The 54,464-nt window shown below is 64.5% G+C and carries 59 protein-coding genes and 1 pseudogene (1 of these 60 only partly in view); 17 read left to right on the forward strand and 43 right to left on the reverse strand.

Annotation, left to right across the window (positions count from 1 at the left end):
• The first annotated feature begins 181 nt into the window (after positions 1–181).
• Positions 182–1,192 (forward strand): KpsF/GutQ family sugar-phosphate isomerase, encoded by a 1,011-nt coding sequence (locus tag IC761_RS32515; protein WP_195800708.1) that lies wholly within the window; start codon positions 182–184, stop codon positions 1,190–1,192.
• Between the two features lie 45 nt (positions 1,193–1,237).
• Here the strand turns inward: IC761_RS32515 and IC761_RS32520 are convergent, their stop codons facing one another.
• Positions 1,238–1,792 carry a carboxymuconolactone decarboxylase family protein gene (locus IC761_RS32520; protein WP_195800709.1) on the reverse strand — a complete coding sequence of 185 codons (555 nt, stop codon included), beginning with the start codon at positions 1,790–1,792 and terminating at the stop codon, positions 1,238–1,240.
• Positions 1,793–1,864: 72 nt separating this feature from the next.
• Between IC761_RS32520 and IC761_RS32525 the strand changes: the two genes are divergently transcribed.
• Positions 1,865–2,191 (forward strand): winged helix-turn-helix transcriptional regulator, encoded by a 327-nt coding sequence (locus IC761_RS32525; protein ID WP_195800710.1) that lies wholly within the window; start codon positions 1,865–1,867, stop codon positions 2,189–2,191.
• A gap of 14 nt (positions 2,192–2,205) precedes the next feature.
• Here IC761_RS32525 and IC761_RS32530 read toward each other — a convergent pair whose 3' ends face one another.
• Positions 2,206–2,475 (reverse strand): hypothetical protein, encoded by a 270-nt coding sequence (locus tag IC761_RS32530; protein WP_246791400.1) that lies wholly within the window; start codon positions 2,473–2,475, stop codon positions 2,206–2,208.
• Here IC761_RS32530 and IC761_RS32535 point away from each other — a divergent pair.
• Positions 2,474–2,848, forward strand: coding sequence for a hypothetical protein (locus IC761_RS32535; protein ID WP_195800711.1), 375 nt, complete (start codon positions 2,474–2,476; stop codon positions 2,846–2,848). The two genes, IC761_RS32530 and IC761_RS32535, sit on opposite strands and share 2 nt — an antisense overlap.
• 21 nt (positions 2,849–2,869) lie before the next feature.
• Here the strand turns inward: IC761_RS32535 and IC761_RS32540 are convergent, their stop codons facing one another.
• From IC761_RS32540 to hemH, 4 genes are all read right to left on the reverse strand, one after another.
• Positions 2,870–3,313: an NfeD family protein gene (locus IC761_RS32540; RefSeq protein ID WP_195800712.1), complete on the reverse strand. Its 444-nt coding sequence runs from the start codon at positions 3,311–3,313 to the stop codon at positions 2,870–2,872.
• Between the two features lie 22 nt (positions 3,314–3,335).
• Complete coding sequence (locus IC761_RS32545; protein ID WP_195800713.1) at positions 3,336–4,334, reverse strand: SPFH domain-containing protein; 999 nt, start codon at positions 4,332–4,334, stop codon at positions 3,336–3,338.
• Positions 4,335–4,562: 228 nt separating this feature from the next.
• Positions 4,563–5,531, reverse strand: coding sequence for an ABC transporter substrate-binding protein (locus tag IC761_RS32550; RefSeq protein WP_195800714.1), 969 nt, complete (start codon positions 5,529–5,531; stop codon positions 4,563–4,565).
• A gap of 10 nt (positions 5,532–5,541) precedes the next feature.
• A complete protein-coding gene (hemH, locus tag IC761_RS32555; protein ID WP_195800715.1) occupies positions 5,542–6,579 on the reverse strand; it encodes a ferrochelatase in 1,038 nt (345 codons plus the stop codon).
• An 81-nt stretch (positions 6,580–6,660) separates the two neighbouring features.
• Between hemH and IC761_RS32560 the strand changes: the two genes are divergently transcribed.
• Positions 6,661–7,059: an MAPEG family protein gene (locus IC761_RS32560; protein ID WP_195800716.1), complete on the forward strand. Its 399-nt coding sequence runs from the start codon at positions 6,661–6,663 to the stop codon at positions 7,057–7,059.
• 29 nt (positions 7,060–7,088) lie between these two features.
• Here the strand turns inward: IC761_RS32560 and IC761_RS32565 are convergent, their stop codons facing one another.
• From IC761_RS32565 to IC761_RS32575, 3 genes are read right to left on the reverse strand one after another with little or no spacing between them, the layout of a single operon-like run.
• Entirely contained in the window at positions 7,089–8,186 is a 1,098-nt protein-coding gene (locus IC761_RS32565) for a nickel/cobalt transporter (RefSeq protein ID WP_195800717.1), read from the reverse strand.
• Positions 8,183–8,821 carry a DUF1007 family protein gene (locus tag IC761_RS32570; RefSeq protein WP_195800718.1) on the reverse strand — a complete coding sequence of 213 codons (639 nt, stop codon included), beginning with the start codon at positions 8,819–8,821 and terminating at the stop codon, positions 8,183–8,185. The genes IC761_RS32565 and IC761_RS32570 overlap by 4 nt, the downstream gene beginning before the upstream one ends.
• A complete protein-coding gene (locus IC761_RS32575; protein ID WP_195800719.1) occupies positions 8,821–10,902 on the reverse strand; it encodes a M3 family metallopeptidase in 2,082 nt (693 codons plus the stop codon). Before IC761_RS32575 ends, IC761_RS32570 begins: the two co-directional genes overlap by 1 nt.
• A 137-nt stretch (positions 10,903–11,039) precedes the next feature.
• Between IC761_RS32575 and IC761_RS32580 the strand changes: the two genes are divergently transcribed.
• The 5 genes from IC761_RS32580 (at position 11,040) to IC761_RS32600 (ending at position 15,828) form a co-directional block, all read left to right on the forward strand.
• The gene (locus tag IC761_RS32580; protein ID WP_195800720.1) at positions 11,040–11,288 is read left to right on the forward strand and encodes a hypothetical protein; all 249 of its coding nucleotides are present in this window, start codon (positions 11,040–11,042) and stop codon (positions 11,286–11,288) included.
• A 660-nt stretch (positions 11,289–11,948) separates the two neighbouring features.
• Positions 11,949–13,091: a type III PLP-dependent enzyme gene (locus IC761_RS32585; protein ID WP_195800721.1), complete on the forward strand. Its 1,143-nt coding sequence runs from the start codon at positions 11,949–11,951 to the stop codon at positions 13,089–13,091.
• 135 nt (positions 13,092–13,226) lie between these two features.
• The gene (locus tag IC761_RS32590) at positions 13,227–13,814 is read left to right on the forward strand and encodes a GNAT family N-acetyltransferase (protein WP_195800722.1); all 588 of its coding nucleotides are present in this window, start codon (positions 13,227–13,229) and stop codon (positions 13,812–13,814) included.
• Between the two features lie 136 nt (positions 13,815–13,950).
• Entirely contained in the window at positions 13,951–14,340 is a 390-nt protein-coding gene (locus tag IC761_RS32595) for a RidA family protein (protein WP_195800723.1), read from the forward strand.
• A gap of 45 nt (positions 14,341–14,385) precedes the next feature.
• Positions 14,386–15,828: a homospermidine synthase gene (locus IC761_RS32600; RefSeq protein WP_195800724.1), complete on the forward strand. Its 1,443-nt coding sequence runs from the start codon at positions 14,386–14,388 to the stop codon at positions 15,826–15,828.
• Positions 15,829–15,934: 106 nt separating this feature from the next.
• Here IC761_RS32600 and IC761_RS32605 read toward each other — a convergent pair whose 3' ends face one another.
• The 3 genes from IC761_RS32605 to IC761_RS32615 form a co-directional block, all read right to left on the reverse strand.
• Positions 15,935–16,270 (reverse strand): hypothetical protein, encoded by a 336-nt coding sequence (locus tag IC761_RS32605; RefSeq protein WP_195804847.1) that lies wholly within the window; start codon positions 16,268–16,270, stop codon positions 15,935–15,937.
• Between the two features lie 102 nt (positions 16,271–16,372).
• Positions 16,373–17,089, reverse strand: a complete 717-nt coding sequence (locus IC761_RS32610; RefSeq protein WP_195800725.1) for an MgtC/SapB family protein — start codon at positions 17,087–17,089, stop codon at positions 16,373–16,375.
• 86 nt (positions 17,090–17,175) lie between these two features.
• Positions 17,176–18,795, reverse strand: coding sequence for a winged helix-turn-helix domain-containing tetratricopeptide repeat protein (locus IC761_RS32615; RefSeq protein ID WP_195800726.1), 1,620 nt, complete (start codon positions 18,793–18,795; stop codon positions 17,176–17,178).
• A gap of 269 nt (positions 18,796–19,064) precedes the next feature.
• Here IC761_RS32615 and IC761_RS32620 point away from each other — a divergent pair, with 269 nt between their 5' ends.
• Positions 19,065–20,051 carry a Bug family tripartite tricarboxylate transporter substrate binding protein gene (locus IC761_RS32620; RefSeq protein WP_195800727.1) on the forward strand — a complete coding sequence of 329 codons (987 nt, stop codon included), beginning with the start codon at positions 19,065–19,067 and terminating at the stop codon, positions 20,049–20,051.
• Positions 20,052–20,146: 95 nt separating this feature from the next.
• Positions 20,147–21,496 carry an NAD(P)/FAD-dependent oxidoreductase gene (locus tag IC761_RS32625; RefSeq protein WP_195800728.1) on the forward strand — a complete coding sequence of 450 codons (1,350 nt, stop codon included), beginning with the start codon at positions 20,147–20,149 and terminating at the stop codon, positions 21,494–21,496.
• A gap of 45 nt (positions 21,497–21,541) precedes the next feature.
• Here IC761_RS32625 and IC761_RS32630 read toward each other — a convergent pair whose 3' ends face one another.
• The 9 genes from IC761_RS32630 to IC761_RS32670 all read right to left on the reverse strand — a co-directional run bounded on the left by IC761_RS32630 (position 21,542) and on the right by IC761_RS32670 (position 28,442).
• Complete coding sequence (locus tag IC761_RS32630; RefSeq protein WP_195804848.1) at positions 21,542–22,561, reverse strand: WD40 repeat domain-containing protein; 1,020 nt, start codon at positions 22,559–22,561, stop codon at positions 21,542–21,544.
• Positions 22,561–23,622, reverse strand: coding sequence for a CobW family GTP-binding protein (locus IC761_RS32635; RefSeq protein WP_195800729.1), 1,062 nt, complete (start codon positions 23,620–23,622; stop codon positions 22,561–22,563). Before IC761_RS32635 ends, IC761_RS32630 begins: the two co-directional genes overlap by 1 nt.
• A gap of 55 nt (positions 23,623–23,677) precedes the next feature.
• Positions 23,678–24,541 (reverse strand): metal ABC transporter solute-binding protein, Zn/Mn family, encoded by an 864-nt coding sequence (locus IC761_RS32640; protein ID WP_195800730.1) that lies wholly within the window; start codon positions 24,539–24,541, stop codon positions 23,678–23,680.
• A gap of 2 nt (positions 24,542–24,543) precedes the next feature.
• The gene (locus tag IC761_RS32645) at positions 24,544–25,413 is read right to left on the reverse strand and encodes a metal ABC transporter permease (protein ID WP_195800731.1); all 870 of its coding nucleotides are present in this window, start codon (positions 25,411–25,413) and stop codon (positions 24,544–24,546) included.
• Positions 25,414–25,419: 6 nt separating this feature from the next.
• Positions 25,420–26,172, reverse strand: coding sequence for a metal ABC transporter ATP-binding protein (locus IC761_RS32650; RefSeq protein WP_195800732.1), 753 nt, complete (start codon positions 26,170–26,172; stop codon positions 25,420–25,422).
• 2 nt (positions 26,173–26,174) lie between these two features.
• Complete coding sequence (locus IC761_RS32655; protein ID WP_195800733.1) at positions 26,175–26,420, reverse strand: hypothetical protein; 246 nt, start codon at positions 26,418–26,420, stop codon at positions 26,175–26,177.
• Positions 26,421–26,464: 44 nt separating this feature from the next.
• The gene (locus IC761_RS32660; protein ID WP_008138982.1) at positions 26,465–26,965 is read right to left on the reverse strand and encodes a hypothetical protein; all 501 of its coding nucleotides are present in this window, start codon (positions 26,963–26,965) and stop codon (positions 26,465–26,467) included.
• Positions 26,962–27,573 carry a permease gene (locus IC761_RS32665; protein ID WP_195800734.1) on the reverse strand — a complete coding sequence of 204 codons (612 nt, stop codon included), beginning with the start codon at positions 27,571–27,573 and terminating at the stop codon, positions 26,962–26,964. The genes IC761_RS32660 and IC761_RS32665 overlap by 4 nt, the downstream gene beginning before the upstream one ends.
• A 272-nt stretch (positions 27,574–27,845) precedes the next feature.
• On the reverse strand, positions 27,846–28,442 hold the full coding sequence (locus IC761_RS32670; protein ID WP_195800735.1) for a superoxide dismutase: 597 nt from the start codon (positions 28,440–28,442) through the stop codon (positions 27,846–27,848).
• A 192-nt stretch (positions 28,443–28,634) separates the two neighbouring features.
• Between IC761_RS32670 and IC761_RS32675 the strand changes: the two genes are divergently transcribed.
• A complete protein-coding gene (locus IC761_RS32675) occupies positions 28,635–29,141 on the forward strand; it encodes a hypothetical protein (protein WP_195800736.1) in 507 nt (168 codons plus the stop codon).
• Positions 29,142–29,148: 7 nt separating this feature from the next.
• Here IC761_RS32675 and IC761_RS32680 read toward each other — a convergent pair whose 3' ends face one another.
• Entirely contained in the window at positions 29,149–30,606 is a 1,458-nt protein-coding gene (locus IC761_RS32680) for a caspase family protein (protein WP_195800737.1), read from the reverse strand.
• A 129-nt stretch (positions 30,607–30,735) separates the two neighbouring features.
• On the opposite strand from IC761_RS32680, the gene IC761_RS32685 reads away from it, so the two are divergent.
• Both IC761_RS32685 and IC761_RS32690 read left to right on the forward strand, forming a co-directional pair.
• Positions 30,736–31,263: a GNAT family N-acetyltransferase gene (locus tag IC761_RS32685; protein WP_195800738.1), complete on the forward strand. Its 528-nt coding sequence runs from the start codon at positions 30,736–30,738 to the stop codon at positions 31,261–31,263.
• Positions 31,264–31,371: 108 nt separating this feature from the next.
• A complete protein-coding gene (locus tag IC761_RS32690) occupies positions 31,372–31,812 on the forward strand; it encodes a DUF2147 domain-containing protein (protein ID WP_195800739.1) in 441 nt (146 codons plus the stop codon).
• 4 nt (positions 31,813–31,816) lie between these two features.
• On the opposite strand, the gene IC761_RS32695 is transcribed toward IC761_RS32690, so the two are convergent.
• From IC761_RS32695 to IC761_RS32720, 6 genes are all read right to left on the reverse strand, one after another.
• On the reverse strand, positions 31,817–32,959 hold the full coding sequence (locus IC761_RS32695) for a DUF3095 domain-containing protein (protein ID WP_195800740.1): 1,143 nt from the start codon (positions 32,957–32,959) through the stop codon (positions 31,817–31,819).
• Between the two features lie 137 nt (positions 32,960–33,096).
• Positions 33,097–33,297: a hypothetical protein gene (locus IC761_RS32700; protein ID WP_195800741.1), complete on the reverse strand. Its 201-nt coding sequence runs from the start codon at positions 33,295–33,297 to the stop codon at positions 33,097–33,099.
• Between the two features lie 127 nt (positions 33,298–33,424).
• On the reverse strand, positions 33,425–34,147 hold the full coding sequence (locus IC761_RS32705; RefSeq protein WP_195800742.1) for an SDR family NAD(P)-dependent oxidoreductase: 723 nt from the start codon (positions 34,145–34,147) through the stop codon (positions 33,425–33,427).
• A complete protein-coding gene (locus IC761_RS32710; protein WP_195800743.1) occupies positions 34,140–35,522 on the reverse strand; it encodes a class I adenylate-forming enzyme family protein in 1,383 nt (460 codons plus the stop codon). Before IC761_RS32710 ends, IC761_RS32705 begins: the two co-directional genes overlap by 8 nt.
• On the reverse strand, positions 35,509–35,754 hold the full coding sequence (locus IC761_RS32715) for an acyl carrier protein (protein ID WP_195800744.1): 246 nt from the start codon (positions 35,752–35,754) through the stop codon (positions 35,509–35,511). Before IC761_RS32715 ends, IC761_RS32710 begins: the two co-directional genes overlap by 14 nt.
• 151 nt (positions 35,755–35,905) lie before the next feature.
• Positions 35,906–37,720 (reverse strand): long-chain-acyl-CoA synthetase, encoded by a 1,815-nt coding sequence (locus IC761_RS32720; protein ID WP_195800745.1) that lies wholly within the window; start codon positions 37,718–37,720, stop codon positions 35,906–35,908.
• Between the two features lie 232 nt (positions 37,721–37,952).
• On the opposite strand from IC761_RS32720, the gene IC761_RS32725 reads away from it, so the two are divergent.
• Positions 37,953–38,933, forward strand: a complete 981-nt coding sequence (locus IC761_RS32725) for a Bug family tripartite tricarboxylate transporter substrate binding protein (RefSeq protein ID WP_195804849.1) — start codon at positions 37,953–37,955, stop codon at positions 38,931–38,933.
• Positions 38,934–39,003: 70 nt separating this feature from the next.
• Here IC761_RS32725 and IC761_RS32730 read toward each other — a convergent pair whose 3' ends face one another.
• From IC761_RS32730 to IC761_RS32760, 7 genes and pseudogenes are all read right to left on the reverse strand, one after another.
• Positions 39,004–39,282: a DUF3551 domain-containing protein gene (locus tag IC761_RS32730; RefSeq protein ID WP_195800746.1), complete on the reverse strand. Its 279-nt coding sequence runs from the start codon at positions 39,280–39,282 to the stop codon at positions 39,004–39,006.
• A 194-nt stretch (positions 39,283–39,476) separates the two neighbouring features.
• Positions 39,477–39,878 (reverse strand): type II toxin-antitoxin system VapC family toxin, encoded by a 402-nt coding sequence (locus IC761_RS32735; protein ID WP_246791401.1) that lies wholly within the window; start codon positions 39,876–39,878, stop codon positions 39,477–39,479.
• Between the two features lie 107 nt (positions 39,879–39,985).
• Positions 39,986–41,857, reverse strand: a pseudogene (htpG, locus tag IC761_RS32740) (molecular chaperone HtpG); the annotation flags it as partial.
• 123 nt (positions 41,858–41,980) lie between these two features.
• Positions 41,981–42,373, reverse strand: coding sequence for a hypothetical protein (locus IC761_RS32745; protein ID WP_195800747.1), 393 nt, complete (start codon positions 42,371–42,373; stop codon positions 41,981–41,983).
• Positions 42,374–42,531: 158 nt separating this feature from the next.
• Positions 42,532–43,020, reverse strand: a complete 489-nt coding sequence (locus IC761_RS32750) for a hypothetical protein (RefSeq protein WP_195800748.1) — start codon at positions 43,018–43,020, stop codon at positions 42,532–42,534.
• 349 nt (positions 43,021–43,369) lie between these two features.
• Complete coding sequence (locus IC761_RS32755) at positions 43,370–43,972, reverse strand: nuclear transport factor 2 family protein (protein ID WP_195800749.1); 603 nt, start codon at positions 43,970–43,972, stop codon at positions 43,370–43,372.
• 175 nt (positions 43,973–44,147) lie between these two features.
• Complete coding sequence (locus IC761_RS32760) at positions 44,148–44,954, reverse strand: response regulator (protein WP_195800750.1); 807 nt, start codon at positions 44,952–44,954, stop codon at positions 44,148–44,150.
• A gap of 222 nt (positions 44,955–45,176) precedes the next feature.
• Between IC761_RS32760 and IC761_RS32765 the strand changes: the two genes are divergently transcribed.
• Positions 45,177–45,407, forward strand: a complete 231-nt coding sequence (locus IC761_RS32765) for a NepR family anti-sigma factor (RefSeq protein ID WP_195800751.1) — start codon at positions 45,177–45,179, stop codon at positions 45,405–45,407.
• Entirely contained in the window at positions 45,407–45,955 is a 549-nt protein-coding gene (locus IC761_RS32770; RefSeq protein ID WP_195800752.1) for a sigma-70 family RNA polymerase sigma factor, read from the forward strand. Before IC761_RS32765 ends, IC761_RS32770 begins: the two co-directional genes overlap by 1 nt.
• Before the next feature lie 68 nt (positions 45,956–46,023).
• Here the strand turns inward: IC761_RS32770 and IC761_RS32775 are convergent, their stop codons facing one another.
• From IC761_RS32775 to IC761_RS32810, 8 genes are all read right to left on the reverse strand, one after another.
• Complete coding sequence (locus IC761_RS32775; protein ID WP_195800753.1) at positions 46,024–46,722, reverse strand: nitroreductase; 699 nt, start codon at positions 46,720–46,722, stop codon at positions 46,024–46,026.
• Positions 46,723–46,846: 124 nt separating this feature from the next.
• The gene (locus tag IC761_RS32780; RefSeq protein WP_195800754.1) at positions 46,847–48,091 is read right to left on the reverse strand and encodes an acyl-CoA dehydrogenase; all 1,245 of its coding nucleotides are present in this window, start codon (positions 48,089–48,091) and stop codon (positions 46,847–46,849) included.
• 9 nt (positions 48,092–48,100) lie between these two features.
• On the reverse strand, positions 48,101–49,348 hold the full coding sequence (locus IC761_RS32785) for an acyl-CoA dehydrogenase (RefSeq protein WP_195800755.1): 1,248 nt from the start codon (positions 49,346–49,348) through the stop codon (positions 48,101–48,103).
• Positions 49,349–49,363: 15 nt separating this feature from the next.
• Complete coding sequence (locus tag IC761_RS32790; RefSeq protein WP_195800756.1) at positions 49,364–50,491, reverse strand: acyl-CoA dehydrogenase family protein; 1,128 nt, start codon at positions 50,489–50,491, stop codon at positions 49,364–49,366.
• A gap of 27 nt (positions 50,492–50,518) precedes the next feature.
• Positions 50,519–52,390: an AMP-binding protein gene (locus IC761_RS32795; protein WP_195800757.1), complete on the reverse strand. Its 1,872-nt coding sequence runs from the start codon at positions 52,388–52,390 to the stop codon at positions 50,519–50,521.
• 44 nt (positions 52,391–52,434) lie between these two features.
• Positions 52,435–53,241: an enoyl-CoA hydratase/isomerase family protein gene (locus tag IC761_RS32800; RefSeq protein WP_195800758.1), complete on the reverse strand. Its 807-nt coding sequence runs from the start codon at positions 53,239–53,241 to the stop codon at positions 52,435–52,437.
• 184 nt (positions 53,242–53,425) lie between these two features.
• Positions 53,426–54,184: an SDR family NAD(P)-dependent oxidoreductase gene (locus IC761_RS32805; RefSeq protein ID WP_195800759.1), complete on the reverse strand. Its 759-nt coding sequence runs from the start codon at positions 54,182–54,184 to the stop codon at positions 53,426–53,428.
• A gap of 56 nt (positions 54,185–54,240) precedes the next feature.
• Positions 54,241–54,464: the final stretch of a TetR family transcriptional regulator gene (locus tag IC761_RS32810; RefSeq protein ID WP_246791402.1), read on the reverse strand. The gene runs 355 nt beyond the window's last position; only the last 224 of its 579 coding nucleotides appear in the window; the start codon falls outside the window, past its right edge; it ends in the stop codon at positions 54,241–54,243.

Below are 54,464 nucleotides of genomic sequence, written 5' to 3' on the forward strand. Positions count from 1 at the left end.
CGAATAACTCCAACGAAATCAGACACTTCGTCGATGGCTTTCCGCGGACATGCGGGAACCATCGTTAATGGAGTTAAAACAATTATGGTTAATGACCCGTTGAGGCTTTCCGCGCCTGCGTCGCCTCGCGCGCCGGGGCGTGCTAAGGAGGCGGCCAACACACGCCTCCCTGGATCAGAGCATGCCGAGTTCAAAACCGCTGATGACCTCATCATCCGGCCCCACCCCCGCCAGCGTCGAATCCGCGCTCCGCACGCTGGAGACGGAGAGCGGCGGCATCAACGCCCTCGCGGCCGCGCTGCGCGGCCCGCTCGGCGAGACGTTTGCCAAGGCGGTCGACCTGATCCGCAACGCAAAAGGCCGCGTCATCGTCACCGGTCTCGGCAAGTCCGGCCACATGGCGCGCAAGATCGCGGCGACCCTGGCCTCGACCGGCACGCCGGCCTTCTTCGTCCACACCGCCGAAGCGGCCCACGGCGATCTCGGCATGATCACCACTGATGACGTCATCATGGCGCTGTCCTGGTCCGGCGAGCAGCCGGAGATGAAGACCCTCGTGAATTATTCGGCGCGCTTTGCGATCCCGATGATCGCGGTGACGTCGAACGCTGCCTCTTCGCTCGGACAAGCCGCCGACCTCGTGATCGAGCTGCCCAAGGCGCGGGAGGCCTGCCCGCATAATCTGGCGCCGACCACCTCGACCATGATGCAGGTCGCGATCGGCGATGCCATCGCGATCGCGCTCTTGGAAGGCCGCGGCTTCACCGCGCTGGAATTCGCCCATTTCCACCCCGGCGGCAAGCTGGGTGCGATGCTGAAATTCGTCCGCGACTACATGCGCACCGGCGCAGAGATCCCGGTCAAGCCGCTCGGTACCAAGATGTCGGACGCCGTGGTCGAGATGTCGGCCAAGGGTTTGGGCTGCGTCTGTATCGTCAACGAGGCGAACGAAGCCGTCGGCATCATCACCGACGGCGATCTGCGCCGCCATATGCGACGGCCCGACCTTTTGACCGCGACGGTCGACGCGATCATGACCAGGCAGCCGAAGTCCGTGCCGCCCTCGATGCTCGCCACCGAGATGATCGAGGTGCTCAACGCACGGAAAATCACGACGCTGGTCGTGACCGACGCGGACAAGGTCGTCGGCATCGTGCATCTGCACGATCTGCTGCGGGCTGGCGTGGCGTAACGCACCGCTCTCTCCACTCGTCATTGCTAGCGTAGTGACGCGTGGTTAGACCGCCGGAAACCGCGCCGCGTTCTCCTCCAGCGGCAGCTTCAGCCCGTTCGCCAGATACGACACCGTGCGATAGAAGCCGCACAGCAGCATGATCTCCAGGATCTGCGCCTCGTCGTAATGCGCCGACAGTGCGGCAAACTCCTCGTCACTGAACGTCGCGCGCTGATGCAGCGCGTCGACCGCCGCGATCAGTGCCTGCTCGGCCGGCGACCAGCAGGCTGACGTCGCGTCGCCCTGCACTGTGGCGCGGACTTCCTCCTCGGTGAGCTTTGCCGGCCCGGCAAAGATCGCGACGTGCACACCCCATTCATATTCGCATCTGTTCAGCGCGCAGGTGCGGTCGATGACGATCTCGCGCTGGCGCAGCGACAGCGGCCCGGGATCGAGCAGCCCGCCGGCGCGAAATTTGTCCCATGCGCGGGCATGGCCTGCCATCACCCGGAATAGCACCAGCGGCGGCGCGCCGCGCATGATGCGGTCGAACTGCGCCTGGATCTCCGGGGGATAAGGCGGGGTGAGCGGCGCGATGCGCGGTGTGGCCTGAGACATGGACCGTCTCCGTTGCTACATTTACTGTAGCAGCACGCTACACTATTTGTAGCAACCCGCAAGAGGGCTCCGATGGCGAAACAGACCGGCTCCAGCACACGCAGCGTCCGCGGCTCGCGCACGGGCCGGCCGATCATGGCGCTGCTCGATCTGCTCGGCCGGCGCTGGAGCTTGCGGATCCTCTGGGAATTACGCGACGCCGCCCTCACCTCGCGCGGCTTGCGCACTGCCTGCGACGAGGCTTCGCCAACGGTGTTGCAGACGAGGCTGACCGAATTGCGCGAGGCCGGGTTTGTGGAATTGGGCGACGGCGGAGGCTATGGGCTGACGCCGCTGGGCCGCGAATTGTGCGAGACATTCATGCCGCTGCACCGATTTGCGGAACGTTGGCGAAACTGACGCAGACTTGCCGCTTATTTCGGAAGGCATTCAACATTATAGGCAATGATCAACTGCGCCGGATCGGCCTTGCCGATGCTCTTCAGGTCTTCCAACCCGCTTCTCAATCTGGCCCCCGCGTCCTTCAGGCTGCTCTCGAGCGCCGATTTGGCCGCCTTGCATCGCTCTTCATTGGAGAACTCCTGAAACACCACGTTCGGGCGCAGCCTCCATTCGGCCCTGTCGTTCGTCGCGGCCGGGTCGACAGAGTATGAAAAGACGTACATCAAGACCCACATCGGCATGCTCCATCTTCACGCGCCGATGACGATCCCTGCTTTATCGGCAGGCCATGATCTAGATCAACGTCGTCTCGCATCCGCGTCGGACCATCCCCTGCGGCGCGGCCAATTGCCCGACGGGGGCCGGATGAAGCACCTGTGCGAGTTGTTGTCGGAGGGCTCCGCCGCCGCGGCGGCGGTGCTGTGGTTTCTGTCCGCTAGCATCAGGTTGAAAAGGCCGGGCAGGATCAGGCACGGGCTCGAAACTGGCCTGGATGATCCCAAGGCAATTCTGATCATGGTCTACAGGCAAAGCCGGTGGAGTGCCTGGGCTGCGATCGCGGCCGGATTGGCTGCCGTGTTCGCCATCGCTGACGGACTGCTGCCGGGCACCTAAAAGCGATCGCCTCACACGCAGCTAAGCCGCGGCGACCGTCAAATTCGCGCCATCCACCTGCACCACCTTCACGCGCGTGCCCGCCGGCGTGTCCGGACCAGCCACGCGCCACACCGTGTCGCCGATGCGCACGGTGCCGTTGCCATCGATGATCGGCTTCTCCAGCGTGAACTCGCGGCCGAGCAGCGCCTCGGTGCGCTTGTTCAGGAACGGGCTCGCGGTCGCATCCAGCTTCGGCCGGGCGAGCCTGCGCCACACCGGTACCGCGGCGATGGCAAACACCGCAAACATCACGAGCTGGATCTGCCAGGACACGACGAGGCCGAACGAGATCAGGCCGACCAGAAGAGCCGCAAGCCCGAGCCAGAACAGGAAGACACCCGGTGCGATCACCTCCAGCGCCATCAGGATAAAGCCGAAGATCAGCCAGTTCCAGGTGCCGAGCGATACGAACATGTCGGTCATGATACGACCTCTGTGAGCAATCCTATTGCCGCGGCGGCACCGACGGCGGCGTGCCGCCGACCGGCGGCACCGACCCGCGGCGCGCCGCGGCAGCCGCGGACGCGGCACTTTCGCCGAACGTGGCCTTGGCGATCTCGCCGATGCCGGCGAGCGAGCCCAGCATGCTCATCGCCTCGACCGGCAGCATGATCACTTTCTGGTTCGGCGAGTCCGCTAATTGCCCGAACGCCTTGATGTACTTGTCGGCGATGAAATAGTTCAGCGCCGCGACGTCGCCCTTGGCGATGGCGTCACTGACCATCTGCGTGGCCTTCGCCTCGGCCTCGGCCGACCGTTCGCGTGCCTCGGCGTCGCGGAAGGCGGCTTCCTTGCGGCCCTCAGCCTGAAGGATCTGGCCCTGCTTGGCGCCCTCGGCGCGCAGGATCTCGGACTGGCGCTGGCCTTCGGCAGCGAGAATGTCGGCGCGCTTGACGCGCTCGGCCTTCATCTGCCGGCCCATCGCCTCGACGAGGTCGGCCGGCGGCACGATGTCCTTGATCTCGATGCGGTTGACCTTGAGGCCCCAGGGCGAGACCGCGGCATCGACCACGCGCAGCAGGCGCTCGTTGATCTCGTCACGATGCGACAGTACCTGGTCGAGATCCATCGAGCCCATCACCGATCGGATGTTGGTCATGGTCAGCACGATGATCGCCTGCTCGAGATTGGCGACCTCATAGCTCGCCTTGGCGGCGTCGAACACCTGGAAGAAGGCGACGCCGTCCACCGTCACGGTGGCATTGTCCTTAGTGATCACCTCCTGCTCGGGAATGTTGATCACCTGCTCCATCATGTTGATCTTGCGCCCGACGCGATCGAAATAAGGCACGATCAGGTTGAGCCCGGGGCTCAGCGTCTGGGTGTATTTGCCAAACCGTTCGATGGTCCAGTCATAACCCTGTGGCACCGTCTTCACGCCGGCAATCAGTGTGACAATGACGAGCAACACCAGAACAATTGCGAAAATATCGAAGCCGCTCATATGTCCTCCAAGGCGGGAAAAAGCCCTTTCCCGCGCTGTCATTGGTCGGGATCAAGACCCTACCGGTTCAGCGGTCACGAGTAACGTCTGCATCCACGCGATTCTGCACAAGACGCACGGAGAGGGAACGGTCACGATTATGTATTTGTGGAGGGCTCTTGAAAGCGCTCGGACGCAGACCTACCGGCAAAGGTTAAGGATTTCGCCTGTATCGTCGACCAGAAACACCTATTCGACGACCATGTTCGCGGTTGCGAGCAGGCTCGAAGGAATGGTGACGCCAATCGCCTTGGCCGTCTTCAGGTTGATCGCGAGCTCGAACTTGGTGGGGTTCTGGACCGGAAGTTCGGCAGGCAACGCACCCTTCAAGACCCGGTCGATATAACCGGCGGCACGACGCAACTGCTCGGCGCTGTCGGTGCTGTAGGACATCAGCCCGCCCTCACCGACAAAGATTCGGCTCCAGAACACCGCCGGCAGACGAGCCTCCGCAATCGCTGCCAGCAGATGCGCGCGATTGGCCATGGTGAAGAAGTCCGGCAGGACCAGGAAGCCACCCTCCTTGTGCGACGCCAGCGCGGCAATCGACGTCGCGTCGTGCACCGGTGCAGGCTCGACTGTCACGTGAAGCGTGCGTGCCGCGTCCTCGATCGTGCGCAGCATCAGGAGCGCGAACGGTGCGGTATCGGGATTGTAGACAACAACGACACGCGAAACCTTTGGCGTGATCTGCGTCAACATCTCCAGCCATTTGCCGGCGAGCGGGCCGTCATAATCGGTAAAGCCGGTGATGTTGCCGCCGGGACGGGCGAGATCTTTCACAAAACCCTGGCTGACAGGATCGGTGACGACGGCGAATACGATCGGGGTCGTCGTGGTGCGCTGGCGCAGCTCCTCCACCGACGGCGTGCCGATTGCGAGCAGGATGTCGGGCTTGAGCGCGATCAGTTCGTCGGCAAGCCGGGCGATGTACGCACGGTCGCCCGCGCCGCTGCGCCAGTCGACTCTGAGATTGTCCTGCTCCTTCCAGCCATGGGCGGCGAGCGCCTCGGCCAGGCGGGCCTGTCCGATCACGTCATCGGAGGCGATGACCGAGAGCACGCCGAGCCGCCGCGGCGCGCTCGACTGCTGCGACAGCGCTGCGGGCGGCAGCACGGTGACAAACCCAAGAAGCGCGAGGCAATCGCGGCGATTCATGCGGCGACCATCAAATCCAGCCTTGAAGCTCGCGTAGCACGAGCGTCCGGATCACGTCCATGCCGGGCTCGCTGTCGTTCAGGCAAGGGATCGCCGAAAACGCCTCGCCGCCATTGTGCTTGAAGATCTCGGCATTCTCCTGCGCGATCTCCTCCAGCGTCTCCAGGCAGTCGGCGGAGAAGCCCGGCGTCACCACCGCGATGCGGCGCACGCCGTCTTTCGCCAGACGCTCCATGGTTTTGTCGGTGTAGGGCTGCAGCCACTCGTCATTGCCGAAGCGCGACTGGAAGGTCAGCAGCAGTTTTGTGTCGTCCATGCCGAGCCGGCGGCGTAGCGCCTCCGTCGTGGCGACGCAATGGCTCTGATAGGGATCGCCCTTGTCGACATAGGATTTCGGCATGCCGTGGAAAGAAGCGACGATCAGCTCCGGCTGGAAGGACAACGTCGGGAGATGCGCCTTGATCGAGGTCGCGAGCGCCTCGATATAGGCCTCGTCCACGTAATAAGGCGGCGTCACCCGCAGCGTCGGCTGGTTGCGCAGGCGGGCGAGCACGCGGAACACTTCATCGCAGACCGTCGCCGAGGTCGAGGCGGAATATTGCGGATAGAGGGGGACTGCGAGGATGCGGTCACATCCCTTCGCGATCAGCGCATCGATGCCCGACTGGATCGACGGATTGCCGTAGCGCATCGCCCAGTCCACCACGACGTGGTCGCGGTCCGACAGGGCGGCGCCAAGCTTGTCGGCTTGCGAGCGCGTGATGGTCTTCAGCGGCGACTCGTTCCGCTCCTTGTTCCAGATCTTCTGGTAGTCGAGCGCCTTGGTGCGGGGACGGCTGCGCAGGATGATGCCGTTCAGCACCAGCTGCCAGATCAGACCCTGATCCTCGATGACGCGGGCGTCCGACAGGAATTCCTTGAGGTAGACCCGCACGCCCGGGGCGTCGGCCGTGTCGGGCGTGCCGAGATTGACAAGGAGCACGCCGACGCGCGGCTGGCCGGATTGCGCGGCCAATTTCGCGGTCTCGATGGGGACTACGGTCGTCATGGCAGGGTGTGGGTCGCGCGTTGCACCGAACTTGTCAAGATTGGGCCGGTTTCGCTAGGGTTCATGCCAGGGGGAGAAACCATGACGCTGGCGGAATGGTGCGTATTCGGAGCGGTGCTGCTCTATCTGTTGACGCTGGCGGCCGGCAAATTGACGGCGATCCGCCGGTTCGACAATGCCAATCCGCGCGATCCCGCCTTCTTCCAGGATCCGATCCGGGCACGAGCGCTCGGCGCCCATCAGAACGGCATCGAGACCTTTCCGTTTTTCGCCTTTGCCGTGCTGCTCGCCGAATTCCGGGATTCGCCGCAGCGGCTGATCGACGAGCTGGCGATTCTGTTCCTGATCGTGCGGATCGCCTATGTGCTGACCTATCTCGGCAACCGTCCGACGCTCCGCTCCATCCTCTGGAACATCGGCTTTGCGCTCAATCTCGGGGTTTTCTTCATGCCGATGTTGAAGCGGTTTTTGCCGGGGTGATTCTTACCCTCCCCTAGAGGGGTAGGACCTCAAAAACACGTCGTCCGTTCGGCCGCGATGTAGCCGAACAACAGGCCCACGCCGAGCAGCAGCACCAGGCCGGCAGCGCCGAATTCGATCCCGCGCATGAAGAGAGCGCCGCCGCCGTCGCGCCCTCCGCTCAGACGCGCGGCGATGTCCTTGGCGGAGACCGCGACGATCGCGATGGTCGCGACCGTGATCGCCGTGCCGAGGCCCATCAGCAAGGTCGCGGCGATCCCGGCCCAGAACAGGCCCTGGGCGAGCGCGAATACCAGCACCAGGATCGCCCCCGAACAGGGACGGATGCCGACGGTCAGGATCGCGGCAAAGCCGCGCCGCCAGCCGTCGGGGCCGGCGAGCTCGGCCGGGGTGGGGCCATGGGAATGACCGCAATGCTCGTCGTGGACGTGCGCGTGACTGTGGTCGTGGTGATGGTGATCATGGTCATGATCGCCATGCGCATCAAGATGATGGTGATGGCCGTGATCATGGTGGTCGTGCGGCACGCCGGCGATCGCCGGCACCGGCTGGGTCGCCTGAAGCGCGCGGATGAAGGCGCCGCCCTTGACCCAGACCAGCCGCAGGCCGAACAGCGCGATCAAACCATAGCTTGCGATCTCGATCGCGCCTTCCGCCTTGCACATGGTCCTGGCCGTCGCGTTCAGGATCCAGGCCGAGATGCCGACGATCAGGATCGCCACCAGCGACTGCATCAAGGCGGAGGCGAACGACAGCGCGATGCCGCGCCGCGCAGTCTCGCGGTTGGCGACGAGGTAGGAGGCGATCACCGCCTTGCCGTGGCCGGGCCCGGCGGCATGGAAGATGCCGTAGGCAAACGAGATGAAGAGCAGAGTCCACACCGCCGAGCCGTCGGACTTGGCGGCGCGGATGGTCGCCGACATCTGGCGATAGAATTCCGACTGCTTCGCCAGGAGCCAGCCGACGAGGCCGCTGGCCTCGGGCTCGGCCGCCTGCGCCGACTTCGGCGCCCCGAACGGATTTTGTGCGAGGAGATCGTGGAGTGCGGCGTCAGCCACGCCGACGGCCAGGAGAACAGCAGCGCAGACCATGAGTCGGTGCGCGAGCGGAGAGAGAAGCTGCTTCAAGGGCAATCCACCGTGATCTTGTTGGCAAACATCATGCCGAAATTGGCGTTCGGGCCATCCATGAAGGTCTGCTCGTTGAGCTTCTGCGCAGTCGCGGTGCCGTCGCTCGGACGATCGAGCTTCATCTGGCAGCCCACAGGGGCGCCGACCAGCTTGACCGGATTGTCCTTGGCCATCTGGAAATCGATGAAGAAGGAGCGGTCGAACACTTCGAGCACCAGTTGCTTCGGCTTGACCGGGGTCTTCAGCGGCAGCGTGAAGTGCAGGGTCAGCACCGTATCCTTGTAGTCGAGGAAATAGTCGATCGGCTCGTTAAAGCGCTCCTTCTTGCCGTCGGCTCGCGCAAAGGTGAAGTAGGCATATTCCTTCAGCGACTCGACGTTGGTCTGCGCCAGCGACCCGAGCTCCTCGCGCGTATAGGCGCCCTTCTTTTTGGCCTCGAGGCCCTGCACCGCATAGGCCGAGAACATGTCGTCGAAGGTCCAGGCATGGCGCACGCCGGTGATCGAGCCATCCTCGGCATAGAGCAGCTCGCTCGTCGCGGTGATCCAGACATGCGGATGCGCGCTCGAAGCGCCTGATGCGAGCATCATTACGACGGCGAGCAGCAGGCCCAGCAGGACGCGCATGCCCATCAGGCCGCTTTCGCCGCGTCGAGCAGGCCGCGGCGGCGGAGCAGCGCGTCGGGCTCGGGCGGGCGGCCGCGGAAGGCCTCATAGGCGGCCTCCGGATCAACCGAGCCACCGGTCGAGTAGATGTCGTCGTGGAGGCGCTTTGCGACCGCCGGATCGAAGATGTTGCCGGCTTCCTCGAAGGCGCCGAAGGCGTCGGCGTCCATCACCTCCGACCACATGTAGCTGTAATAACCGGCGGCATAGTGATCGCCGGAGAAAATGTGGCCGAACTGCGTCGGCCGGTGGCGCATCGAGATTTCCTCGGGCATGCCGATCTTCTCCAGCTCGCGTCTCTCGAAGGCGCGCACATCCTGCGCGGCGGCGGCCGGCTGGGTATGGAATTCGAGATCGACCAGCGCCGAGGAGACGAACTCGACCGTGGCAAAGCCCTGGTTGAATTTTCGCGCGGCGAGGAAGCGCTGGAGCAGATCGTCCGGCAGCGGCTCGCCGGTCTGGTAGTGGCGGGCGAACTGCTGGAGCACTTCGGGCCGCTCCTGCCAGTGCTCGTAGAGCTGCGACGGCAGCTCGACGAAATCGGTGAACACCGAGGTGCCCGACAGCGACGGGTAGGTCACGTTGGAGAGCATGCCGTGCAGGCCGTGGCCGAATTCGTGGAACAGGGTGCGGGCGTCGTCCGGCGACAGCAGCGAGGGCTCGCCGTTCGCGCCCTTGGCGAAGTTGCAGACATTGATGACCAGGGGCGCGATCTCGCCGTCCAATTTTTGCTGGTCGCGCAGCGAGGTCATCCAGGCGCCCGAGCGCTTCGACGGCCGGGCGTAGTAGTCGCCGTAGAACAGCGCCTTGTGCTTGCCGTCGGGTCCCCTCACCTCCCAGACCCGGACGTCCGGGTGCCAGGCCGGAACGTCCTTGCGCTCCGCGAAGGTGATGCCGAACAGGCGCGTGGCGCAGTCGAAGGCGGCGGCGATCATGTGATCGAGCGTCAGATACGGCTTGATCGCGGAATCGTCGAAATTGGCGCGCTGGAGGCGCAGCTTCTCGGCATAAAAGCGCCAGTCCCAGGGCGCGAGCTTGAAATTGCCGCCCTCTTCCGTGATCAGCGCCTGCATCTCGTCGCGGTCGGCGAGCGCCCGCGCCCGCGCCGGCTTCCAGACCCGCTCCAGCAGGCCGCGCACCGCATCCGGCGTCTTGGCCATGGAATCCTCGAGCCGGTAGGCGGCGAAGGTCGGGTAGCCCAGAAGGTTGGCGCTCTCCTCACGCAGCTTCAGGATCTCGACGACGGTCGCGTTATTGTCGTTGGGATTGCCGTTGTCGCCCCGCGCGGTGAAGGCCTTGTAGACCTTCTCGCGCAGATCGCGGCGGGCCGAGCTCTTCAGGAACGGCTCGACCGAGGAGCGTGACAGCGTGACGATGGCCTTGCCTTCCATGCCGCGATCTTCTGCCGCAGCCTTGGCGGCGGCGACAAAGCTCTCGGGCAGGCCCTGGCGGTCGGCCTCCCCGAGCTCCATGAACCACTCCTGCTCGTCGCCGAGCAGATGATGGCTGAAGCTGGTGCCGAGCTGAGCCAGCTTCTCGTTGATCTCGGCCATGCGCGTCTTGGCCTCGTCGGACAGGCCGGCGCCGGCGCGGTGGAAGCGGGTGTAGGTGCGCTCGAGCAGGCGGAGCTGCTCCGGAGAGAGACCGAGATTGGCGCGGTTCTCGTGCAGCTGGGCGATGCGGCCAAACAGCACAGCGTTCATCATGATGGGATTCCAGTGCCGCGCCATCCGCAAGGAGACGTCCTTGTCGATCTCCAGGATGGCCGGGTTGGAATGCGCCGAGACCAGATCGTAGAACACCGCCGCGACCTTGTTGAGCAGCTTCCCGGAGCGCTCCAGCGCCGTGATGGTGTTGGCGAAGTCGGGCGCAGCCGGGTCGTTGGTCATCGCCGCGATCTCGGCCGAGTGATCGGCGAAGGCCTGCTCGAAGGCCGGCAGGAAGTGCTCCGGCTTGATCTCGTCGAAGGGCGGGGTCGCGAACGGCGTCACCCAGGCCTTCAGCAGCGGATTGGTCTCGGCGTCCGTAGTTTGGCGGGGGTCTGACATCGCTGGTCTCGTTTTTTGCGGCTCGATTGTTGGAGCCAGCTATAGCACGCGATGGGGCTTTTTTGGGCCATTTGGCCTTGCTCCCGCCCGGCTTTTCGGGGAGATTGCGGCCCTCGAAACCACGGACCCCAGAGCCCATGCCTTCCTCGTCCTCCCGTCAGATCGTCTGGCCGAGCGTCATCACCGTCATCAGCGCCGCCATCCTGATCGGCGCCGAGGTGTTCGGCGCGGCGTTTGCCGGCGGCTGGGCGCTCGCAGTTCTGATGAATCTCGGCGACCAGGGCGCGCACATCCTTCAGGCCGTGCTGTTCGTACTCGGCGTGCTCGTCATGATCGCCTTCGTCCGCGCAGCTCAGCGCGTCGAGCCGTTCTTCAAGCGCGGCTGACGCGTCTCGCGCGCGAGAGTCACGCGCACGACACAGAAAACTTAACGCGCGTTCATCTTCAGCGTCGCTCACGCAACACTGCGCAAGCAGATGTTAGGCAATTCTGCTTTCAGCCTAAAAAAAATCTTGCGAACCAGAGTCAAAACTATTATGTGCGGAATTGCCCAATTTCGCACGTGCCTGTGGTCGTGTGTCAGTCGGTAGGTATCCGGACAAGAGGCCGGACAGCCGCCAAGGGGTGAAGAAGCCGAGGGGCTCTTCGGAAGTGCGGAAGCCGGAAGGTTGAAGCAGACTCCGAAGCGTCCAGCATCTCTCTCAAAGAGATGCCTTGTCGAAGGTGACTTCACTTTTTGCAACCGTGACTGGCAGCCGGAGGCGAACCGGCGCACCCCGCTCTCAACGGGGGACGCGACTTAAAGCAACGACGGATCGGGCTTTTTTGGTCTCTACCGGCAGTCCAACGCCGGCGCGGGCTACTGAAAAGGCTTGTCCTTCATTGCCAGGTGTGCGGGCGGGAAACTCTCCCAACCAATCCACGGCAGCACAGTCTGGTTTGAGTCTTTTGGCCTCGACGCGCCTCCATCGCGCGGTGTGGCCGGAGCGCTCTTATCCGACGTCACGTTGATGCGGATCCCGTCGCTGGGACCGTTGGAGAGTGCCATGACCGAACGTATCCAGGAATTCCTGCGCAACCGCCGCAAGGATGGCCTCGACACCGAGCCGTGCCTCGTTGTCGACCTCGAAGTCGTGCGCGACAATTACCAGACATTCGCCAAGGCGCTGCCCGACAGCCGCGTGTTCTACGCCGTCAAGGCGAACCCGGCGCCGGAAGTGCTGGCCCTGCTCGCCTCCATGGGCTCCTGCTTCGACACCGCGACCGTCGCCGAGATCGAGATGGCACTGGCTGCCGGTGCGACGCCCGACCGCATCTCGTTCGGCAACACGATCAAGAAGGAGCGCGACATTGCGCGCGCCTTCGCGCTCGGCATCCGGCTGTTCGCGGTGGATTGCGCCGCCGAGGTCGAGAAGGTCTCCCGTGCCGCTCCCGGTGCAAAGGTGTTCTGCCGCATCCTCTATGACTGCGCCGGCGCCGAATGGCCGCTGTCGCGCAAGTTCGGCTGCGACCCGGAGATGGCCGTCGACGTGCTCGACGTCGCCAAGCGCCTGGGCCTGGAGCCGTGCGGCATCTCGTTCCATGTCGGCTCGCAGCAGCGCAAGGTGAAGGCGTGGGACCGTGCGCTGGCGATGGCCTCGCAGGTGTTCCGCGACTGCGCCGAGCGCGGCATCAATCTCTCCATGGTCAACATGGGCGGCGGCTTCCCGACCAAGTACCTGAAGGACGTGCCGCCGGTCGTGACCTACGGCCGCTCGATCTTCCGCGCGCTGCGCAAGCACTTCGGCAACCAGATTCCGGAGACCATCATCGAGCCGGGCCGCGGCATGGTGGGCAACGCCGGCATCATCGAATCCGAGGTCGTGCTCATCTCGAAGAAGAGCGACGAGGACGAGGTGCGCTGGGTCTATCTCGACATCGGCAAGTTCGGCGGTCTCGCCGAGACCATGGACGAGTCGATCCGCTACGCCATCCGCACCCCGCATGACGGTGCGGACATGACGCCGTGCGTGCTCGCGGGCCCGACCTGCGACTCTGCCGACGTGCTGTACGAGAAGAGCCCGTATCCGCTCCCCGTCACCCTCGAGATCGGCGACAAGCTGCTGATCGAAGGCACCGGGGCCTATACGTCGACCTACTCGGCGGTGGCGTTCAACGGCATCCCGCCGCTGAAGACCTACCACATCTAAGCGGCCTCCTTTTTCCGAGGCCTGACGAACCCGGGAGCCGGCTTGCCGGCTCCTCACCTCAACATTTCGATTTCTGACGACGCCTTGGACCGGCGTGCTGCGCGCACGCAGGTCTCAAGCGGGGACTGACGCGCCATGACTGCTTTTCGGAAGCCACAAGTCGCCCTCACCTCGAAAGCCGCTCCGTTCGCGATCCGTGCGGAACGTGCTGTCGACGTCGCCGCCCGTGAAGCGCTGCTGGATGCAAGCTTTGGCGAGAACCGCCATGGCCGCACCTGCCAGCGCCTGCGCGACGGACGTGCACCTGCCGCCGGCCTTGCGCTGTCGGCCGTGCGCGAGGGGACACTCGTGGGAACCGTGCGGTTGTGGCACGTCAGCGCCGGAGGCAGGCCCGCTCTGGTCCTCGGACCACTGGCGGTGGACCCTGCCTGCCGCGAGCTCGGGATCGGCGCCGCGCTGATGCAACAAGCGCTGGCCGCCGCCCGGGCGCGCGGGCATGAAGCCGTGATCCTGCTCGGCGATGCCCCCTATTACGCCCGCTTCGGCTTCTCGGCTGAGAAGACCGGCGCGCTGATGCTGCCCGGCCCGTTCGAGCGCGACCGCCTGCTGGCGATCGAATTTCAGGCCGGTGCGCTGGATGGCGCCGAGGGGATGATCGTGCCGACTGGCGCGGCCGTTTCCACACGGAGGGTCGTTCGCGCCCTCCAGGCGCACGCGGCCTAGGGGATTGCCATGATGGCGACGACCGAAGCCGCGTCCCGCGGCGACGGTCGGCTGCGCCTGTTGCTTTGGGGTTGCGCCGCTCCCGGAAACGCCCTTTAACCCACGAAATTCCCCCTTTCAGTCGAGGCCCAGACCGATGTCCCGTCGCCTGATCTCCACCGGCTCGCCCCTTGAGAAGAGCGTCGGCTACAGCCGCGCCGTGATCGACGGTGATTTCGCCTTCGTCGCGGGAACCACCGGCTACGATTACACCACGATGACGATGCCGGCCGATGTCACGAGCCAGTCACGCAACTGCTTCAAGACCATCGAAGCCGCCCTGAAGGAGGGCGGTTTCGAGATGGCCGATATCGTCCGTGCGACCTACTACGTCACCGACGCCAGCTACATCGATGCCCACTTCGCCGTCTGCGGCGAGGTCCTCGGCGACATCAGGCCGGCTGCGACGTTGCTGGTCGTCACCGCTCTCGCCAAGCCCGAGATGAAGGTCGAGATCGAAGTCACCGCCAAGCGCCGCAGCGCCTGATCCACCCACCCTTTGTCCGCCAGCACGTTCCGGAGAAACCATCCCATGAGCCACCCCTCGCAGATCTACGCGAAGATCACAGGTCCCATCGTCATGGTCGGCTTCGGCTCCATCGGTAAAGGCACCTTGCCGATGATCGAGCGGCATCTCGACTACGACAAGTCGCGCGTCACCGTGATCGATCCCAAGGACGAGGGCCGCAAGGCGCATTGCGAGAAGCAGAATGTCCGCTTCATCCAGAAGGCCGTGACCAAGGACAATTACCGGGACTTGCTGACCCCGCTGCTCACCGAAGGCGGCGGCCAGGGCTTTTGCGTCAATCTGTCGGTCGACACCGGCTCGACCGACATCATGGAGCTCTGCAACGAGCTCGGCGCGCTCTATATCGACACCGTCAACGAGCCCTGGCTCGGCTTCTATTTCGACGCCTCGAAGGGCCCGGAAGCGCGCTCCAACTACGCGCTGCGCGAAGTGACGCTGGCCGCCAAGCGGGCGCGCCCGGCGGGCTCGACCACGGCCGTCTCCTGCTGCGGCGCCAATCCCGGCATGGTCTCGTTTTTCGTCAAGCAGGCGCTGCTCAACGTCGCCGCCGACCTGAAGCTCAATGCCCCGAAGCCGAAGACCAAGGCCGAATGGGCCGACCTGATGCGGCAGGCCGGGATCAAGGGCATCCACATCGCCGAACGCGACACCCAGCGCTCCAAGAAGCCGAAGGAGCCGGACGTGTTCGTCAACACCTGGTCGGTGGAGGGTTTCCTGTCGGAAGGCGTGCAGCCGTCCGAGCTCGGCTGGGGCACCCACGAGACATGGATGCCGGAGAATGCGCGCACCCACGAGGCCGGCTGCGGCGCCGCCATCTATCTGATGCAGCCCGGCGCCAACACGCGTGTGCGCACCTGGTGCCCGACCCGCGGCGCGCAATACGGCTTCCTCGTCACTCACAACGAATCGATCTCGATCTCGGACTACTTCACGGTGCGTGATTCGTCGGGCAAGGCGGTCTACCGGCCGACCTGCCACTATGCCTATCATCCCGCTGACGACGCCGTGCTGTCGCTGCACGAGATGTTCGGCCGCGCCGCCAGGATGCAGGCAAAGCACCACATCCTCGAAGAGGACGAGATCGTCGACGGCATCGACGAGCTCGGCGTGCTCTTGTTCGGCCACGACAACAACGCCTATTGGTACGGCTCGCAGCTCTCGATCGAAGAGACCCGCGCACTCGCGCCCTATCAAAACGCCACCGCCCTGCAAGTGACCTCCGCCGTGCTCGGCGGCATGGTCTGGGCGCTGGAGAACCCGAAGGAAGGCATCGTCGAAGCCGACGAGATGGACTTCGATCGCCTGCTGGAAATCCAGCTGCCCTATCTCGGCCCGGTGAAGGGTTTTTATACCGACTGGACGCCGCTGACGGATCGTCCGGGACTGTTTCCGGAAGATATCGACACCAGCGATCCCTGGCAGTTCCGGAACATTCTGGTGCGGTGAGGGGCGCCAAACAAAAACAGCGAAAACAACCCCATGCACAGTAGAAGGCGCAATGCCTGCGCGACGCGAAACGATGGCGCAAGCGGGGCAAAAACGCCTGTGTTGTCTACTGCTTGTCCTTGATCGCCGGCGCGATCTTCTCGGCCGGAGCCGGCGGTAGCGCCGGCCTCGTGGCGGCGCCCTGCGTCTGCGGATCGGGGCGCGCCGGTTCGGGCGCCGGCGTGGTCGGCCGGTCGCCGCCGGGCTTGGCTTGCGCGGGTGTCTTGCTCTGATCGTCGGACGGCGTGCCCTGGAGCGGCTGCGTCGCCTGCGCCAGCTCCATCCGGCTTTGGGCACGGATTTGCGCGAGCGACATCACCGACACCGCGAGGCCAGCTGCGAACAGCGAGCAGGCGATTGTCAAATCGAGCTTCAGTCTGCGCTTGTTATCCTGGCCGGGCATGTCGGTCACCGCCTTTGTCCGGGAGATCAACGAATTTGCCCGGCTGCGGTTCCGCCGCCGGGAGGACGGGAACCGCACCCTTTGCGCGCCAAAAGGCCGCGCTCAATCCGTCGTGCTGATTTCCCAAGTGGCGTGGCGCACGCCCGGCAGACGTTGCAGATCGACCGCCACGGCGTTCAGCTCGTTGGGGTCGACGGCGGTCGCGACCAGTTCTGCCACGATCTCGATCAAGTCGTCGCCGGTCTCGACCACGTCGACATCGGCCACCGGGTATTTCGCATCCTCGAGCTTGTCGACCAAACGGTCGCGCATATCGGGCAAGGCATCCATCGCGACCGCGAGCTTGAAATAGTAGGTCGCCTCGGACGTCTTCTCATTGAGCGGAATGCGGTTGATGGCGTTGACCAGCGGGCGCAGCAGCGTATTGCCGGCGATGACGAACACGGTCAGCGCCACCGCCTGCGCGACCATGTCGGCGCCGGCGCAGGAGCCGACCGCGGCCGAGGACCACAGCGTCGCTGCGGTATTGAGCCCGCGCACGTCCATGCCCTGCTTCATGATGACGCCGGCCCCCAAGAAGCCGATGCCGGAGACGACATAGGCGATCACCCGCACCGCGCCGTCGGCGCCGTCCAGATGCATGGCAAGATCGACGAAGGCGGACGCGCCCACCGCGACCAGCACGTTGGTGCGCAGGCCCGCGGTGCGCTGCCGGTATTGCCGCTCGGCGCCGATCAGCGTGCCCAGCACGAAGGCCACGAACAGGCTGACCAGCGTGTCGGCGAAGTCGGCAAGCTGGAAGGTGGTCAGAAACCGCATGGCCCCCTCTTACGGTCGAACGTGACGACGGTCAAAGCGCCGGAAGGCCAGCGTGCGTCCAGGTCACACCGGCAACCTCGTGCCGTTCATCCCTCCGGCACCCCGGCCATGCGAAGGCCCTCATACACACGCTCGCGCCCGGCGAGGTAAGCCTGATCGTCGCTCACGGCGCGGGCGCGGTAGCGGCGCAGCGTGAAGGTCGGATTGAGCACAAGGCCCGCCTGCGCGGCGGCCCGCGCCTCGTCCAGTGAGCCGAGCAGCGCCAGGGCGGCGGCGAGAAAGCAATGCGGGATGGGATGGTTTCGGTTGGCCTCGATGCTCCGGCGCAGCCAGGCAACCGCTTCGACGTCGGCGCCGAGCATCAACTTGGCGACACCGACAAACATCGACCACCGATAGGCGTAGTTATCGTAAGGAGAGAGGCGAAGTGCCTCGCGGATATGGGCCTCGGTCTCAACGCTGCGACCGAGAAAGTGCTTGGCGAGACCGATGAAGGCGTGAGCGTCGGCCAAATTGTGATCCAGTGCCAACGCCCGTTCGCATTCGGCGATGCCCTGGACCGCGCGATGGGTAAATGTCTGGACGAGGCCCAGGATGCTATGGGCCCGCGGATGGTTTGGCGCGATGGACAGAGCCCGGATCAAGATTGCCTCGGCCGCAACGAACTGTGCGATCCAGTCGTCGCGCACAAAGTTGGCGCCATTCGCCGCCTTAACCCGCGCCGAACCGACCAGCGCCTCAACGTTTGCGGGATCAAGCGCGAGGGCACGGTCGAAAAAGGCCTGCGCTTGCGTCATGTATTCCGCGGTCGTCCCATTGTTCTCGCAAGCCCAGCCCTGGAAATACAGGTCCATCGCATCAGGATCGGTTGAACGTCCCGCTCGCCGCGCCTCGACCTGAATGAGCTGGGCATTCAGCGTGTTTGCCAGCCGCGATACGATTTCGTCCTGCGTGTCGAACAGATCGGCTATGGGTTTGTCGAACCGCTCGGCCCAGAGGTGATGACCGGTTTCGGCATCGATCAGCTGAACATTCACCCGAAGCCGGTTGCCGCCTCGCTGCACCGAGCCTTCGAGCACATAGCGGACGTTCAGCTCGCGCCCGACCTGCTTTACATCGACGGTTTTGCCCTTGAAAGTGAAAGCGGTGTTACGCGCGATGACGAATGAGCCGCTGATGCGCGAAAGGTCGGTGGTCAGGCTCTCGGTCACGCCGTCGACGAAATAGTCCTGCTCGGGATCACCTCCGATGTTTGCGAATGGCAGCACGACGATGGAAAGACGCGGCGCAGGAACCGACATCGTAACGGTCGCGTCGTCGGGCCGATCCGGACCAGCGATACCCCCGAAGCTCGGTTCTCCAGAACAGGCCGGCAGCACCGCGTCAGCGGGCACCTGCACTTCCTGCACCGCTCCAACAAAACGAAAGCCTTTGCGTTGCAGAGTTTTGATCAGGCGCTGCTTTTCTCCGGAATCGCCAATCACGCTCCGGGCGACATTCAGGCGCGTCGTCAGTGCTGCATCGGATACGACACGGCCGTTCCAAACGGCATTGATGAGGTCGTCCTTGCTCACCACCCGTTCCCTGTTGCGGATCAGGTAGTCGAGCAGATCGAACACCTGAGGGGCAACGGGGACCAGCTTCGCCCCGCGGTAAAGTTCGCGACGGTCGGTGTCGAACGCGTACTCCTCGAAGAGATACCGCAAGCTGGCAATTCCTTGGCGACCTTCCCCGTCGGTCTCGCACCGGTTGCAGCGCAAGAATAAGCCGCTGATGAGGAGAATGTAAGCAGAATGTCAAGAGCGCCCAGCCATGACCTGATAGCGTCCTCAAGAGACAATCCGTGAGTGCGGCCAACGGCCTACCTTACTGCCCGGCCGTACCCCGATTGGCGGTAAAAGATTTAACGCGAGGCCTTTCCGCTTGAATGATCGGCGGCCACGCGTCCAGGAGCGTAAATGCGAGGGAGGTTGTCATGGCATTGAAGACCACGCGCCGCGCCTTTATCGCGACCGGCGCGGCCACTATCGCTTTGTCGTATCATGATCGCGGGTGGACGCAGACCTGGCCATCCAGGCCGATCAAAATCATTTGCGGCTATCCTGCCGGCGGTCTTACGGACTCGCTAGCGCGGATCTACGGCGAGTACCTCTCCCAAAGACTCAGCCAGTCCGTTGTGGTTGAAAACAAGGCGGGCGCCAGCGGTTCCATCGCCGCTGCAGCCGTGAAGCAGTCGCCGCATGATGGCTACACGCTCCTGGTCGCCAACACGGTGACCCTGGCGCAAAGCCGCGTGCTCGTTAAAAGCCTGCCGTACGACGCCGACAAGGACTTCGTCCTCATTTCCTGCATGCCTGCAGGACCTCTGCCGTTCGTCGCCGCCAAGGCGACTAACGTCACGAACTTGAAGGAGCTCGTCGACTACGCCCGCAAGAACGAGACGAACGTCGGGACCTGGGGCCCAGGCTCGCTGCCGCATATCGCCGTTGCGGAGCTCAACAAACAGTATGATCTACGGATGAAAGCCGTGTTCTACCGCGGAGAAGCGCCGATGTGGCAGGATTTCGCCGCCGGCGTGCTCCAGGCGGCGATGGGGAGCTATACCAATACCGTCAATGCGTTGGAATCCGGGACCGGGAAGGCAATCGCCTTGCCAGCAAGGACGCGGAGCAGCAAGCTTCCCGACGTTCCCACCTTTGCCGAGCAGGGGGTCGACTCCAGAATCTTTGCTCTTACCGGTTACATCTTTCTTGCCGGCCCCGCCGGCATGCCACAGGAGATCGTCGAGCGCCTTTCCGACCTGATGATTGAGGCAGGCAGGACTGACAAGATACAGAAGCTGCTCGACTCCTACGGCATCGACGAGTCCGCACAGGGACACATCGCGTTCAGGAAGCTGTACGATAGCGAAACTCCCATCTGGGTGGATGCCACGAGGGCGTTGGGGCTTGCGCCTGAATAGCGTGCGAGCGTGCCGCCGCCCGTGCGCCCTTCAAATGCTTGCGACTTCCGCTGCCGTCGTGTCGATCAAGACATACTTGGAAACGGGAGGTGTCGATGGCATCAACTCCGATCGGCAAGCAGGCTGTCGTGATCGGCGCGGGAGTGGGCGGGCTCGCGGCCGCAGGGGCGCTCGCCGACCGCTTCGAGCAGGTCGTTGTTCTGGAGCGCGACACTCTGCCCTCGGAGCCCACGCATCGCGTCGGGACGCCGCAGGCACGGCATGTGCATGCGTTGCTGCTCAGTGGCCAGCGCGCCCTCGGCGAGTTGTTCCCGGGGTTCGAGCAGGATCTCGCAGGGGCGGGAGGCGTGCGGCTGCAGGCCGGTCTCGATACTCGCGTCGAGCCCCCGGGCTACGATCCCTTCCCGCAACGCGATCTCGGCTGGTACGGATATGCGGCGTCACGGCCCACCATCGAGCACGTCGTGCGGCGTCGGGTCGAAGGCCTCGCCAACATCACGCTGCGCCAGCGCTGCCGGGTCACGGACGTACTGGCGTCGCCAAATGGAGAGGCGGTCACCGGTGTGCGCTGCGAGAACGGCAAGGGCGCGAGCGAGACGATCGCGACAGATCTTGTCGTCGACGCCTCCGGACGCGGCACGCTCACTCTCGCTTTGCTGCAATCGATCGGCCGACCACTGCCCGAGAAGACCACAATCGGCATCGATCTCTCCTATTCCACATGCGTCTTTGCCCTCCCCGACGACGCCCCGACCGAGTGGAAAGGCGTCATCACCTTCGCCGAGGCGCCCCACAACCGTCGGGGTGGCATCTTGCTTCCGCTCGAGGGTAACCGGTGGCTGGCAACCCTTAGCGGCCGCCTCGGTGAGGACCCGCCCGGCGATGCGGAGGGGTTTTTGACGTATGCTCAATCGCTTCGGACGCCGACGATCTACCATGCGATCAAGCGCGCCAGGCGCCTGGACGGGGTCGCGCGCTACGGTTTCCCGGAAAGCGTGCGGCGTCATTTCGAGCGACTCGATGGTTTTCCCCGCGGGCTGTTGCCGATCGGCGACGCAATTTGCCGGTTCAATCCGGTCTACGGGCAAGGCATGAGCGTGGCCGCCCTGGAGGCCTGCCTGCTCCAAGGGCTGCTCGAGAGACTAGCAGGAAACGGCGATCCAATCGCCGGGCTGGCACCTGCTTTCTTCGCCGAAGCGCCGACGCTGATCGAGACGCCGTGGTCCGCGGCCACACTCGACTTCGTGTTTCCCGATACGCGCGGGCAACGTCCGGCGGATTTTGAGATGACGCGCAACTTCGGCATCGCCCTGACCCGGCTCGCCGCCGAAGATCCTGATGTCCACAAGCTAACCATCGAGGTCCAACATCTGCTGAAGCCACGCAGCGTCTATCGCGATCCTGCGCTCGTCGAGCGCGTGCTTGCGAAAATGGCCGAGGCGTGACTCTTGTGGCGAGAGATTGGTCTCGCCGTTTTCGAGACGCGTGCTCTACAGCTCCAAAAGCCCGGCGCTGCCTTCCTCATCCGCGAACGCCAGCAGCGTGCCCTTGGCGTTCCAGGCGAGCCCAGCCACCGGCGGCGTGCCGTTGCGGCGGACCAGGATCTCGGCGCCGTCGTCCATGCGCACCATCAGCACGGTGCCATCGCTGTAGCCGGCGACGAAGATGTCGTTCTTCGGATGACAGGCAACCACCGCCACGCGCGCCTGAAGCGGCGCGAGCATCGCGGGCTCCTTGCCCATCGGGCCGTCCTTGCTGGCGAACGGCCAGATGATGACGGTATCGGCGCCCGAGGTCGCGAGCCCCTTGCCGCCCGCGCTCCAGGACATCGAGCGGACGCGGCCGGGATAGCCGGTCATGCGCATGTGCCTGTTGTCGGCGAGACGCCAGCCATGCAGCGCCGCCTCGTGCATGGTGGTGACCAGGAATTTGTTGTCCGGGCTGAAGGTGACGCCGAGATGCGAGCCGGCCCAAGGCAGGAATTCGGCCGAGCCTTCCATATTGGGAAACCACAGCGTCGCACCGTTGTAATGGGCGATCGCGAGCCGCAGGCCTTTTGGCGCGAAGGCGAGCCCGCCGACGGTCGAAGGCACCTCGAGCGACTTTTCCTCGGCCTTGCCGCTCTTAACGGTCGCGGTCTTGCCGGCCGACCAGGCGAAAGCGCCGTCGGGATGCAGCGCCACCGCGTCGATCCAGCGGCGCTTGGGATCGGTCGCAAGCAGCGTCACCTCGCCCTTGGCGTCGAGCGCAACGACCTTGCCGTCATCGCCGCCCATGACAAGGCGCTTGCCGTCAGAGGCGGTCGAGAGAATGCCGCCGCTGTGAACGGCAACGGTGGTGATCTCACCCTTGGCGTCGACAAACGCGACGTTCTCCTCGCCGCCAACGAAGGCCGCACGAGCCCCGAGGAAATGCACCGAGGTCACGCCCATGCCGAGCGTAACAGGCTTGACGCGGTCGGTGACGGAGACGATCGAGGCGGAATCGGGAGGGGGCGTAAACTCTTTCATCACGAGACGATGCAGCTCTCAAAGCCCTCGCGAATGGCCTGTTCCGGCAATTCGCGGCCGATGAAGACGAGGCGGCTCTCGCGCGGCTCGCCGTCCTTCCACTTCCGCTGGTGGTTGCCCTCCAGCATCATGTGGACGCCCTGGAACACGTAGCGGTCCTCATCGTCCTGGAAGGCGAGGATGCCCTTGGAGCGCAGGATCTTGCCGCCCTCGACCTGCACCAAATTCTGGAGCCAGGGCATGAACACGTTCGGATCCAGCGGCTTGTCGGTCTTGAGCGACAGCGACTGCATGTCCTCGTCGTGATAGTGCTTCAGGCCGTGACCGTGACCTTGGCCGTGATCATGGTGGTGATGATGGTCGTGGCCGTCGTGGTGGTGATGATCATGGTCATGATCGTCGCCGGCTTCGAGGAAATCCGGCTCGATGTCGAGGATGCGGTCGAGATCGAACGCGCCGCGATCGAGCACGTCGGCGAGCGCCACCGAGCAGCGCTCGGTGCGGTGCAGCTTGGCATAGGGATTGATGCCGCGGATGCGGGCCTCGACCTCGGCAAGCTCCGGCTTGGTGACGAGATCGGTCTTGTTCAGCACGATGACGTCGGCGAAGGCGATCTGGTTCTTGGCCTCGGGCGCGTCCTTGAGCCGGTCGGACAGCCATTTGGCGTCGGCGACCGTGACGACGGCATCGAGGCGGGCGTGCTTCTGTACGTCCTCGTCGACGAAGAAGGTCTGGGCGACCGGCGCCGGATCGGCAAGGCCGGTGGTCTCGACGATGATGGCGTCGAACTTGCCCTTGCGCTTCATCAAGCCGTCCATGATGCGGACGAGGTCGCCGCGCACGGTGCAGCAGATGCAGCCGTTGTTCATCTCGAACACTTCCTCGTCGGCGCCGATGATGAGGTCGTTGTCGATGCCGATCTCGCCGAATTCGTTGACGATGACGGCGTATTTCTTGCCGTGGTTTTCCGACAGGATGCGGTTCAGCAGCGTGGTCTTGCCGGCGCCGAGATAGCCGGTCAGGACGGTCACGGGAATTTTGGAGGCGGTCGCTTCAGACATAAGAACTCCGACTTCGGGCTTTTCCGCGCGACGCGAGGCGGGGTGGCCCCCTGCCCTAGTGGTCAAGCGCGCTGGTCAGGGCCTTTATATTGTGCCTGACCATGTCAATGTAAGTGGGGGCAAGGCCCTTTTCGCCGGTCAAGCCGTCCGAAATCAGGGTCCCGCCGACCCTGGCCCCGGTCTCGGCCGCGATCCGCCGGATCAGCCGGTCATCGCTGATATTTTCCAGAAAAACCGCCGGGATTTTTTGGGCCTTGATCTGGCCGATGATGGCCGCGATGTCCCGTGCGCTGGGCTCGGTTTCGGTCGAAACGCCGAGCGGCGCGATGAACTGGATGCCGTATTCGGCGGCAAAGTAGCCGAAGGCGTTGTGTGTGGAGATCACCTTGCGCCGCTCCGGCGGGATTTTGGCCACGGCCTCGCGGACCTCGCGGTCCAGCGTTTCGAGCTTTTCCAGATAGGCTTTTGCCTGGGCGCGGAAGAGCTCCGCGTCGTCCGGGTCGGCGGCGGCAAGCGCGTTGGCGATGTCGGTCACATAGATTTTGGCGTTGGAGACGGACTGCCAGGCATGCGGATCGGCACCCGAGCCGAGCTTATGCGGGGCAATGCCGGCGCTCGCGGTGACGATCGTCGCCTTGCTACCTGCGGATTGCACGAGGCGCGGCAGCCAGCCCTCCAGCCCGAGCCCATTGACGATGACGAGCCTTGCGTCGGCGATCCGCTTCGCATCGCCTGGGGCCGGTGTGTAGACGTGGACGTCGCTGTCGGGGCCGACCAGCGTCGTGACGTTGACGCGGTCGCCGCCGATGGTGCGGACGAAATCGCCGAGGATGGAGAAGCTCGCAACGACGTTGAGCCGCTCGGCGGCGTGCAGCGGCGAGGCGATCAGCAGGAGTACGCAAAGCAGGAGGCGCCGCATCGTCACGCTTCCAGATGCCGGCGGGGAAACAGCTGCCGGACGATACCGCCGACGCGGCCGAACAGCACGGAGACGATGTAGAGCACGGTCGCCACCAGAATGATCGCGGGCCCTGAGGGCACACGGGTCTGGAACGACAGCACGAGGCCGGCATAGCCGGAGACCGCGGCGGCAACCACGGCGATGCAGATCATCGCGGTGAGATCGCGCGACCAGAACCGCGCAATGCCCGCGGGGAGGATCATGAGGCCGACCGCGAGCAAGGTGCCGAGCGCCTGAAAGCCGTTGACGAGGTTGATGACGACCAGCGCGAGGAAGGCGAGATGCGCCGGGCCACCGGCGCGACTCACGGTTCGCAGGAACAGCGGATCGACGCTCTCGATTACCAGGGGGCGATAGATCACGGCCAGCACCAGCAACGTCACCGTGGCGTTGAAGGCGACCACCAGCAGCGTCTGGTCGTCCATCGCGAGGATGTTGCCGAACAGGACGTGGAGCAGATCGATATTGGTGCCCTTGATCGAGACGATGGTGACGCCGAGCGCCAGCGAGGCCAGATAGAAGGTCGCGAGCGAGGCGTCCTCCTTGAGCCCGGTCGAGCGCGCGACGACGCCGGCGAGGATCGCGACCGCAAAGCCGGCGATCAGGCCGCCGGCCGTCATCGCGAACAGATTGAGGCCAGACAGCAGGAAGCCGACGGCGGCGCCGGGCAGGATCGCATGGGCCATGGCATCGCCAACGAGGCTCATCCGTCGCAGCATCAGGAACACGCCGATCGGTGCGCCCGCCAGCGACAGTGCGATCGCGGCGGCAAGCGCGCGCCGCATGAACTCGAATTCGGTGAACGGGCCGATCAGTGCGTCATAGACCATCTGTCATCACGCCGCCTGCGAGCGTCCGTCCTCGGCGCAGGCCGTGGCACTGTCGTCGAAGGCCTCGCACATCCGCATTGCGACCAGCAGGTTTTCCGGCGTCAGCACCTCTGCCGTCGGGCCCCAGGCCACGGGGCCGCGCGCCAAAATCAACGTCTCGCTGAAATGGTTGCGCACCATCTCCATGTCGTGCAGCGCGGCGAGCACGGTGCGGCCTTCGCCATGCCAGTGCTTCACCAGCGCGAGCAGATCGGCAATGGTCTTGCTGTCGATGGCGTTGAAGGGCTCGTCGAGCACGATCAGCGCCGCATCCTGGAGCAGCACGCGCGCGAACAGCACGCGCTGCATCTGTCCGCCGGAGAGCGTGCCGATCGGGCGATTCTCAAAGCCATTGAGGCCGACGGCCGCAATCGTGCGCAGGATCTTTTCGCGCGCGGCCTTGCCGATGCCGCCGAACAGGCCGGTCGCGCGCCACAGCCCGGTCGCGACGAAGTCGAACACCGAGATCGGGAAGCTGCGGTCGATCTCCGCGCTCTGCGGCAGATAGGCGATGTCGCGGGCGTCGAGCCCGCCGAGATGGATGCTGCCGTCCAGCGGCCGGAGAATGCCGACGATGCCACGGAGCAACGTCGACTTGCCGGCGCCGTTCGGGCCGATCACCGCGACCAGCGCACCGGAGGCGATTTCGCCGTTGAGATGATGCACGGCCGGGTGGCGGTCATAGCCGAGCGTGACGTTGTGGAAGCGGAGCGCCGCCATGGTCACCTCATCGCCAGCAAGACGATGCCCCAGAGCACGGCGCAGACGGCAACCGCGGCCGAGAGGCGGGCGGCCATGGTCATGCGCAGGATCGACCACGGCGCCGCCTGGGCCGGATGCGGCGAGGCCGCATCGTGGACATGGGCGTGGGTGTGGTCATGCCCGTGCGAATGCCCGTGGTCGTGATGATGGCCATGAGCATGAGCATGGTCGTGATGATGATGGGCAGAGGACGCGGCAGGAACCATGCAAAAGACGTTATATTATAACATTACCCCTGTCCACGGCCGGCTCAGGGCTTGCCGATCACCATTGCGATGGCGGCGGCCACGAACGGGAACGGCACCGACACCGCGCAGCGGAACCAGACGAAACGGGCCGGCATGAACGGGATCTCCCACAAAATCACCCGCTGAAAGGCGAACAAGGCCCAGGCGACGACATAGGCCACCACCTGGGGCACCCCGCCGCCGGACTTCAGCGCCACGGTGCCGATGGAAAAGCCGATCACGGGACCGCCCGGCGTGGCCGCGCCGGCGACCACGGCGGTCGCAACGCCCAGCCAGCCGCTGTCCGGCCCGAGCCAGCCGGTGATCACCTCCTGCGGGATGATGGCGGCGATGTAGCCGGAGCCGATCACGCCCAGCGCAATCCGCGGCACGATGTTGATGAAGTCCATCGAGCCTTCGCGCAGCGAGGCCTTGAACACCGGCGGGCCGCGGCGGAAGGCGATCAGGCCGACGCCGAACACCGAGCCCCACAGCAGGATGTCGATCAGAAGCGCCGCGCTCAAGTCTCGTCGTCCTTCGCGGCGGGCTTCGGATAGATCCGGACATAGACGAAGCGGCCGAGCGCGCCGGCGAGCACCGGCAGCGGCAGCGAGATCACGATCCGCCACAGCGTGAAATCGGTGCCCATGATCGGGATCTCCCAGGCCACCGCCCGGCCGTAACCGATCAGCGTCCAGCTCACGACCATGGCGATGGTGGCGCCGAAATCGGCACCGACCGCGAGCAGCGCGCTCGCCACCGGATAGGCGGTGAAGGGGCCGCCGGGCAGGATCGCGCCGAAGGCGGTGCCGATCAAAAGCCCCATCAGGCCGGATTTCGGCCCGAGCGCGCGCGAGACTTTCTCGTGCGGCAGGATTTCCGAGATGAAGGCCCCTAACAGGCAGCCCGCCAGCACGCGCGGCAGGATGCCGCCGAACAGCGAGAGATCGTGGGTGAGAATGTCGAGGACGCCGCTGGCGCCGTCACGGCGCCAGACGAGACCCGCGCTCACCGCCACCAACGCGGCGATGATGATGGTCGACCAGCCGATCGGCTTGCGCACACGCCCCGGCCGCCGCTCGGACTCAGCGTCCTCGGCAGGCGCCGGATTGTTCGGGGAAGGGTCTGACAATGGGCCGGGATCGACTGGATGGGATGGCCACCCTGATTAAGGGCGACGTCGAGGTGATGCAAACGGAACGATGACAGGCCCATACGCGCCTTGCGCAGGGCTGTACCAGGGGCAAGACGCCAGGCGATCGGGCCGAACCGGCGCGGCATCGGGAATTCACCTCTCCCCGCTGGGGAGAGGTGAACCGCGCCCGTATGCGTCGATCCAAAATTCCGCACAGCAAAAAGGCGGCCGCGTGAGCGACCGCCTTTCGCGATTCCGATGAGGCTAACTCACGCCTTGTCGAACAGGGACTCGACGTATTCCCAGTTCACGAGGTTCTCGACGAACGCCTTGAGATAGTCCGGACGGCGGTTGCGATAGTCGATGTAGTAGGAGTGCTCCCAGACGTCACAGCCGAGGATCGGGGTGGCGCCATGCACCAGCGGATTCTCGCCGTTCGGGGTCTTGGAGATCTCGAGCTTGCCACCCTTGACCTGGAGCCAGCACCAGCCGGAGCCGAACTGGCCGACGCCGGCCGCCTGGAAATCGGTCTTGAACTTCTCGAAGCCGCCGAGGTCCTCGTTGATCTTCTTCTCGAGCTTGCCGGGCAGCTTGGTGCCGCCGCCGTTCGGCTTCATCCAGCTCCAGAAGTGGATGTGGTTGTAGTGCTGGCCGGCATTGTTGAACACCGCGGGGTTCTTGCCGAACGAGCCCTTGACGATCTCCTCAAGGGACTTGTCTTCCCATTCGGTGCCCTTGAGCGCGTTGTTGCCGTTGGTGACGTAGGCCTGATGATGCTTGTCGTGGTGGAATTCCAGCGTCTCCTTCGACATGAACTGGCCGAGGGCGTCATAGGCGTAAGGAAGGGGGGGCAGCGTGAATGTCATGGGTTGTTGTCCGCAACTGGTGGGGAACGTTCTAACGGTCACCCCTTATAGAAGGTTCCTCCGCCGTTAAATACCGCCAATTTGCGAAAAGGCGTGATTGCTGCGGCATGGCCCATTTGCGTCCCAGCGGCCGATGGCCTTAAATTCTCAAATTATTATTGCGAATGAAAAGCTTAACTTGAGGGGGTTGAAATGTCGGGATTCAGGTCCGCCTGTATTTTCACCACGCTCGCCAGTTTCGTCCTTTTGATGCCGGCAAAAAGCGAAGCCGCCGGCGTCACCGCGCGCGCCAAGTTCTCGTTCGACGCGTTGGCCGATTGCGAGCAACCTTCCGTGAAGGATTTTCCGGTCCATGCCGAGGGCACCGGCGAACTCTCGACGGACCGCACCGCGACGCTCGATATGCAATCCAATATCGAGGGCCACACGCAATACACGGCGAAGCTCGGCGCCAAGCCGACGGAAGCCGCAGGAGGCTCCGCCGCGCTTCGCGTGGCGGGCAAGCACACCCTGAAGGCCATCCGCGAATATCCGAACAACTACATCATCGTCTACATGACGGTGATCGGCAATGCTTGCTCGCTGCGGATCGAGAACCGGCTGAAGCCGGGCAAGCGGCAATATGCCTTCCAGGGCAAGAGCGGGACCGCGCTCTGCTCGAAGCCGCGGATCGTTCGCAGCGAGTGCACGCCGTATTGAGCGGCACCTATTCGCAGAAAGAGTTGCCGCCATAGACGAAGCAATGGCGGCCGCCGCCTCCAGTGCCGCGCCGTGGGGTGGTTGTCGCCTTGCGTTCGGGACGCTTCTCGCAACTGTTCTTGGCGCCGAGCACATAGCCTTCGTCGCAGACGATCTTGACGCAAGCATCCCCGGCAGCGCGGAAGCCGCGGTCACATTCGAGCGGACAGACGCGCCCGGCTTTGGCGCGCACGCTGTCCAGCGCATCGAGACTTGCGAGCTTGATGTCGAATTTGGTGCCGGCATTGTCATTGAACGCGGCAAGCGCCCGCCGCGCCGATGCGTCCCAGTCGCCGCCGACGTCACCCGTCTTGCAGCCGACGCGCTTCAGCTCGGCCTGAAGCAGCCGTGGAAGGTCCGGCGGCAGCGACCGCTCCTGCGTGGTTTCGGCCGGGGCGCGGGATGCGACCGCGACCTCCGCCGGCTTGGCCTGCTCGACCACAGGGGGCGACGCCGGCTTGACCTCGACGTCCGCCACCGGGACCGGCGGCCTGCCCCGCTCCAGCTTGTTGCGCTGGGCCCTGGCGAGATCGGCATAGAAGCCGTTGGGATGGGCCGCGATGAAGGAATCCCAGGCTTCCCGTGTGCTGACGCGCTCGGCAAGCTCGTAGTCGGCGCGGATATCGGCGTTGGCCACCGGCACTGGTGCCGGCGCCACCGCCGGCACCAGCACGACGTCATTGCCACCGAGCGAGCCATAGACGAACGGCTCCTGCTTGTTGCCGGTCGCATTCATCACGTCATCGCGAACCAGCCGGAACGCCTTGCCGAGCTCGAGGCCGGGCGTCGCGAGATATTTCAGCAGCGCGGTCGTGAAGGGGCTGTTCCTGGTGTCGCCATCCTGGGCGGTCGATCCGCCCTTGGCCGCGAACGCGATGAGGGTGTTCGGCCGCGACGGCTCGACACCCGCAAGACCGCGGCCAAGCGAGCGCGAGGCCACCGTCCGCTTCATGCTCTTGACGAAGGGATTGTCACGGCAGGCATCGAGAATCACGAGACGCAACTGCTTGGCCGGCTCGATCGCCTGCAGGATCCGGTCGAGCGCGATCGCCTCGTCATAGGCGTCGGTGTCGCGCTCCAGCACGGCATCGACCGGAATGAGATAATTGGTCCCGTCGACCTCCATGCCGTGGCCGGCATAATAGATCACAGCGATGTCGGCATCGCGGGTTTTTTCGGTGAAGTCGCGCAGCGCGCGCCGCATGTCGGTGTTATTCAGGTCGCGCCGGCTCTCCACGACGTCGAAGGCGGCTTTCCTGAACAGGTCCGCGATGGCGCCGGCGTCGTTGGCCGGATTGGCCAGCGCAACGACATTCTGGTAGTTGGAATTGCCGACCACGAAAGCGAGGCGCTTGTCGGCCAACGCTGGGCGGCCGGCGCAGCAAACCAGCAAGACCATCAGCAGAGGAGCGACCAGCCGGCGCATCGAAACTCCCGTGTCTCACGGGGCAAGCATAGCACCCGTCTCTATCCCGGCAACTGACCGCCGTCTGTGATAGAGATCACCGATCCCCTACCGCCCTGCAACAAATCCAAGACCAAAGCCAAGACCGACATGAGCATCGAGATCGACATTCTGAACGGCGACGCCTCCTGGCCGATCGCGGAGCCGCTACATCAGGCGGTCTGGGGCCCTGACATGGTCGCGGATAAGCCGTGGGCTCACGTCAAATGGGCCAACGCCGATCTGCGCGTGCTGATCGAGACGCCCGAGGACGGATTGGTCTGCCATGTCGGCATCTATTTTCGCACCATTGCCTGGAATGGACAGAAAGTGCATGTCGGCGGCATCGGCGGCGTCTGCACGCGCGAGGATCGCCGCGGCCGCGGCTACGCCACCATGGCGATCGACGCCGCGATACACACCATGCGCGCCAACGAGGCCGTGAAATTCGCGCTCCTGGTCTGCGAGCCGCACAATGTCGCATTCTACGCGGCCCGCAGCTGGCTGCCCTTCACCGGCGAGGTCTATTGCGATCAGCCGGAGGGACGAATCCGCTTCACCGCCATGGCGCCCTATGTCTTCAACATCGTCCGCGCGCCGACGCTCGGCACCATCGACCTGTGCGGCCTGCCCTGGTGAGCCCCTGGGGCACCTTGGGGCAAATGAGCGCAGGAATGTGATTCCATCAGGCGTTGCACGATCCTGATTTGCTGCTATTGGAAGCGGCTCCGTTCCGAGGCTCTCCCCATGCTCCGCAGATTTGCCGTTCTCGCCTTCCTCATGGCCGTGCTGCTTGGCGCGCCTGCCGCTCATGCGCAGAGCGCCGAGGCCAGCGGCACCTGGCTGACCCAGGCCGGCGATGCACGCGTAAAAATCAGCAAATGCGGCGGCGGCATCTGCGGCGTCATCGTCTGGCTGCGCGAGCCCATGGACACCGCGACCGGCCAGCCCGCCACCGACAGCAAGAATCCCAATCCCGCGCTCGCCAGGCGCCCGATGATCGGATTGCCGCTGTTCTCCGGCATGCAGCCGGCGGGGCCGAACAAATGGTCGGGCCAGATCTACAACGCCGACGACGGCAGCATGTATGCGAGCAGCATCACTGTCACGGGCGCGGATTCCCTGCGGATCGAAGGCTGCGTCGGTGCGCTCTGCGGCGGCGAGAGCTGGACGCGCGCAGGGCGCTGAGGCTTCACGCCATCATCGCCTTCAGCGCGGTTGCCGCAGAGGCATAGCCGCCCCGCGCGCCATCGATGAAGTGGACATGGTCGCTGCGCAGCGCCGAGGGCGTGAAGCAGGTCATCATCGCGGCATCCTGCGGGTAGAGGCCGTAGCGCACGATGCCGTCGCGCGCGGCCGCCGCGAGCCGATCGGTCAGGGCGCGCTCGAGCTGCGGCGTGCAGTCGAGGATCATGCGCAGGCCGTCGTCATATTTGCGGAAGTCGGAATTTTCCACCACCTGCTGCTTGTAGAGCTTTGGCGCAAAGCCGCCGACCTTGATGTCGAAGCGCATGATCAGATAGGCGAACAGCGTATAGGCCAGCACGCCGGCGCGGCGCTTGAACAACGGCCCTCCGCGCGTCGCCCGCGCCTCGTAATCCAGCCCCTTCGGCGGCCATGTCAGCGGCGGGCCCTGCGGCGGCACCGGGCGGCCGCCCTCCGGGCTGCGCTCGACCAGATGAATGATGTCCTCGATCACCTTGCGGAATTCCAGCGGGTCGGCGCCGCGCGCCGGCATCACCAGCACCGACAGGATCAACCCGCGTGAGGCCGGCATCACCTCGAAGCGGCAGGACAGGCCGGAGAGATCGGGTTGCGTGCCAGCGGGGGCCTCGGTGACCGCGAACTCGCCGCGCTTCATTGCGGCGTCGGCGAAGGCGAGCCCGCCGCCGGAAAACATCGCATAGGACAGATTGGCCGATGGACCGAAGCGCGCGACGCGCACGTCCAGGCCCTGCGCGCGGATGGCGCTCACCGGCACCAGGGCGACGCGCATCTTCAGATCGAGATCCTCCCGCACCCAGGTCGCGGTCGCGGCCAGCGCCTCGCGGGCCGATTCGAGATCATCAGGCGCAACCGCAAAGCTCGCGCCGTCGCCGCCGAACACGAAGGGAAATTCGCGTCCCTCCAGCGCATTGGTCACCGCGGCGATCACGGCGGCACCGGCCATGTTGACCGCCTTGTAACGCTGCGCCGCGATCGCCTTGGTGGAATCGACGATGTCGGCGACCCCGATGCTCCAATCATCGGGTAGCGGCGAATAGAGCCTGGGCTCCATCAGGCTGGTGAAGCCGCGGAAGACGGGAATGCTGCCGTAGAAGGAAGCGGCGGTCATCTCGGAGCCGGTCAGGTTTCAGATGATACCAGATACGTGGCGGGACCCATCCGGGTTCGCCGACCGGCTCCCGAACAAGCAGGGGGTATCATCGGCTGAAACGGGCGCGACAACAAGATGTGGGGACTTGCACCGACCTAGTGCAGCTTCTCGTCCTGGCGCTTACGCGACGGCACGTTATGACAGCCCACCAGCCGCACGAATTGCTGCGGATACATTTCGTGGCCGTGATCGCCGGAATTCTGGTGCGCCATTGGCGGACAGCGGACGTCCTCCGGCTTCGCGCAGGACGGTTCGGGCTGGGCGTGATTTGAAGCGGTCATGCTTGACTTGGCCATGGACTGCTCCCTGTCGTTTAGGGCAGATCGATTGACGTAATCCAATCGATTGCGGGGCATCTTACGACCAAATCCAGATTGATGTCATTGCGCCGGATCAATTCAATTGTGGCGGAGCGGTTCCGCCTTACGCCGTGTTCCCCGCATCGATCGTGAACACGGTACCGGTGACGTTGCGCCCGCCTTCGCCGAGGAGGTATTCCACCATGCGCGCGACGTCGTCCGTCTCGGGCAGGCGGCGCAGCGCGCTGCGGCCGGCGATGCGCTTGCGGCTCTCGTCGGACAGACTGTGCGTGAGCTCGGTGTCGATGAAGCCGGGCGCGATCGCGTTCACGGTGATGCCGAGCTTGCCGACCTCGCGCGCGAGCGAGCGGGTGAAGCCGGTCGCCGCCGCCTTGGTCGCACCGTAGACAGAGAGACCGTTATAGCCCGTGGTCGCGATGATCGATGAGATGTTGACGATGCGGCCGGCGCCATCCGCCATCATCTGGCGCGCGATATATTTGGTGAGGATGATCGGCGACAGCACGTTGAGCTGCACCAGCGCCTCGATCTCGGAATTGTGCATGGTGGCAAGCAGGCCTTCGGTGCCGAGGCCGGCATTGTTGACGAGGCCGTAGATCGGACCGAACTCGTCGCGCACGAGCTTTGCGTAGGCCGGGATCGCGTCGATCACCGCGAGGTCGCAGGCGCGGAAATGCAGGCGGCCCTCGGAGACGGCGATTGCGGCCCTGAGTTCGTCGCTCTCGCGGCGCGCGGCCGCGATCACGTTGTAGCCCGCACCGGCCAGGCGCTTGCCGATGGCAAGGCCAATGCCGCGACTGCCGCCGGTGACGAGGACATTATGCATCGGTGCGCGCCAGCTTGCCGGCCGGGGTGACGTCGAGCGCGTCGACGAAGCGGATCACCGCCGGCACCTTGTGCGAGGCCAGCTGCGCCCGGCACTGATCCAAGATCTGGTCGCGGATCTCTTTCGCCCGCGCCTGATCAGTGCCGTCGGCGAGAATCACATCGGCAACGACGATGCCGCCCGTAATCGGACTGCGGCGCGATTTCGCCCGCGACATCCGCACGTCGGGATGGCGGTTGATCGCCGCCTCGATCTCCTCGGGATGAACCTTCAGCCCGCCGATATTGATGATGCCGCCGCGGCGGCCGACGAAATGATAGCGATCGCCGCGCAGCTCGACCATGTCGCCGGTGTCGACGAAGCCGTCGCCATCGGTGAGCGCGGCCGCGTTGCGGCCGATATAGGCGTGCGCGGTGCGCGTCGAGCGGATCCGCAGCGAGCCGTCCACGACCTTCATCTCGACGCCGTTGCGATTGCCAAGATAGTTGGCCGGAAAGCCTTCCAGCCCGTCATTGACGGCGAAGCCGACGCCGGCCTCGGTCGAGGCATAGGCGTGGCCGATCGAAGAATTGGGGAATGCGGCCTTGAGGCCGTCGAGCACCGCCTGGTCGGCGATCTCCCCGGAAAGGCGGACATAACGCGGGCCAAACTGCGCGGCCGAGCCGCTCATCAGGAGCTTGCGCCAGTGCGAGGGCGTGCCGGAGATATGGGAGACGCCGCGCGCGTTCAGCCGCGCGACGTGATCGGCGAGCGCCTCGTGCGGATCCGACAGCACCATCGAGCCGCCCGAGAGGATGGCGCGGAGAAAGATCTGCAGGCCGCCATAGCGGCGGATGTCGTAAAACGTCGCCCACACCGGCGCGGGCCCCTTCGCCGGGCCTTCGGCGACGATCGCGCCGGTCAGCGCCTCCAGCGTATGGCCGACGATCTTCGGCACGCCCGAGGTGCCCGAGGTGAGCATCAGCCATTCGGTAGCGCGCCCGGTCTGTGCGGGCGCAGCAGGTACGGGCGGCAATTGCGCGGTGACGATGAGCGCGATGCCGGTGCCAGCCCAGCGATCGGGCTCGTCAGTGACGACGGCATCGATCCCGGCATCCGCGATCAGTGCGTCGAGATGCGCCGGATTGAGGTCCGGCGGGCACAGCAGCATGCGGTGGGCGATGCCGTCGAGCTCGATCATGGCAAGGCCAGACCTGAGCTGGTCCGACAGCTTCAGCAACACGGCGCGGCCGGACAGCTCACGCAGGCGGCCACCCAAGACCGTCTGCGACAGGATGTCGGTCAGCGACACGACATCGTGCGCATCCGACAGCGTGCGGCCCTTCAGCTCCGCGCCGAGATGGTCGCGAAGCGCAAAGATCTCACGCGGGGACATTTTCGTAGGCCCGCACGAAATCGCCCACCGTGGCAGGGAACGCTACGTCCTCGGAAATGGTGAAGGGGTCGACGCCGGTCTCGTCCTCGAGGCGCGCGACCAGGATGGCGAAGGCGAGCGAGTCAAAGCCCGTCTCGTGCAGGGACAGATCGTCCGAGAGTGCCGGAAGCGCGACGTGCTGTTCCTTGGCGATCTGCTGGATCGCCTCGATGACCTTGGACCGTACCGACATGACTGGCTCGCCTCTCACTTAGTTAATCGATCGTGTTTCTTGCGGCGGCTCTTGATGACCGCCTCCCATGGCCGTGTGTTTACCGGACAGAAGTAAATGGCCTCTTGGACAATTCAGATAAAATTGGACCTATCTCCGGATTTTGGTTCCGCTACAGCCTGATCGTGCCGTCCACGATCCGCGCATATGCCCCGGCATCGAGCGCGACATAGGCGCCGGATGTCGGATCGAGCATGAACAGCGGATCGGCGATTGTGTTCGGATCAAACCCCTCCTGCGCGAGATCGCCCTTCTTCTGCTTGAACGTCTCGGTCGCATCGAGCTCGTGCGAGATGCGAAGGAAGAGGGGCCGCGCGTAGGCCGGCAAGCGCCGGGCGAGATGCGCGGGCAATGCCGCGGTATCAAAACCTTCGTTCACGACAATCGCGCTCATGCCGGCGCGGCCATCGGCGCCGGGAATGCTGACGCCGTAAGTGGTGGCGTCCACGATGCCGGTGAAATCGCGCACGGCGTCGTTGACCTCGGAGGTCGCGACGTTCTCGCCCTTCCAGCGGAAGGTGTCGCCGATACGATCGACGAAATGAAAGAATCCCTTGTCGTCGAGCCGCATCAGATCGCCGGTGCGGAACCAGGCATCGCCCTTGGCAAAGACGTCGCGAAGGATCTTCTTCTCGGTTTCGCCAGCGTCGGTATAGCCCTCGAAGCGGCCGCCGCCCTGGTCGGCCGTGCCGATGCGGCCGATGGCTTCGCCGGCCTCGCCGCGGGCGCAGGCGACACAATAGCCCTCTTCATTGCGCAGCGGCGCGCCGCTGTCGGGATCGAGCTTGACGAGGCCAGCGGGAAAGCGATGTGCGAGCAGCGGCGGGATGCGGCCGATTGCGCCGGGCTGCCCCTCAACGTTGAACAGCGAGAAATTGCCTTCGGTCGCGGCGTAGAATTCGAGGATGCGGGGAATCGCAAAGCGTCCCTGGAAATCCTCCCAGATGTCGCCGCGCAGGCCGTTGCCACAGGCGAGCCGCAGGCGATGACGGTTCTCGTATTCCGACGGCGGTGCTTTCAGCAGATAGCGGCAGAGCTCGCCGATATATTGAAACAGCGTGCAGTCGTGCCGCACGATGTCGGGCCAGAAATTCGAGGCCGAGAATCTTTCCGCAATCACCACCGAGCCGCCGGCGGCGAGCATGCTACAGGGCGCAACGATGCCGCCGACCGAATGGAACAGCGGCAGGCAGTCATAGAGCCGGTCCTGCGGCGAAGCGCCGGCGAGGCCGGCGAACCAAAAACCCCAGTTGAGGATGCGGCGATGGCTGATGCTGGCGGCCTTCGGCAGGCCTGTCGTGCCGGACGTGTAGATCAGCAGCGCACGGTCATCGACGGTGACGACGCCATGCTCTCCGGACGAGAGCGGACCATCATCGAGCGCGGCCAGCGCGACATCGATCGAGCGCTCGCTGCGGGCATCGCCATGGATCCAGACCTTCGTCTCCGTCTTCCGATGCGGTGAAGCGCTGTCCAGCATTTCTGCCAGATTATGCGCGACGATGATCTGCGAGGGCTTTGCGACATCGAGACAATGCGCGAGCGATTGTCCAACGAGTTTTGTGTTGATCAGCGCCACCACGCCGCCGACGCGGCTGATGCCGAGCCAGGCCGCGACATAATCGATGCCGTTCGGCATGATCAGGCCGACGGTGTCGCCCTTGCCCACGCCGACCGAGCGCGCCCAGCGGGCATAGCGATTGATGCGCTTCGACAAGCCATCATAGTCGAGGCTGGCGTCGTCGGTCACCAGCGCGAGGCGGTCGGGCTGGCGCCGCGCCCAATCGTCGATGACGTCGGCGAACAGCCGGCCCGGCAACGTCTCGATCCGCGCGGTCAGCTCGATCGCCTTCAGCCAGATCTTTGACGCCGAAGGCGCGCGCGCGGATTTGGCTTGCTCGATGACGCCGGTGGTCATGCCGTTCATTCTTTCGGCCGGTATCTGCTTGTTCCCGGCAGATTAGCCCGCGCGTCCTGCCCAGGTGTTAAGAGACAAGGTAAAACTGGGTTAGTGCGCGATTAACTCCGATCATCCTTTACCAAGCCGGCGGGAACGGCGTGCGGCTTGGCGCGATTCTTGCGATAGCAAAGCCACGATGCCGAGTGGGCATGCTTACCCTCTCGCGGGAGAGGTGAAGTAAGAGCGGGGGATGCAGATGATGATCACCAAGCGACATTTCCTACAGACCGCAGCCTGCGCCGCTGCGGCGCTTGCCGCGCCGCGTGCCTTTGCGCTGAGCAACCCGTCCTATCCCTCGCGCAGCGTCAAATGGGTGGTGCCTTATGCCCCCGGCGGCGCCACCGACGTGCTGTCGCGGCTGCTTTGCCAGCGCCTGTCGGACCGGCTCGGCCAGACCTTCGTCGTCGAGAATAAGCCCGGCGCCGGCAGCAATATCGGCACGCAGGCCGTGATCACCTCGGCCCCCGACGGCTACACGCTGCTCTTGACTTCGACGGCAAACGCCATCAACGCCTCGTTCGATCCGGCGCTGCCGTATGATTTCGCCAAGGGCATCGCGCCGGTCGCCGGTGTTGCGCGGATTCCGCTGGTACTGGTGGTCAACAACGATCTGCCGGTGAAGAGCGTTACCGATTTCATCGCCTACGCCAAGGCCAATCCCGGCAAGATGTCGATCGCCTCCTCCGGCATCGGCACCTCGCTGCATCTGTCCGGCGAATTGTTCAAGTCGCTCGCCGGCGTGCAGTTCACCCACGTGCCGTATCGCGGCTCCGCGCCGGGCCTGACCGACGTGATGAGCGGCCAGATCCAGGGCATGTTCGACAACGTCACGTCGTCATTCGAGCTGGTGCGCGCCGGCAAGCTGCGCGCGCTGGGCGTCACCACGCGCGAGCGCTCGGAGATTTTGCCCGACGTGCCGTCGATCGCGGACACGCTTGCCGGCTACGAGACGAGCTCGTTCTATGGCGTCGGCGCCCCGCACGATACACCGCGCGAGATCGTCGACCTGCTCAATCGCGAGATCGACGCCGCGCTTTCGGATGCCGAGATCAAGGCCCGCATCGCCGAGCTCGGCGCGATCCCGCTGCACGGCAACGCGACCGAGTTCGGCGGCATGCTGACCGCGGAGACCGATCGCTGGCGCAAGGTGGTGGAGCTGTCGGGGATCAAGAAAGAATAGCGCTAGCCGCTTCGCATCACGCCAAACGCGCAGCGGCAACCGACATCCGCCGCGCGGCACATCGTGGGCGTCAGTACACCTTCTTGTGGCGCTTGCGCGGCGCAGGCGGCGGCTCGTTGAAGGCGTAATAGGGATTGAGGTCACAGCTGGCGGACCGGCCCGAGGCCGAGACCCGGCACTGCGGCAGCGAGGTGAAGGAGCAATCGAAATAGTCTCCGCCACCGCCAAAGCCGCCGGAGGTAAACACGTGCATGCACACCGGGAAGCGCGGATCATAGGTCTGGGCGCTGGCATCTGCCGCGACGAACAGCGTCGCAATCGCGGTGAGGGTCAGGATCGGCAAGCGCATGGACACATCCTCGAATGGGTGGCGTCGGCGGATCTGATGCCGACGGCCTCCTATGGCACAACGCCACGCCGGAGGCGACTGTTCCTGGGGACAGTTGACGGCAAGGTGAGTGGCATCTGTGCGCGAACCGCGATCCATGATGATTTCCTCTCCCGGCCTCGCAAAGACCCCGAAGCGAGAGCAACATATGTGACTTAGGCCAACCAGTTTTCGACCTGCAAACCATGCACCCGATTGAACTCGCCCGTATTTGCAGTCACGACGATGGCACCCATCGCACGTGCATGGGCCGCGATAAGCAGGTCATTGCCGCCGATAATCGAGCCTGCCGCTTCAAGCGCCGAACGGATGCTACCGTACGCGACGTCAGCAGGAGCGCCGAGCGGCAGTACATCCATCTGCTCCAGCAGATCGTCGACGGCCGTTTTGAGCCTCAATGATCCGCTCTTGACACATCCGTAGCGAAGCTCTGCGGCAACAACAATGCTGGTACAAATGTTGGTGTCGCCGACAGCGTCAATTCGTTCGGCGACTCGTCCCTGAGGGTTCTTGATCAAATCGGATATGATGTTGGTGTCGAGCATATAGAGCGTCACAACGGCCTCTCCGGACTTGGCGCAGGATCATCAATTTCCGGGAAATCCTCGTCAACAGGCTTCATGGTTTTGAGCAGGGCCGAGAGCCCGCCTCCACCACTTTTGTCACCGAGTCCCTGGAGCACAAGGCGGTTCAACCTCACCGCAAACGCCGCCGGATCCTCCGGCAGCTCGCCATCCAGAATCTGCGCCTGTTCGAGCAGGAGCAGGCTGAGATCGTCGACCGTCTTCGAGCCGGCCTGCGCCCTGACGATCGCGGCGACCAGCGGGTGGCGCAGATTGATCTCCAGGATCGGCTTGGTGCGCATGCCGCGATTCTGCTGCGCCAAAATGCGCTCGAGCTCGCGGCTCGGACCCTGGCTGTCGGCGACGAGACACGAAGCCGAGCTGGTGAGGCGGGTCGAGGCCTTGACGTCGCTGACGCGCTCGCCGAGCGCGGCCTTGATCACCGCGATGATTGCGGCTTCATCCGCCTCGGGCTCGTCCTTCTTCGTCTCGTCCTTGTCGTCGACGCGCGGGATCAGGTCGAGATTGAGATCGCCCTGGCTCAGCGACTTCAGCGGCTTGCCTTCGAACTCGGTCGGCATCGAGGTCCAGAAGGCGTCGACGGGATCGGACAGCAACAGCACCTCGATGCCGCGTGCGGTCGCAGCCTCCAGCCGCGGATTGGATTTCAGTCGCTCGATGCTGTCGCCAACGAGATAATAGATCTCGGTCTGGTTCGGCTTGAAATCGGCGATGATGTCTTTCAGCGAGCGCTTCTCCCCCGTGGTGGTGGTGAAGCGCGACAGCGCCAGCAGCTTTTCGCGGCGCTCGAAATCCTCGTAGATACCCTCTTTCAGCACCGCGCCGAACGCATCCCAGATCTTGGCAAAATTCTCGGCGTCCTTCTCGGCGAGGCTTTCGAGCTCGTTGACGACGCGGGTCGCCACGGCTTTCCGGATCTGCACCAGCTGCGGATTGTTCTGGAGCATCTCGCGCGAGATGTTGAGCGGAAGATCCTCGCTGTCGACGACACCGCGAATGAAGCGCAAGTACCCCGGCAACAGATCGGCATCATCGGTGATGAAAACGCGGCGGACATAGAGCTTGACCCTCCCCTTGCGCGAGGGCTCGAACAGGTCGAACGGCTTGGTCGACGGCGCGAACAGCAGCACGGCGTAGGAATAGCGGCCCTCGGCGCGATAGTGCAGCGTCATCGCGGGATCGTCGAAGGCCGACGCGATCTGCTGATAGGCCTTCTTGTAGTCTTCCGTCGAAAGCTCGGATTTCGAGCGCTGCCACAGCGCGCTCGCCGAATTGATCTGGCGCGGCTCGCCCTCTTCCGGCACGAGCTCGATTGGGAAGAGAATGTTGTCTGAATAGGCGCCGACGATGCGCTCGATCTCGTAGGTCTCGAGATATTTTTTCGCATCGTCCTTCAGATGCAGGACGATCTCGGTGCCGCGCGTCACGAGCGCCGCATCCTCATCGCTGGCGCGCGCGATCTCGAAGCCGGAGCCACCGGAGGACGTCCAGGTCCAGACGTCGCTCTCGCCGGCGCGGCGGCTGATGACGACGATCTTCTCGGCGACCATGAAGGCGGAGTAGAAGCCGACGCCGAATTGGCCGATCAGGCCGAGGCCATCCTTGGCCTCCTTCAGCTTCGAGACGAACGCCTTGGTGCCGGAGCGGGCAATAGTGCCGAGATGGTCGATCAGCTCCTGCCGCTCCATGCCGATGCCGTTGTCGGCGATGGTGAGCGTTCCGGCCGCCTTGTTGGGGATAATCCGGATCTTGAGCGCGTCGCCCTCGCCCAGCAGGGCTGGATTGGCGATCGCCTCGTAGCGCAGCTTGTCGCAAGCATCCGAGGCGTTGGAGATCAGCTCGCGCAGGAAGATGTCGGTCTCCGAATAGACCGAATGCACCATCAGGTGCAGAAGCTCGGAAACCTCGGCCTGGAAGGGCTGCGTATGCGCAGCCGTATCGGTCGTCGTCATGCGTTTACCCGGTCAAATCGAAAGAGAGGAACCCGGGATATAACGCGATGGGAGGGGGGATCAAGTGGACGTAAAAAGCCGCCGTCCCGGGGGGAGGGCGGCTTCGTCCTGAGGTCCGTGTAATCAGGTCACGCAGCGGCCAGGCTGGAGCAGTTTTGCGATTTCGGTGAGCGAGCTGACCATCGGCTCGCAGGCGATCGTCGGCCGGCCGCGGCCTGGCTTCTGCATCAGCGGAGCCGGCTTGGCGTTGCCGGTTTCGATCAGCGCAGGCAGGCGCAGCAGCACCGACGTATCGGCGAGGTCGTTGAGCCGCATCGAGACGGTGCGGGTCGGAACCTCGGCAGGTTTCAATTCCGCCAGCCGATCGGCCTTGCCGGCGCGGTTGACGACATGGCCGGGCTTCTCGGAAACCGCCTGCCAGCGGCCGGAAAGATCATGGCCGGAAGCCAGTTGCGCAGCGCCCAGCGCGACCATGATCGCGGCGGCACCCAAAAATGCCTTGCTAATCTGTGACATGGCTGTTGATCCCTCGCCCCATGGCGATCGCGGGAACAACGCTGGTGACGGACCGGGAGTTCTCGCTGGTTAAGATCACTTAACCGTGTGCGCGAAATGCATCGGCCGGCGAAAAATTTCACAACAGCCTGGAACGACTCCCGCGCCTGCGAGTCGTCTCAGCAGCCGGCTATTCCCCCCTGCCCCATAAGCCGGCGACGTAGGGCGCGACTGTGGTGATGCCAGTCGCGCCTTACTTTTGTCTGGGGACAACACCCACCTGCTGCAAACGGCGACAGCCGCACGGCGACAAAGGCATGCGTTTCCGGGAGTTCCGGAGCGACGCCCTTGGTCCGCTGCACCGCCCTTGCGTAGTCAGCTGCATCAAGAGAAAATACACGCACCGATCGACGGCGCCCCAGAGGCTGCCAACTCATTCTCGGCACCTGCATGCTGCCATTACGTTCGGCATTCAGCTCCGAGGCCCCAGTTCGAAAATCAGTTTTGACAGAGTTATTGAAGAGGAATGGATATTTAGGCCCGTGAGTGCTCGCGAAGAAAGCATCAAACTTACCGCCAATTTCTGTAATACCGTAGGGGGTGGATTTATCGTCACCGGAGCCCTCGGGCCGCTCGTCACGTTCCTTTACGGCGACCTGTTCCAGCATGCCGATCCCGCGCTGGTCTTCGTGGGCGGCCTCATTTGCGTGTTTCTAGGAGGAAGCCTACATTTGGTCGGTAAGAGCCTTTTGGGAGCTCTCGATGATTAACGCCGCCGTTGCTTTTGGCATGCCGATAATCGGATTTGCTGTTACGGCCGCAATAGCCTGGGCTACGGCCAGGGCTTATCGCGTGGTGCCACACGGAGAATCCCAACAAGTCGCGGCGCAGCGGGAAGAATTGGCGACGAAGAGATTCAGAGCCAGTGGCCGCATCACCGCGCGATTTTTGGGGCGTTTTGACGCAGATCGATAGCGTGCATTCGGCGCACGGCGCCGAACTCCTATCTGGGCTTTGTCAGTCCACCATCTTCCCCGCCAGCCAATCCCGCCCCTCGCCATAGAGCTTCTCGACCTCGGCGCCGGTCAGGCCCGGCATGTCGCGCTTGACCTTGTAGCCGATCAGCTCCTGCATGTAGGCGAGGTGGCGGTAGCCTTCGGGGAGTACGGCGAGCGCCTTCTGGTCGAGGCGAAGCATCGCGGCAGGGTCGACCGGGTCAATCCGGTCCTTCTCGTAGATCGGCTGGCGGCGGACGATGCCCCACGCGCCCTGCCGCTTCTCCAGGAAATCGTAGAACCGACCGGTGCAGACGACGTCACAGAGCACGTCATGCACGCTTGCGCGCTGCGAGATCGTCATCTTGGTCTGCGCAATGGCGCGCGCGCCGGCAAGATCGATGCTGGTGCCGCCGAGGAAATGCAGGATGCGCACGCCTTTGGCAAACCCCTCCTGACTGACGCGAATGAAATCCCGCGCCGGCCCCTGAAACCAGGTGGCGGACATCCAGCCCTCCTCGTGCCAGACGGTGGCAAATCGCTCCCAGTTCCCGGCATCGCGCCACACCGCCCAGTTCTCGACGAGGTCGCGGATGGCGAGGCGATCGAGCAACGTCTGGTCCATGAACAGATCTCCGGTTGGGGCCGCAACATGGCCATCGCAGGAGGTATGGGCGGCGAAGTCGACAGCCGTCAAGTTGGCCAAGAAAAATCCGGCGCACCTTGCGGTACGCCGGATCAGATCATCATCAGCCGAATGTCAGGCCGTCGGCGCCTTTATCGGGCCGCAGGCGCCTCTGTCAGGCCGCGGGCGCTTTGGGCGCACGGTTGCGCGAGTTGCGCTGGAAGAACAGCGCCTGGCTTGCCACCGCTGACACCATGGCAGGCTGGAACGGCTTTGAGATCAGGAATGCCGGCTCCGGCCGCTCGCCGGTGAGGAAGCGCTCGGGATAGGCGGTGATGAACACCACCGGCACCTCGAAGGTCCGGAGCAGCTCGTTGACGGCATCCAGCCCCGACGAGCCGTCGGCGAGCTGGATGTCGGCGAGGATCAGGCCGGGCCGCCTGTTCTTGGCCAGCGCCACCGCGTCCGCATGTGTGCGCGCGACGCCGACGACGTTGTGGCCGAGATTCTTCACCAAGCTCTCGAGATCCATGGCGATGAAGGTCTCATCCTCGATGATCAGCACATCGGTGGCGATCTCGGCGGCCATCTCACGCCCGGCGGCGTCGGCCAGCCGCCGCGTCTCGGCGACGTCGGAGCCGAGCACGAAGGCGACTTCCTCTTCCGAGAATCCCTCGAGCGAGAGCAGCAGGAACGCCTGCCGCGGCAACGGCGTGATGTTGGACAGCCGCCGCTCCGGCGGCATCGGCAGCGTCGCCACCTCGGCGTCGTCATTGACGGACACCGAATTCCAGATCTGGGTGAATAGCCGGAACAGGCCGGCGCGCGGTCCGTGGCTCTCGTCGAGCACCGACGGATCCCCGAGCATGGCTTCCAACATGGCTGCGACATAGGCGTCGCCGGAGGCCTGGTTGCCGGTCAGGGCACGTGCATACCGGCGCAACAACGGCAAATGCTCAGCAACAAGCTGTGAACGGGACATCCCCACTCCATTCATCTTTGGGCCAACCTTGAAGAACCAGGCGTCACGAGGGGAGGCCCGGGTTCCCCTGCTGGGGCTGAAGACGCTTGAGGATACAAAAAGTTCCCTGCGGGGCGGAACTTTTTGTCTTACCTGGAATTGAACTCGTCCAGGGAACGGCTCCCGGTTGAGAAAACTTCTCTATTTTGCAGTCACTTAACTCGGGGAAACGTGGAACAGGTCATGAAAGATCTCAAGTCTCAAGCCAGCAAAAGCACGACCCCCGGCAAGGGAGGCCTCACTCCGGAGATTCAATCCCGGATCGGCCATCAATTGCGCGCCATGTACGACGACGTCGTACGTCAGGGGGTTCCCGACCGGTTCGCGGAACTGATCAAGAAACTTGATGCGCCGGGAGGTCCTCCCCAGGATCAGGGCAATGGGGGATCCAACGATAACAATGGGAGGGACTAATGCCTCTCACGAATTCCCTACGTGACGACATCCTGGCGGCCGTGCCGAGCCTGCGCGCGTTCGCCATCTCGCTCAGCGGCAATGCGGACCGCGCCGACGATTTGGTTCAGGAGACGCTGTTGCGCGCGCTCGCCAACATCGACTCGTTCCAGCCCGGCTCCAACCTGCCGGCGTGGCTGTTCACGATCCTGCGCAACCTGTTCCGCTCCGACTATCGCAAGCGGCGGCGGGAGGTCGAGGATGCCGAAGGCAACTACGCCAAGACGCTGAAGACGCAGCCGGCGCAGAACGCGCACCTCGAATTCGAGGAGTTCCGCACCGCGCTCGACAAGCTTCCGCAGGATCAGCGCGAAGCCTTGATCCTGGTCGGCGCCTCCGGCTTCTCCTATGAGGACGCGGCCTCGATTTGCGGCTGCGCGGTCGGCACCATCAAGAGCCGCGTCAACCGTGCGCGCTCGAAGCTCGCAGCGCTGCTCTATGTCGACGGCGCCGAGGATTTTGGGCCCGACGAGACCGTGCGTGCTGTGATCGGCGGCAGCGGCGGATAGCGCGTCAATCGACCCTGGCGACAGCTGCGAAGGCGGCCGTTCACGCGGCCGTCTTTGCGCACGTCTGATCACGCCTCGACGAACGTCACCGTGTCGGCGAGGCTCGCGCGCGAGGTGCGGTAGCTGTTGACCTTGTGGGCGTGGTCCGCATAGCCGAACGAGATGCCGCAGACGACACGGCGGTCGTCGGGCAGATTGAAGTGGCGGCGGATCAGCCCGGAATGGCGCGCCAGCGCGGCCTGCGGAATGGTGCCGAGCCCGAGCGCCTGTGCGGCCAGCATGAAATTCGAGACATAGGCACCGCAATCGATCGCGCCGTAGATGCCGAGCGGCTCGTTGGTGTGAATGATCGCGACATGCGGCGCGCCGAAGAAATTGTAGTTCTCCAGCGCCTGCTTGGCGTAGCCCGTCTTGTCGCCGCGCGGAATGCCGAGTGTGTTGTAGAGCTGAAAGCCGCTCTCGCGGCGACGCTCGAGATAGACGCCAGCATATTCGCGCGGCGGGGTGAAGTCGTAATCGTCGCCGAGCCCGCCTGACGCTTCCTTGTAGATCAGCTGGCGAAAACGCTCCTTGGCCTCACCGCTGGCGATGACGACCTGCCACGGCTGGCTGTTGCACCAGGACGCCGTGCGCTGCGCCGTCGTCAGCACATGCTCGATGGTGGCGCGGTCGACTTCCTTAGGCAGGAAGGCACGAACGGAATAGCGCTCGTTGAGGAGCTCTTCGAGCACGCCGATGCGGTCGTTCTGGTTGACTTGTGCGTCCATGGATCAGCTCGCAATCTTTCTTCGTAGGGTGGGCAAAGGCGCGCCAGCGCCGTGCCCACCAACAATCTCACCCGGCGCATCTGAATATGGTGGGCACGCTTCGCTTTTGCCCACCCTACCGATACTAGCGCCCCTTGGTCGGGATCTTGTTATACGGCACATCCTTGTCGACACGGATGTCGCCCGGCAGGCCCAGCACCCGCTCGGCGATGATGTTGCGCAAGATCTCGTCCGTTCCGCCGGCAATCCGCATCGAGGGCGAAGACAGCAGCATCTGCTGGAACTGGCCGTGCACGGTCTCCTCATCGCTGCCTGCGAGAACACCGGCCGCGCCCTGGAGGTCCATCGCGTAAGTCGCGATATCCTGGAGCATCATGCCCGAGACCAGCTTTCCGATGGAGTTCTCCGGACCCGGACGCTCGCCCTTCGACAGCGCCGAGATCGCGCGGTAGCTGGTGTATTTCAGCCCGCTCGATTTCACCGCCCAGCTCGCAAGCTTGGAGCGAACCGCGGGATCGTCGATCGCGAGCCCGTCCTCCAGCATCAGGTTGGAGCAGAACTCGAACATCTCGGGGACGCCGGTCGCAAGCCGCGAGCCGATCGACATGCGTTCGTTCATCAGCGTGGTCAGCGACACGCTCCAGCCCTCGCCGACGGCACCGAGACGTTGGCTGTCGGGGATCACCACATCGGTGAAATAGACCTCGTTGAACTCCTGCATGCCGTTGGCCTGCTTGATCGGCCGTACCTCGACACCCGGGCTCTTCATGTCCAGGAAGAACATGGTGAGGCCCTTGTGCTTGGGCACATTCGGATCGGTGCGCGCAATCAACAGGCCGAAGTCGGAATAATGCGCGCCCGAGGTCCAGATCTTCTGGCCGTTGACGACCCAATTGTCGTCTTTCTTCTCCGCGCGCGTGCGCAGGCCCGCGACGTCGGAGCCGGCCGACGGCTCCGAGAACAGCTGGCACCAGATCTCCTCGCCCGAGGCGAGCTTCGGCAGATAGCGGCGCTTGGCGTCCTCGCTGCCCCAGGCCATCACGGTCGGACCGCACATGCCCTCGCCGATCTGGAACGGCTGTGTCAGCTTGCCATAGACGCCTTCCTCCTGCTGCCAGATCACGCGCTCGATCGGCGTGGCGCCACGGCCGCCATATTCCTTCGGCCAGTGCAGGCAGGCCCAGCCGCCCGCGGCCTTCTTCTTCTGCCAGGCCTTGCCGACCTCCACCATGTCGTGCTTGGCGAGCCTGATGCGGCCGAGCGAGGATTTTGACAGCTCCTGCTCGAACTCCTTCGGCGCGTTGGCGGCGACCCATTTGCGCGCGGTCTCGCGGAACGCAGCTTCCTGCGGCGTATCGTCGAAATTCATGGCGGACCTCTACCCTCTTCCCTTGGTCGGGATCTTGTTGAACGGCACGTCCTTGTCGACACGGATATCGCCGGGCAGGCCCAGCACCCGCTCGGCGATGATGTTGCGCATGATCTCGTCGGTGCCGCCTTCGACGCGCGTGCCGGGCGCACGCAGCAGCATCGCCTGGAAGCGGCCGGCAACTTCGGCGTCCTCAGGGCCGCTGACGACGCCGGCGGCACCTTGCAGGTCGAGCGCGTAGGTCGCGACATCCTGGATCATCGAGCCCGCCACCAGCTTGCCAATGGAATTCTCGGGCCCCGGACGCTCGCCCTTCGACAGCGCCGAGATCGCGCGCATGCTGGTGTAGCGCAGGCCGCTCGCCTTCACTGCCCAGCTGGCGAGTTTTGAGCGTACCGCGCGGTCCTCGATCGCGGGGCCATCCTCCAGCATCAGGCTGGTGCAATATTCGAACAGCTCCGGAAAGCCGGTCGACACGCCCGCGCCGATCGACATGCGCTCGTTCATCAGCGTGGTCAGCGAGACGTTCCAGCCATCACCGACCTCGCCCAGGCGCTGATGATCGGGGATGCGCACGTTGGTGAAATAGACCTCGTTGAAGTCGGAGGCGCCGCTCGCCTGCTTGATCGGCCGGACCTCGACACCCGCGCTCTTCATGTCCAGGAAGAACATGGTGAGGCCCTTGTGCTTGGGCACGGTTGGATCGGTGCGGGTGAGCAGGATGCCGTAGTCGGAATAATGTGCCCCCGAGGTCCAGATCTTCTGGCCGTTGATGACCCAGTCGTCGCCATCCTTCTCGGCGCGCGTACGCAAGCCTGCGACGTCGGAACCGCCGGCCGGCTCGGAGAACAGCTGGCACCACACCTTTTCGCCGGAGGCAAGCGGCGGCAGATAGTTGCGCTTATGCTCCTCGCGCGCGAACGCCATCATGGTCGGCCCGCACATGCCGTGGCCGATGATGAACATATGGGAGAGTTTTCCGAACGCGCCCTCTTCCTGCTGCCAGATCACGCGCTCGATCGGCGACGAGCCGCGGCCGCCATACTCCTTCGGCCAGTGCAGGCAGGCCCAGCCCGAATCGGCCTTCTTCTTCTGCCAGGCCTTGGCGACCTCGAGAATGTTGGCGTTCTTCAGCTGGGTGCGGCCGAGCGAGGACTTTTGCAGTTCCTCTTCATACGGCTTGGGCGCGTTGGCCGCGATCCACGCGCGCGCGGTTGCGCGGAATTCGGCCTCTTGCGGGGTGTCGTCGAAATTCATGACGCGATCCTTCGCTTACGCCGCGTTCTTCTTGCGCATGCGGTCGATCAGCTGGTCTTCCCAATAGGTGAGGCTGCCGAGGCCGAGCGCCATGGCGTTGGCGCGGCGGTAGTACATGTGACAGTCGAACTCCCAGGTGAAACCCATGCCGCCGTGAACCTGGATGTTGTTCTTGGCGCAGTGCTGGAACGCCTGTGTCGCGCTGATGCGCGCCGCGGCGGCGGCTTCCGGCAATTCGGCCGCGTTGGTCGAGAGCGCCCAGGCGCCGTAATAGCTGTTGGAGCGCGCCAGCGTCGCCGCGACATACATGTCGGCGAGCATGTGCTTCACCGCCTGGAACGAGCCGATCTGGCGGCCGAAAGCGATGCGGTCGAGCGCGTAGTCGCGGCCCATCTCCAGCGCGCGATCGGAGCCACCAACCTGCTCGAAGGCACAGAGCACCGCGGCGCGGTCGAGCACTTGGGTGAGGATGCTCCAGCCATCGCCGGCAGCGCCCAGCGGCTCGGCCTTGCAGTCCCTGAAGGTCAACTCAGCCTGGCCGCGGGTCGGATCGAGATTGGTGAGGCTTTTCACCTCGACGCCGCCGGCCTTGATGTCGACCAGGAACAGCGAGATGTCGCTCTCGCGTCCGCTTGAGCCCGTGCGCGCGGCAACCACCGCAAAATCGGCGATCGCGCCATCAGCCACCGGCTTCTTGACGCCGTTGAGCACGCCGTTCGAAGCCGTGAGCTTGATGGCCTTCGGCGACGGATTTCCCTTCCCTTCGAACAGCGCCAGCGTACCGATCGCCTCGCCCGAGGCGATCGCCGGCAGCCACTTCTTCTTCTGCGCGTCACTGCCCGCGATCAGCAGCGCCTCGGCAGCAAGATAGACAGTCGAGGAAAACGGCACCGGCGCATTCGCCCGGCCCATCTCTTCCGCGATCACACAGAGCTCAAGATGGCCCGCACCCGCGCCGCCGAATTCTTCCGGGATTGCGACGCCGAGAAAGCCCATCTCGGCGAGGCCTTTCCAGAGCTCCTTGTCGTAGGGCGCCTTGCCGTCGAGCACGATTCGCACCGCCTTCGGCGAGCACTTTTCGGCAAGGAATTTGCGCGCCTGATCGCGGAGCTGCTTCTGGTCGTCGGAGAAATCGAAGTTCATGGCGCGTGTCCGTGTTGATGATGTTGATTAATTGAGAACGATGACGTCCTGGTCCGGCTTGTCGGCATAGAGCCGCTCGACCAGCGCAGCGCGACGTTCGAGGCTCGCGCGCTGGTTGATGTAGCCTTTGTCGGTCAGCTCATTGCCGTCGATCGAGGGCGGCTCGACCATCAACATTGCGCGGGCGATGACGCGGCTGCTGGCGCCCCCACATTCTCTGTTATGCGCTTCGAGCCCCCGCCTGAAACAGGCGATCACCTCGGGGTGCTTCACCGCGTCCTCGAAACTCAGCTCGGGATTGCCGACAAGCTGGCGGCACGCATGCAAATTGGGCCAGGCGAGCAGACCGATCGAGCATTGATCCTGCCCGGCCACCAGCGCGTCATGCACGACGGGTGTCGCAGCCGCGATCGCATCGGTGCGGAGCGAGCCGACATGGACGAAGGTGCCGGTGGTGAGCTTGAAGTCCTCGACGACGCGGCCAGCAAAGATGATGCCCTTAACTGGATCGCTGTCGTCGACGAACATGCCGGCATCGCCGATGCAGTAGAAACCTTCCTCGTCGAACATCTTCTTGGTGAGATCGGGCTGGCCGAAATAGCCGGGCGTGACGTTGACGCCGCGCAGGCGCAGCTCGTATTTCGAGCCGCACGGCACCATCTTCAATTCGACGCCGGGGAACGGCAGGCCGATCAGGCCGACGCGCTCGGTGTCCCAATAGGTGCCGGTCGAGGTCGGCGAGGTCTCGGTCGAGCCCCAGCCGGTGTAGAATACGATGCGCTCGCCGGTGGTCTTCACAGCGAGCGCCTGCATGCGGTCGTAGAGATCGTCGGGCAGCCGCGCACCGCCATAGGCCATGATCGAGAGGTTCTTGAAGAAGGAACGGCAGAGCGCGTCGTCCTTCTCCATCGCCGCCGCAAGCGCCGCATAGCCGGCCGGCACGTTGGCGTAATAGGTCGGCGAGATCTCGCGGAGATTTCTGATGGTCTCTTCCAGCTGGCCCGGCATCGGCCGGCCGTCGTCGATATAGAGCGTGCCGCCATCGACCAGCACCGGATGGAACGCGGCATTGCCGCCCATGGTGTGATTCCACGGCATCCAGTCCAGCACGACCGGCAGCGGGCCGCCCGCCGTGCGCGGCCGCACCTGCATCATCATCGCCGCGTTGGCGCACATCATCTTCTGTGTATTGATGACGGCCTTGGGCATGCCGGTCGAACCGGAGGTGAACAGCAACTTGCCGACGGTGTCGGGGGTGATCTTCGCGACCGAGTCCTCGACGTCCTTCGTCACCGACGTCGCCGCAAGCTCGGCAAAGCTGACGCTCTTGATGCCGTCGCAGGGTCGCGCGACGTGAACGACGGTGACGCCGGAGAGGTCGAGTGCCTTCAGCGCCTTCTCGAAAGTGGGGCCGTCCTGCACCATCACCACGGCCGGCTTGATCAGGTCGAACAGATATTTCAGCTTGACGTGATCGTGACTCATCAAGGAGTAGGCCGGCGACACTGGCGCGGCCGGGACGCGCGCCTGCATCGCGGCCTGCGTCATCAAGGCATGCTCGATCGAGTTGCCCGAGAGGATCGTGACCGGGCGTCCCTCGAGCTTGAGATCGAGCAGCGCCTGCGTCAGCGCATCCACAGTGCGCTTGGCTTCGCCATACGAGACCTTGCGCCACTCGCGGTTCGGACCGCCGCGCTGCGCCAGCCAGATGCGCTCGGGCGCTTGCTTCGCCCATTTCGCGAGCGAGGCTGGCAAGTGCTTCTCGTAGGCTTGCAGCGGAATGCGCGACTTCAGCACCACCGTGCCGTCGGCGCGGCGCTCGACGTCGATGTCACGCGCGAGCCACTCGACCTTGCGAAAGGCGGGCTTCGTCATCACCGCCGCCGCGCTTCCACTCATTTTGCGTCTCCCGGAATTATCGTCCTTTGCGGATCATTCTCGTTTCAGCGCCTGATATAGACAGGCTTTCGCTTCTCAAGGAAGGCCCTGATGCCCTCCGAAAACTCCTCGGCGCGGCTGCACAGGACCTGGTTGCGATCCTCCATCGCGATCGCCGCTTCCAGCGATCCGGCATCGACGCTCATGTTGAGACATTCTTTCGACAGCCGCAATCCGACGGGCGAGGCCGTGATCATCGCATCGATGTAGGGCTCGGCTGCATTATCGAGCTTGTCTTCGTCGACGACCTCCGAGACCAGACCGACCGCAAGCGCGCGTTCGGCACCGATGAAGCGCCCCGTCAAAATCAGCTCGGACGCCACAGAGACGCCGACGAGCCGCGGCAGAAAATAGCTGGTGCCGATGTCGCAGCCGCCAAGCCCGAGCTTGATGAAGGCGCAGTTCATCCGCGCGGACCTCGTGGCGATGCGGATGTCGGAGGCGAGCGCCAGCGCAAAGCCGCCACCGGCCGCGGCCCCCTGCACCAGCGCCAGGATCGGCTGCGGACAGCGCCGCATCAGCATCACGATGTCGGCGATGCGGCGTTGTGAGTCCAGCGACTCCGTGACCCCCGGCGGCTCCTGCTGCCCGGCCCGGCGCGCCATTGCGGCCTTGAGGTCGAGGCCAGCGCAAAAATTCTTGCCGGCGCCCCTGAGCACGACGACGCGCGTGTCGCGGTTGCGCTGGAGGCCCTGGAAATAGGCGTTGAGCGCATCGACCAGCGCGGGATCGAGCGCATTGAGACTGTCGGGACGATTGAGCGTCACCCGGTCGACGCCGTCGTGATGCTCGATCAGCAGCGGTTGGGACATGGAGTGCTCCTGCGTCCGCGCTTGAGGTGGCGGCTATTGCGCCCTCTCCCCTTGTGGGAGAGAGCATGTACGTCGCTGACCAAGACCTCGCTTGGGTGCGGGGTCTGTCTCCGCGGAGAGAACCCCTCGTCCGGCGCGCTACGCGCGCCACCTTCTCCCACAAGGGGAGAAGGAAGAAAGCGCCTTACCGCGGCGCCATGCGGATTGCGCCGTCGAGACGGATCGTCTCTCCGTTCAGCATCGGGTTCTCGACGATGTGCACGGCGAGCGAACCGTATTCATTGGCATCGCCGAGGCGCGCGGGATGCGGCACCTGGGCGCCGAGGCTCTTGCGCGCCTCTTCGTTCAGACCCATCAGCAGCGGCGTCAGGAACAGGCCGGGCGCGATGGTGTTGACGCGGATCTTCTGGCTGGCGAGATCGCGCGCGGCCGGCAGGGTGAGGCCGACGACGCCGCCCTTTGAGGCCGAATAGGCGATCTGGCCGATCTGGCCCTCATACGCCGCGACCGAAGCCGTGTTGATGATGACGCCGCGCTCTTCACCGATCGGCTCGATCGTGACGAGCCGCTCGGCGAACAGCCGCAGGCAGTTGAACGTGCCGATCAAATTGACGTTGATGATGCGGGCAAACTTCGCCAGCGGATAGACACCGTCCTTGCCGACGATGCGCTGCGAGCCGCCAATGCCGGCGCAGTTCATCAGCACGCGCGCGACGCCGTGCGCAGCTTCGGCCTTGGCGATCGCAGCCTTGATGCCGTCCTCGTCGGTGACGTCTGCATGAAGGGCGACGCCCTTCACTTCCGCGGCGACTTTCTCGGCGTTTTCCTTGCTCTGGTCGATCACGCCGATCTTGGCGCCCTTGGCGGCCATGGCGCGGGCGGTCGCGGCGCCGAGGCCCGAACCACCGCCGGTGATGAGAACGGCTACGTCTTTCAGCTGCATCGTGAACTACCTTTCCTTGGGCGTTTCTTCTCTAGACTTGAAGAGTCTTGGCCGGATTATCCGGCCGCGGCAGCTTCCTCGGCTTGCGTGAGGATGCCGCCGCAGATCAGCGTTTCCATGTGCTTGATGTATTGCCGGCAGACTTCGTCGGTGACCGGGCCGACGCCGGTCGCGCGAGACATCGCGTGCCGGCCGAAGAACAGGTGATCGCAGGCACCGATCAAGCTGGTGTAGAACAGCACCGCATCGGTCTGGCGGAACTCGCCGCGGCTGACGCCCT

Origin of the sequence: Bradyrhizobium commune, assembly GCF_015624505.1 — a bacterium.
Taxonomy (GTDB): domain Bacteria; phylum Pseudomonadota; class Alphaproteobacteria; order Rhizobiales; family Xanthobacteraceae; genus Bradyrhizobium; species Bradyrhizobium commune.

Bases quoted from the DNA above. Each gene is read 5' to 3' on its own strand.
- IC761_RS32560 (WP_195800716.1), top strand. From the start codon at position 6,661: ATGACGCTGGCGGAATGGTGCGTATTCGGAGCGGTGCTGCTCTATCTG.
- IC761_RS32580 (WP_195800720.1), top strand. From the start codon at position 11,040: ATGCCTTCCTCGTCCTCCCGTCAGATCGTCTGGCCGAGCGTCATCACC.
- IC761_RS32790 (WP_195800756.1), bottom strand. From the start codon at position 50,491: ATGAACTTCGATTTCTCCGACGACCAGAAGCAGCTCCGCGATCAGGCG.
- IC761_RS32805 (WP_195800759.1), bottom strand. From the start codon at position 54,184: ATGCAGCTGAAAGACGTAGCCGTTCTCATCACCGGCGGTGGTTCGGGC.
- IC761_RS32630 (WP_195804848.1), bottom strand. From the start codon at position 22,561: ATGAAAGAGTTTACGCCCCCTCCCGATTCCGCCTCGATCGTCTCCGTC.
- IC761_RS32695 (WP_195800740.1), bottom strand. From the start codon at position 32,959: ATGACCGCCGCTTCCTTCTACGGCAGCATTCCCGTCTTCCGCGGCTTC.
- IC761_RS32730 (WP_195800746.1), bottom strand. From the start codon at position 39,282: ATGCGCTTGCCGATCCTGACCCTCACCGCGATTGCGACGCTGTTCGTC.
- IC761_RS32650 (WP_195800732.1), bottom strand. From the start codon at position 26,172: ATGGCGGCGCTCCGCTTCCACAACGTCACGCTCGGCTATGACCGCCAC.
- IC761_RS32715 (WP_195800744.1), bottom strand. From the start codon at position 35,754: ATGTCGGTACGGTCCAAGGTCATCGAGGCGATCCAGCAGATCGCCAAG.
- IC761_RS32605 (WP_195804847.1), bottom strand. From the start codon at position 16,270: ATGCCCGGCCAGGATAACAAGCGCAGACTGAAGCTCGATTTGACAATC.
- IC761_RS32710 (WP_195800743.1), bottom strand. From the start codon at position 35,522: ATGTCCCCGCGTGAGATCTTTGCGCTTCGCGACCATCTCGGCGCGGAG.
- IC761_RS32755 (WP_195800749.1), bottom strand. From the start codon at position 43,972: ATGGACCAGACGTTGCTCGATCGCCTCGCCATCCGCGACCTCGTCGAG.
- IC761_RS32675 (WP_195800736.1), top strand. From the start codon at position 28,635: ATGTCGGGATTCAGGTCCGCCTGTATTTTCACCACGCTCGCCAGTTTC.
- IC761_RS32600 (WP_195800724.1), top strand. From the start codon at position 14,386: ATGAGCCACCCCTCGCAGATCTACGCGAAGATCACAGGTCCCATCGTC.
- IC761_RS32745 (WP_195800747.1), bottom strand. From the start codon at position 42,373: ATGTCACAGATTAGCAAGGCATTTTTGGGTGCCGCCGCGATCATGGTC.
- IC761_RS32525 (WP_195800710.1), top strand. From the start codon at position 1,865: ATGGCGAAACAGACCGGCTCCAGCACACGCAGCGTCCGCGGCTCGCGC.
- IC761_RS32595 (WP_195800723.1), top strand. From the start codon at position 13,951: ATGTCCCGTCGCCTGATCTCCACCGGCTCGCCCCTTGAGAAGAGCGTC.
- IC761_RS32800 (WP_195800758.1), bottom strand. From the start codon at position 53,241: ATGTCCCAACCGCTGCTGATCGAGCATCACGACGGCGTCGACCGGGTG.
- IC761_RS32705 (WP_195800742.1), bottom strand. From the start codon at position 34,147: ATGCATAATGTCCTCGTCACCGGCGGCAGTCGCGGCATTGGCCTTGCC.
- IC761_RS32750 (WP_195800748.1), bottom strand. From the start codon at position 43,020: ATGCTGGAACAGGTCGCCGTAAAGGAACGTGACGAGCGGCCCGAGGGC.
- IC761_RS32785 (WP_195800755.1), bottom strand. From the start codon at position 49,348: ATGAATTTCGACGACACCCCGCAAGAGGCCGAATTCCGCGCAACCGCG.
- IC761_RS32625 (WP_195800728.1), top strand. From the start codon at position 20,147: ATGGCATCAACTCCGATCGGCAAGCAGGCTGTCGTGATCGGCGCGGGA.
- IC761_RS32520 (WP_195800709.1), bottom strand. From the start codon at position 1,792: ATGTCTCAGGCCACACCGCGCATCGCGCCGCTCACCCCGCCTTATCCC.
- IC761_RS32610 (WP_195800725.1), bottom strand. From the start codon at position 17,089: ATGCGGTTTCTGACCACCTTCCAGCTTGCCGACTTCGCCGACACGCTG.
- IC761_RS32765 (WP_195800751.1), top strand. From the start codon at position 45,177: ATGAAAGATCTCAAGTCTCAAGCCAGCAAAAGCACGACCCCCGGCAAG.
- IC761_RS32780 (WP_195800754.1), bottom strand. From the start codon at position 48,091: ATGAATTTCGACGATACGCCGCAGGAAGCTGCGTTCCGCGAGACCGCG.
- IC761_RS32585 (WP_195800721.1), top strand. From the start codon at position 11,949: ATGACCGAACGTATCCAGGAATTCCTGCGCAACCGCCGCAAGGATGGC.
- IC761_RS32550 (WP_195800714.1), bottom strand. From the start codon at position 5,531: ATGAATCGCCGCGATTGCCTCGCGCTTCTTGGGTTTGTCACCGTGCTG.
- IC761_RS32545 (WP_195800713.1), bottom strand. From the start codon at position 4,334: ATGAGCGGCTTCGATATTTTCGCAATTGTTCTGGTGTTGCTCGTCATT.
- IC761_RS32655 (WP_195800733.1), bottom strand. From the start codon at position 26,420: ATGGTTCCTGCCGCGTCCTCTGCCCATCATCATCACGACCATGCTCAT.
- IC761_RS32725 (WP_195804849.1), top strand. From the start codon at position 37,953: ATGATCACCAAGCGACATTTCCTACAGACCGCAGCCTGCGCCGCTGCG.
- IC761_RS32570 (WP_195800718.1), bottom strand. From the start codon at position 8,821: ATGGGCATGCGCGTCCTGCTGGGCCTGCTGCTCGCCGTCGTAATGATG.
- IC761_RS32775 (WP_195800753.1), bottom strand. From the start codon at position 46,722: ATGGACGCACAAGTCAACCAGAACGACCGCATCGGCGTGCTCGAAGAG.
- IC761_RS32795 (WP_195800757.1), bottom strand. From the start codon at position 52,390: ATGAGTGGAAGCGCGGCGGCGGTGATGACGAAGCCCGCCTTTCGCAAG.
- IC761_RS32685 (WP_195800738.1), top strand. From the start codon at position 30,736: ATGAGCATCGAGATCGACATTCTGAACGGCGACGCCTCCTGGCCGATC.
- IC761_RS32575 (WP_195800719.1), bottom strand. From the start codon at position 10,902: ATGTCAGACCCCCGCCAAACTACGGACGCCGAGACCAATCCGCTGCTG.
- IC761_RS32620 (WP_195800727.1), top strand. From the start codon at position 19,065: ATGGCATTGAAGACCACGCGCCGCGCCTTTATCGCGACCGGCGCGGCC.
- IC761_RS32540 (WP_195800712.1), bottom strand. From the start codon at position 3,313: ATGACCGACATGTTCGTATCGCTCGGCACCTGGAACTGGCTGATCTTC.
- hemH (WP_195800715.1), bottom strand. From the start codon at position 6,579: ATGACGACCGTAGTCCCCATCGAGACCGCGAAATTGGCCGCGCAATCC.
- IC761_RS32770 (WP_195800752.1), top strand. From the start codon at position 45,407: ATGCCTCTCACGAATTCCCTACGTGACGACATCCTGGCGGCCGTGCCG.
- IC761_RS32640 (WP_195800730.1), bottom strand. From the start codon at position 24,541: ATGCGGCGCCTCCTGCTTTGCGTACTCCTGCTGATCGCCTCGCCGCTG.
- IC761_RS32670 (WP_195800735.1), bottom strand. From the start codon at position 28,442: ATGACATTCACGCTGCCCCCCCTTCCTTACGCCTATGACGCCCTCGGC.
- IC761_RS32680 (WP_195800737.1), bottom strand. From the start codon at position 30,606: ATGCGCCGGCTGGTCGCTCCTCTGCTGATGGTCTTGCTGGTTTGCTGC.
- IC761_RS32530 (WP_246791400.1), bottom strand. From the start codon at position 2,475: ATGCCGATGTGGGTCTTGATGTACGTCTTTTCATACTCTGTCGACCCG.
- IC761_RS32645 (WP_195800731.1), bottom strand. From the start codon at position 25,413: ATGGTCTATGACGCACTGATCGGCCCGTTCACCGAATTCGAGTTCATG.
- IC761_RS32720 (WP_195800745.1), bottom strand. From the start codon at position 37,720: ATGAACGGCATGACCACCGGCGTCATCGAGCAAGCCAAATCCGCGCGC.
- IC761_RS32760 (WP_195800750.1), bottom strand. From the start codon at position 44,954: ATGTCCCGTTCACAGCTTGTTGCTGAGCATTTGCCGTTGTTGCGCCGG.
- IC761_RS32515 (WP_195800708.1), top strand. From the start codon at position 182: ATGCCGAGTTCAAAACCGCTGATGACCTCATCATCCGGCCCCACCCCC.
- IC761_RS32690 (WP_195800739.1), top strand. From the start codon at position 31,372: ATGCTCCGCAGATTTGCCGTTCTCGCCTTCCTCATGGCCGTGCTGCTT.
- IC761_RS32700 (WP_195800741.1), bottom strand. From the start codon at position 33,297: ATGGCCAAGTCAAGCATGACCGCTTCAAATCACGCCCAGCCCGAACCG.
- IC761_RS32590 (WP_195800722.1), top strand. From the start codon at position 13,227: ATGACTGCTTTTCGGAAGCCACAAGTCGCCCTCACCTCGAAAGCCGCT.
- IC761_RS32635 (WP_195800729.1), bottom strand. From the start codon at position 23,622: ATGTCTGAAGCGACCGCCTCCAAAATTCCCGTGACCGTCCTGACCGGC.
- IC761_RS32535 (WP_195800711.1), top strand. From the start codon at position 2,474: ATGCTCCATCTTCACGCGCCGATGACGATCCCTGCTTTATCGGCAGGC.